Source organism: Spirosoma sp. KCTC 42546 (assembly GCF_006965485.1).
Classification (GTDB): Bacteria; Bacteroidota; Bacteroidia; order Cytophagales; family Spirosomataceae; genus Spirosoma.
On sequence record NZ_CP041360.1, the window covers coordinates 3,344,231 to 3,401,901 of the forward strand.

53 protein-coding genes (2 of these 53 running past the window's edge) are annotated in these 57,671 nt (G+C 45.4%); 16 read left to right on the plus strand and 37 right to left on the minus strand.

Going from position 1 to position 57,671, the window contains the following annotated elements; all coding sequences use genetic code 11:
* From EXU85_RS13625 to EXU85_RS13635, 3 genes are all read right to left on the minus strand, one after another.
* Window positions 1-519, minus strand: the 5' portion of a protein-coding gene (locus EXU85_RS13625) for an ATP-binding protein (protein WP_246859552.1). Its footprint begins 2,073 nt before the window's first position; only the first 519 of its 2,592 coding nucleotides appear in the window; it begins with the start codon at window positions 517-519; its stop codon lies beyond the left edge, outside the window.
* Window positions 520-883: 364 nt separating this feature from the next.
* The gene (locus EXU85_RS13630; RefSeq protein WP_142772608.1) at window positions 884-1,192 is read right to left on the minus strand and encodes a hypothetical protein; all 309 of its coding nucleotides are present in this window, start codon (window positions 1,190-1,192) and stop codon (window positions 884-886) included.
* Window positions 1,193-1,250: 58 nt separating this feature from the next.
* The gene (locus EXU85_RS13635) at window positions 1,251-1,511 is read right to left on the minus strand and encodes a hypothetical protein (protein WP_142772609.1); all 261 of its coding nucleotides are present in this window, start codon (window positions 1,509-1,511) and stop codon (window positions 1,251-1,253) included.
* Between the two features lie 889 nt (window positions 1,512-2,400).
* Between EXU85_RS13635 and EXU85_RS13640 the strand changes: the two genes are divergently transcribed.
* From EXU85_RS13640 to EXU85_RS13650, 3 genes are all read left to right on the plus strand, one after another.
* A complete protein-coding gene (locus EXU85_RS13640) occupies window positions 2,401-3,042 on the plus strand; it encodes a hypothetical protein (protein ID WP_142772610.1) in 642 nt (213 codons plus the stop codon).
* A gap of 556 nt (window positions 3,043-3,598) precedes the next feature.
* Window positions 3,599-4,156: an RNA polymerase sigma factor gene (locus tag EXU85_RS13645; protein ID WP_142772611.1), complete on the plus strand. Its 558-nt coding sequence runs from the start codon at window positions 3,599-3,601 to the stop codon at window positions 4,154-4,156.
* A gap of 597 nt (window positions 4,157-4,753) precedes the next feature.
* Entirely contained in the window at window positions 4,754-5,824 is a 1,071-nt protein-coding gene (locus EXU85_RS13650; protein WP_142772612.1) for a TlpA disulfide reductase family protein, read from the plus strand.
* 186 nt (window positions 5,825-6,010) lie between these two features.
* On the opposite strand, the gene EXU85_RS13655 is transcribed toward EXU85_RS13650, so the two are convergent.
* Window positions 6,011-6,484 (minus strand): hypothetical protein, encoded by a 474-nt coding sequence (locus EXU85_RS13655; protein WP_142772613.1) that lies wholly within the window; start codon window positions 6,482-6,484, stop codon window positions 6,011-6,013.
* A gap of 335 nt (window positions 6,485-6,819) precedes the next feature.
* Here EXU85_RS13655 and EXU85_RS35980 point away from each other — a divergent pair, with 335 nt between their 5' ends.
* The 4 genes from EXU85_RS35980 (at window position 6,820) to EXU85_RS13670 (ending at window position 9,392) form a co-directional block, all read left to right on the plus strand.
* A complete protein-coding gene (locus tag EXU85_RS35980) occupies window positions 6,820-6,954 on the plus strand; it encodes a hypothetical protein (RefSeq protein ID WP_256366041.1) in 135 nt (44 codons plus the stop codon).
* A 300-nt stretch (window positions 6,955-7,254) separates the two neighbouring features.
* Complete coding sequence (locus EXU85_RS13660; RefSeq protein ID WP_142772614.1) at window positions 7,255-8,112, plus strand: universal stress protein; 858 nt, start codon at window positions 7,255-7,257, stop codon at window positions 8,110-8,112.
* A 324-nt stretch (window positions 8,113-8,436) separates the two neighbouring features.
* Complete coding sequence (locus EXU85_RS13665) at window positions 8,437-8,883, plus strand: hypothetical protein (RefSeq protein ID WP_142772615.1); 447 nt, start codon at window positions 8,437-8,439, stop codon at window positions 8,881-8,883.
* A gap of 11 nt (window positions 8,884-8,894) precedes the next feature.
* Window positions 8,895-9,392 carry a hypothetical protein gene (locus tag EXU85_RS13670; RefSeq protein ID WP_142772616.1) on the plus strand — a complete coding sequence of 166 codons (498 nt, stop codon included), beginning with the start codon at window positions 8,895-8,897 and terminating at the stop codon, window positions 9,390-9,392.
* Between the two features lie 273 nt (window positions 9,393-9,665).
* On the opposite strand, the gene EXU85_RS13675 is transcribed toward EXU85_RS13670, so the two are convergent.
* The 6 genes from EXU85_RS13675 to EXU85_RS13700 form a co-directional block, all read right to left on the minus strand.
* Window positions 9,666-9,995: a hypothetical protein gene (locus tag EXU85_RS13675; protein ID WP_142772617.1), complete on the minus strand. Its 330-nt coding sequence runs from the start codon at window positions 9,993-9,995 to the stop codon at window positions 9,666-9,668.
* A 167-nt stretch (window positions 9,996-10,162) separates the two neighbouring features.
* Complete coding sequence (locus tag EXU85_RS13680) at window positions 10,163-10,573, minus strand: hypothetical protein (protein ID WP_142772618.1); 411 nt, start codon at window positions 10,571-10,573, stop codon at window positions 10,163-10,165.
* A gap of 242 nt (window positions 10,574-10,815) precedes the next feature.
* On the minus strand, window positions 10,816-12,024 hold the full coding sequence (locus EXU85_RS13685; protein WP_142772619.1) for a glycosyltransferase family 4 protein: 1,209 nt from the start codon (window positions 12,022-12,024) through the stop codon (window positions 10,816-10,818).
* A 166-nt stretch (window positions 12,025-12,190) separates the two neighbouring features.
* Window positions 12,191-12,961 carry a glycosyltransferase family 2 protein gene (locus EXU85_RS13690; RefSeq protein ID WP_142772620.1) on the minus strand — a complete coding sequence of 257 codons (771 nt, stop codon included), beginning with the start codon at window positions 12,959-12,961 and terminating at the stop codon, window positions 12,191-12,193.
* Window positions 12,958-13,554 (minus strand): WcaF family extracellular polysaccharide biosynthesis acetyltransferase, encoded by a 597-nt coding sequence (locus EXU85_RS13695; RefSeq protein ID WP_142772621.1) that lies wholly within the window; start codon window positions 13,552-13,554, stop codon window positions 12,958-12,960. Before EXU85_RS13695 ends, EXU85_RS13690 begins: the two co-directional genes overlap by 4 nt.
* Before the next feature lie 12 nt (window positions 13,555-13,566).
* Window positions 13,567-14,499 (minus strand): glycosyltransferase family 2 protein, encoded by a 933-nt coding sequence (locus EXU85_RS13700; protein ID WP_142776712.1) that lies wholly within the window; start codon window positions 14,497-14,499, stop codon window positions 13,567-13,569.
* Between the two features lie 133 nt (window positions 14,500-14,632).
* On the opposite strand from EXU85_RS13700, the gene EXU85_RS13705 reads away from it, so the two are divergent.
* The 4 genes from EXU85_RS13705 to EXU85_RS13720 all read left to right on the plus strand — a co-directional run bounded on the left by EXU85_RS13705 (window position 14,633) and on the right by EXU85_RS13720 (window position 20,178).
* Window positions 14,633-16,621 carry a sialate O-acetylesterase gene (locus tag EXU85_RS13705; RefSeq protein ID WP_142772622.1) on the plus strand — a complete coding sequence of 663 codons (1,989 nt, stop codon included), beginning with the start codon at window positions 14,633-14,635 and terminating at the stop codon, window positions 16,619-16,621.
* Window positions 16,622-16,685: 64 nt separating this feature from the next.
* Window positions 16,686-17,450, plus strand: coding sequence for a methionyl-tRNA formyltransferase (locus EXU85_RS13710; RefSeq protein WP_142772623.1), 765 nt, complete (start codon window positions 16,686-16,688; stop codon window positions 17,448-17,450).
* 91 nt (window positions 17,451-17,541) lie between these two features.
* Window positions 17,542-18,390 carry a polysaccharide deacetylase family protein gene (locus tag EXU85_RS13715; protein WP_142772624.1) on the plus strand — a complete coding sequence of 283 codons (849 nt, stop codon included), beginning with the start codon at window positions 17,542-17,544 and terminating at the stop codon, window positions 18,388-18,390.
* 63 nt (window positions 18,391-18,453) lie between these two features.
* Window positions 18,454-20,178, plus strand: a complete 1,725-nt coding sequence (locus EXU85_RS13720; RefSeq protein WP_142772625.1) for a hypothetical protein — start codon at window positions 18,454-18,456, stop codon at window positions 20,176-20,178.
* Window positions 20,179-20,204: 26 nt separating this feature from the next.
* On the opposite strand, the gene EXU85_RS13725 is transcribed toward EXU85_RS13720, so the two are convergent.
* From EXU85_RS13725 to EXU85_RS13820, 20 genes are all read right to left on the minus strand, one after another.
* Window positions 20,205-21,359 (minus strand): glycosyltransferase, encoded by a 1,155-nt coding sequence (locus tag EXU85_RS13725; RefSeq protein WP_142772626.1) that lies wholly within the window; start codon window positions 21,357-21,359, stop codon window positions 20,205-20,207.
* 20 nt (window positions 21,360-21,379) lie between these two features.
* The gene (locus EXU85_RS13730) at window positions 21,380-22,546 is read right to left on the minus strand and encodes a glycosyltransferase family 4 protein (RefSeq protein WP_142772627.1); all 1,167 of its coding nucleotides are present in this window, start codon (window positions 22,544-22,546) and stop codon (window positions 21,380-21,382) included.
* Complete coding sequence (locus EXU85_RS13735; protein WP_142772628.1) at window positions 22,546-23,925, minus strand: O-antigen ligase; 1,380 nt, start codon at window positions 23,923-23,925, stop codon at window positions 22,546-22,548. The genes EXU85_RS13730 and EXU85_RS13735 overlap by 1 nt, the downstream gene beginning before the upstream one ends.
* A 108-nt stretch (window positions 23,926-24,033) precedes the next feature.
* Window positions 24,034-24,933, minus strand: coding sequence for a glycosyltransferase family 2 protein (locus tag EXU85_RS13740; RefSeq protein ID WP_142772629.1), 900 nt, complete (start codon window positions 24,931-24,933; stop codon window positions 24,034-24,036).
* Between the two features lie 7 nt (window positions 24,934-24,940).
* Window positions 24,941-26,050, minus strand: a complete 1,110-nt coding sequence (locus EXU85_RS13745) for a glycosyltransferase family 1 protein (protein ID WP_142772630.1) — start codon at window positions 26,048-26,050, stop codon at window positions 24,941-24,943.
* A gap of 115 nt (window positions 26,051-26,165) precedes the next feature.
* Complete coding sequence (locus tag EXU85_RS13750) at window positions 26,166-27,185, minus strand: hypothetical protein (RefSeq protein ID WP_142772631.1); 1,020 nt, start codon at window positions 27,183-27,185, stop codon at window positions 26,166-26,168.
* 18 nt (window positions 27,186-27,203) lie between these two features.
* Window positions 27,204-28,226 carry a glycosyltransferase gene (locus EXU85_RS13755; protein WP_142772632.1) on the minus strand — a complete coding sequence of 341 codons (1,023 nt, stop codon included), beginning with the start codon at window positions 28,224-28,226 and terminating at the stop codon, window positions 27,204-27,206.
* Complete coding sequence (locus EXU85_RS13760) at window positions 28,223-29,050, minus strand: DUF5672 family protein (RefSeq protein WP_142772633.1); 828 nt, start codon at window positions 29,048-29,050, stop codon at window positions 28,223-28,225. The genes EXU85_RS13755 and EXU85_RS13760 overlap by 4 nt, the downstream gene beginning before the upstream one ends.
* On the minus strand, window positions 29,047-30,081 hold the full coding sequence (locus EXU85_RS13765; protein WP_142772634.1) for a glycosyltransferase family 9 protein: 1,035 nt from the start codon (window positions 30,079-30,081) through the stop codon (window positions 29,047-29,049). The genes EXU85_RS13760 and EXU85_RS13765 overlap by 4 nt, the downstream gene beginning before the upstream one ends.
* 2 nt (window positions 30,082-30,083) lie before the next feature.
* Entirely contained in the window at window positions 30,084-31,130 is a 1,047-nt protein-coding gene (locus tag EXU85_RS13770; RefSeq protein WP_142772635.1) for a glycosyl transferase, read from the minus strand.
* Window positions 31,131-31,176: 46 nt separating this feature from the next.
* Window positions 31,177-32,277: an acyltransferase gene (locus EXU85_RS13775; protein ID WP_246859554.1), complete on the minus strand. Its 1,101-nt coding sequence runs from the start codon at window positions 32,275-32,277 to the stop codon at window positions 31,177-31,179.
* 6 nt (window positions 32,278-32,283) lie between these two features.
* A complete protein-coding gene (locus tag EXU85_RS13780; protein ID WP_142772636.1) occupies window positions 32,284-33,486 on the minus strand; it encodes a glycosyltransferase family 4 protein in 1,203 nt (400 codons plus the stop codon).
* A gap of 105 nt (window positions 33,487-33,591) precedes the next feature.
* The gene (locus tag EXU85_RS13785) at window positions 33,592-34,245 is read right to left on the minus strand and encodes an acetyltransferase (RefSeq protein WP_142772637.1); all 654 of its coding nucleotides are present in this window, start codon (window positions 34,243-34,245) and stop codon (window positions 33,592-33,594) included.
* A 97-nt stretch (window positions 34,246-34,342) separates the two neighbouring features.
* The gene (locus EXU85_RS13790) at window positions 34,343-35,056 is read right to left on the minus strand and encodes a WbqC family protein (RefSeq protein ID WP_142772638.1); all 714 of its coding nucleotides are present in this window, start codon (window positions 35,054-35,056) and stop codon (window positions 34,343-34,345) included.
* 87 nt (window positions 35,057-35,143) lie between these two features.
* The gene (locus EXU85_RS13795) at window positions 35,144-37,201 is read right to left on the minus strand and encodes a glycosyltransferase family 39 protein (RefSeq protein ID WP_142772639.1); all 2,058 of its coding nucleotides are present in this window, start codon (window positions 37,199-37,201) and stop codon (window positions 35,144-35,146) included.
* Between the two features lie 16 nt (window positions 37,202-37,217).
* Complete coding sequence (locus tag EXU85_RS13800) at window positions 37,218-38,321, minus strand: DegT/DnrJ/EryC1/StrS aminotransferase family protein (protein ID WP_142772640.1); 1,104 nt, start codon at window positions 38,319-38,321, stop codon at window positions 37,218-37,220.
* Between the two features lie 85 nt (window positions 38,322-38,406).
* Entirely contained in the window at window positions 38,407-39,660 is a 1,254-nt protein-coding gene (locus EXU85_RS13805; RefSeq protein ID WP_142772641.1) for a polysaccharide ABC transporter ATP-binding protein, read from the minus strand.
* A gap of 80 nt (window positions 39,661-39,740) precedes the next feature.
* Complete coding sequence (locus EXU85_RS13810) at window positions 39,741-40,580, minus strand: ABC transporter permease (RefSeq protein WP_142772642.1); 840 nt, start codon at window positions 40,578-40,580, stop codon at window positions 39,741-39,743.
* 55 nt (window positions 40,581-40,635) lie between these two features.
* Window positions 40,636-41,754, minus strand: a complete 1,119-nt coding sequence (locus EXU85_RS13815; RefSeq protein WP_142772643.1) for a hypothetical protein — start codon at window positions 41,752-41,754, stop codon at window positions 40,636-40,638.
* A 17-nt stretch (window positions 41,755-41,771) separates the two neighbouring features.
* Window positions 41,772-44,345 (minus strand): SLBB domain-containing protein, encoded by a 2,574-nt coding sequence (locus EXU85_RS13820; protein ID WP_142772644.1) that lies wholly within the window; start codon window positions 44,343-44,345, stop codon window positions 41,772-41,774.
* A gap of 248 nt (window positions 44,346-44,593) precedes the next feature.
* On the opposite strand from EXU85_RS13820, the gene EXU85_RS13825 reads away from it, so the two are divergent.
* The 3 genes from EXU85_RS13825 (at window position 44,594) to EXU85_RS13835 (ending at window position 48,469) form a co-directional block, all read left to right on the plus strand.
* Window positions 44,594-46,492 (plus strand): DNA topoisomerase IV subunit B, encoded by a 1,899-nt coding sequence (locus EXU85_RS13825; protein ID WP_210422468.1) that lies wholly within the window; start codon window positions 44,594-44,596, stop codon window positions 46,490-46,492.
* A gap of 110 nt (window positions 46,493-46,602) precedes the next feature.
* Window positions 46,603-47,676 carry a prephenate dehydratase gene (pheA, locus tag EXU85_RS13830; protein WP_142772645.1) on the plus strand — a complete coding sequence of 358 codons (1,074 nt, stop codon included), beginning with the start codon at window positions 46,603-46,605 and terminating at the stop codon, window positions 47,674-47,676.
* A 100-nt stretch (window positions 47,677-47,776) separates the two neighbouring features.
* Window positions 47,777-48,469: a molybdopterin-dependent oxidoreductase gene (locus tag EXU85_RS13835; RefSeq protein ID WP_142772646.1), complete on the plus strand. Its 693-nt coding sequence runs from the start codon at window positions 47,777-47,779 to the stop codon at window positions 48,467-48,469.
* Between the two features lie 64 nt (window positions 48,470-48,533).
* Here the strand turns inward: EXU85_RS13835 and EXU85_RS13840 are convergent, their stop codons facing one another.
* The 5 genes from EXU85_RS13840 to EXU85_RS13860 all read right to left on the minus strand — a co-directional run bounded on the left by EXU85_RS13840 (window position 48,534) and on the right by EXU85_RS13860 (window position 53,838).
* Window positions 48,534-49,562 carry a glycerophosphodiester phosphodiesterase family protein gene (locus tag EXU85_RS13840; protein ID WP_142772647.1) on the minus strand — a complete coding sequence of 343 codons (1,029 nt, stop codon included), beginning with the start codon at window positions 49,560-49,562 and terminating at the stop codon, window positions 48,534-48,536.
* Window positions 49,563-49,588: 26 nt separating this feature from the next.
* Window positions 49,589-50,158, minus strand: coding sequence for an SIS domain-containing protein (locus tag EXU85_RS13845; RefSeq protein ID WP_142772648.1), 570 nt, complete (start codon window positions 50,156-50,158; stop codon window positions 49,589-49,591).
* 79 nt (window positions 50,159-50,237) lie between these two features.
* Window positions 50,238-51,179, minus strand: coding sequence for an ROK family protein (locus EXU85_RS13850; RefSeq protein ID WP_142772649.1), 942 nt, complete (start codon window positions 51,177-51,179; stop codon window positions 50,238-50,240).
* A 96-nt stretch (window positions 51,180-51,275) separates the two neighbouring features.
* Entirely contained in the window at window positions 51,276-52,886 is a 1,611-nt protein-coding gene (locus EXU85_RS13855) for a hypothetical protein (RefSeq protein ID WP_142772650.1), read from the minus strand.
* A gap of 82 nt (window positions 52,887-52,968) precedes the next feature.
* Entirely contained in the window at window positions 52,969-53,838 is an 870-nt protein-coding gene (locus EXU85_RS13860; RefSeq protein ID WP_142772651.1) for a carbon-nitrogen hydrolase, read from the minus strand.
* 130 nt (window positions 53,839-53,968) lie between these two features.
* Between EXU85_RS13860 and EXU85_RS13865 the strand changes: the two genes are divergently transcribed.
* Window positions 53,969-55,066, plus strand: a complete 1,098-nt coding sequence (locus EXU85_RS13865) for a Gfo/Idh/MocA family protein (protein WP_142772652.1) — start codon at window positions 53,969-53,971, stop codon at window positions 55,064-55,066.
* Between the two features lie 180 nt (window positions 55,067-55,246).
* Complete coding sequence (locus tag EXU85_RS13870; RefSeq protein WP_142772653.1) at window positions 55,247-55,483, plus strand: hypothetical protein; 237 nt, start codon at window positions 55,247-55,249, stop codon at window positions 55,481-55,483.
* A gap of 54 nt (window positions 55,484-55,537) precedes the next feature.
* Here EXU85_RS13870 and EXU85_RS13875 read toward each other — a convergent pair whose 3' ends face one another.
* Window positions 55,538-56,539 (minus strand): hypothetical protein, encoded by a 1,002-nt coding sequence (locus EXU85_RS13875; RefSeq protein ID WP_142772654.1) that lies wholly within the window; start codon window positions 56,537-56,539, stop codon window positions 55,538-55,540.
* A 117-nt stretch (window positions 56,540-56,656) separates the two neighbouring features.
* Window positions 56,657-57,671 carry the end of a hypothetical protein gene (locus EXU85_RS13880; protein ID WP_142772655.1) on the minus strand. It continues 1,703 nt past the right edge of the window, so 1,015 of the gene's 2,718 nt are visible here — the last part of the coding sequence; its start codon lies beyond the right edge, outside the window; its stop codon occupies window positions 56,657-56,659.

The following is a 57,671-nucleotide window of genomic DNA, read 5'->3' on the forward strand; positions in this document are numbered from 1 at the left end:
TCGTTCGCTTTGGGCTACTCGGGTTTCGAGTAATACATTTTCGTAGCTCTCCGTTGCTTTTAATACTTGATAAAACTGGCTACTAATGCTCAAAAAATGTGCAATGGAATCCAGGCGAGGCTTCCCCTGTTGAATGCCACCGGCTTTAAATAAGGAGCGGCTGCTAGCCAGTTTAGACTGAAAAAGGGTATCCAGTAGTTGTAAACGCTTAGTCTGGATCGAGTTATCGATTGTCAGGACTTGTATGCTTTTGAGCTGTTTGGTCATTTCATGACTACTATGCTCAAAGTCTGATTTGAAATAGGGGTTGTTACTCTGCAAATACCCGCGCAAATCATTATCCATATTGGTTAGCAAGGCGAGTATACGTTGGGTTTTATTGAGCACCAGATAGGTATGCACTACCCAATTATTCATTCCGATTAATCGATAGATCGTCTGCCGTGCGTTGATACCAATGAGTACGGTAATCAGTAAACCCAGAGCTACCATGAAGGAGATGCGTCGGTTTCGGTTCATGCAATGACAGTCTAGTGGAAGCAGGCAAAAGACCAGTAAGCCATTAAAAAGCCTTGTTGGGCAGTTTAATGAGGAACGATACTGGCGCTATGTAAAGTAAACTGAAATAATTCGAAGCGTTTATGAAGTTAACTTAAATCGTAAAAAGAAAATATTTATTCTATAATAAATTTATAAAAATAGAATATAGTATATAATTAATTTACTTTTTGTGTGTGAACAGAGATGCCTACATGTAGGATAAATAAAGAAATAACGGTGAGGGGCTTTACTAATAGCACAAAATTGCTGGACGCAAATTAATAGGGAAACATAATTTTAGTTTAGTGCCAGGAATGTGCACGCCACCAGTATTGGGAGATTTTTAAACCCATGAAAGTAGTGCCACTGTATACGAAATCTTTTCCTGAAGCGCCATAAAAGTATCCTCCTGGAATTCTTTATCCTCATTAACGACGGAAAGCCGTAGCTCGTTTAATCCATTCCTGGTGTACTGGTCTAGCATAGCCCATATAGATGCCAGGCGGAGGTTGGTTGGATTAATCATCATCAACTGCTGAAATAACCCTTCTAGACGGCCTATTGCAAAATCAATTTCCAGATAATCAGCCTGGACAGTAAGCGCCTGAATGTACACATTCTGAGCCATGACCTGAGCCATCAGAGTAAACATATAAGTACTCGTTTAAGTAAAGCTGATACATTGTTTAGGAGAATTATCAAACAGGAGCTCAATTTAAAGCAGCCAGGGTCCTTTCATGTTGATCTTGCAGTTCACGTAATCGCTGTTGAAGTTGTTTCTTTTCCTCAAGAAGTGCCACGTTCAGGTGCAGCGAACGATTCATCTGATCAGTAAGTCGACAGAGCCGCTTCGTGTAGGCTAATTCAATTTTCTCTTCCTGATAGATATCGTGTTGATTATGAATGATTTGCTGAACGATTCGGGCCAGGTAACCTGCCCAAAAGGCGACGAATATTGCTAGAAAGATCATAACGTAAGAGACGTTTTATCTGACTAAGATACGACTAGCTTTTTGTTTATATTATTTGCTATATGTAAATATTTAGTGACCTTTTGATTTTAATCAGTCAAAACTATATCCTGTATCCCAATAAATTGTTAATAATGAATACCAAAAGTCTCCATTCGATCATTCTCAATTATATACTTTGTGCCCTGGTTGTCCTTTCGGCAATCGTCTTCGGATTACTGGTAATTCTTTAATATTCTGTCGACCTCAAGTTGAGCCTTATGGTATATAGCGGCTGAACGTCGAGTTTGAAAAAGATAGAATATCGGAAATCGCTTTGCCTGATAATGGGAAGAACGTAACAAAAAAACAGGCGAGGAGTCTCGAATGAGCGGAGTAAAGGAATGACCCGCAAAAGTTTACGGGTCATTGACCAAACTTAATCTTTACTTACAAATAAGGCCTTTAGCTATCCGGGTTAAATCAATAGAATTAGCCGATAGGATAAGGTAATACCGATAAACATTTCCTTCTTTTCGTAAACGTTACTAAACCAGAAGCACTCAAGTCAGGCCCACTTCCAGGCTGTTTAGACTGGAATGGGATCAACGTTTTTTAAGATAACTAAATGGAATTCGTGGTAGAGGTACCAAACAAATTAGTCCTAGTGCTGAATTGCCTTTTCGGCCGAGTCAATTAAGTAGGGGCGAGGATTGAATTGAAACTACAAGTGCATGTAATCCAAAAAACGCTGGCTCTACGAGGGCTGGCGTTTTTTTATGAATCCAGGTGCCTGCACTTTTCGTTGATACCCTTATATACATTGAGTATGAGTACCGGCTTCGCTAAAGCCATCCGCACGTTTGCGGCTACTTGACCTGGTATTTTTGGTGATTAAATCTGCTCAACGATGAAAGGGTATCTAGTGGTTTTGTTGTTGGTAACCCTCAGTACTGGTACTCCCGCATTTTCGCAAGATAAAATTGAGGGAATTGGCCGGTTTAAGATCGGGAAGGCTAGTCGTAGCCTTGTGCAGGCTATTGCCACTGAGACGGGAATGCCAATAGAAACAGTTGATTCAGCTATTAAAACAGAAAAATCGACCCAAAGTCAAATTGTAGAAATTAAATCAAATCTGATTACTAGTAAGGTCTCGCATACACCCCTCCACGCTCCAGTATGTGAACATGTTCGGGTATTTTACATCAATAACTTCCGGGAGGCTGGCATTGAGCTTAAATCGGTATACTTATTCTTCAAGGATGACATACTCATAAAGTTTACCTGTTATGCAACATCTCAGTTGAATAGCGCTATGGAATTAAGCTATGGACAACCAGAGGTTACTATAACAAAATTATATTCAGACTGTGATTTAGATGCTAAAAGCTTCCTTTTGACTTGGGCTAATGGAGGTATAACTGCTACATTAAGCTTACTGGTAAACTATGATGTTAACTGCCGGAAACGAGTGAACCAGGAATTTAGCATTGCTCTAAAAGAAAACTGTGCAGATTGCTGTGAAGAGATTGTAAACATTGAGAATAAGTAATACATAGGGGTGTTACTCGGCAAGCAGACTTGTAGAGTGAACGGAAATATGGGATTATAATACTACTAATCAATGAAAAAACCACTACTAACAGGTGTTTGGCCACTCATTGTTGCCATTGGGCTCGTTTTGCTGTACTTGTCCATGAGGTTACTTTTTTAAGCAAGTTTGATTTGTTTGGGTCACTTTGTTGGCTTTCTTCGATTTTAATATTCTCTCCTCATAGTCATATGTATCCATATCTTATGGGATTATTGGTCAGTAAAAGGTCACAGTTACATGGATAGGATTTTACTGTAGATATAGTAACTTTAACTACCGTCTAATAAATTTTAAGTATCTTAATGTGAAAATGAAGACGTAGAAATATATTAAAATACCTGCATGTAATATCCTTATCTATCGACATAGGATAGATAATTGTTATTCAGGTCACTTACAATTCAATTTGAGTGCCGTTCTGGCGATAGTGTATATATAGTACGATAAAACCTTTTATAGCACCAAGCTGGTTTTGTAACTGTACTCATTATCTAGCCCATAAACTAGCACTTTCATGAAACGTACTTCATTAACAGCTAATCAGCTGCAACAGCGGCTTGGTACTAACCCACCACTTGATACATTTGAATCCCTCTATAATCAGTATGTTAACAAGGTTTATAGAACATGCTTGAGTATGACAAAAGATGCTGAGATGGCACAAGATTATACCCAGGATATTTTCATCAAAGCCTTCGAAAAGTTTGATTCATTTCAAAATCGTTCTTCTTTCTCTACCTGGCTTTATTCAATTGCCTACAACTATTGCGCTGATCAGCTTCGCCTGGCCAAACGATTACCAACAACCACGTGGCAGCCAGATGACATGGCCCATGACAAGCCTGATTTACCCGAAGCCCAGCTCCATGAAGAAACACTTCAACTGGTTCGGCAGGCGATGGAGACACTTTCTGTTGAGGAACGTGCACTGCTTCGCCTTAAATATGAAGATGGGTTGACCATTGATGAGATTGCTCACTTGTACATGATTAAACCCAGTGCGGTAAAGATGCGACTTAAGCGAAGTCGCCACAAAATACAGCTTCTATACGCTAAGCACTATATGGTATAAGTGATTTTGTTGATCGTTATCACTGATTATGCCTATTCAAACTTGAATGCTATTTGTATGTATTCATCCTTAGAATAGATGTACTTCTTAAATCAGTTCATATGGAGACCTGGTTAATGGGTCTGAGTTCTAGAGAAATAATATAGATTAGCTATTTATTGTACCAAATATGTTACTACTTGGTACAATATTTGAATATAACATTTCTGATTGCTTTATATTGGACATATAGGCAGGCTCTGTAAATGCATTGGAAAAACGCTGATTCTGATAGGGTCAGCGTTTTTTGTGTGAGAGCCTGTTTGATGTTTGTTTCTTTTCGCTTATTAGAAGCTGTAAATCACCTGAGTTTGCACACTTAACCGATACGAGTGGAGAAAAGTTAGCGGGTATGAGGCAAATAGTTATTGAGGGTTGGGTTTTTGCGTGAGCTCATAGTAGCTTGGTTTGTTAAATCTAGAGCTGGAATTGAATAGGCATCCCGAAATTCCCTTCTAGTAAAAGCGCTGGTTTATGCTCTGTTAATTAATAATGCAACTATAAATATGCAACATAAAACTATAAAGTTAGTTATATTGCTACCTAACTTACTATACCATGAGAAAACTACTTACTATAAGCCTATTAACCTGTATATCCGGTTGTCAAATTATAGCTGTTAGCGCATCATTTGGTCAATCCATCTACAAAATTAAAGCGAATATTATCGGACTGGGTAATCGTTCGGTGGTTGTACGCTATACGCGACAAGGCATGTTTATGAATGACACTGTAAAAGCCCATCAGGGGCAATTTATTCATCAAATGCCAGTGACAGATGGAAATATTGCTACGCTAGTGCTTAATCCATCTACCCAACTGTCTATTTGGCTCGATGCGCCAATTATCTCAATTTCAGGTGAGTTTGGCCCACATACTACCCTTACGTGTACAGGTACACCAGAAAATAATATAATGGAGCTTTACCGTGATAAAGTTGAAAAGCCCTATAAACTTAAAAAGGAGGGGAAATCAAGTGCCGAAGCTGACCCTATTGTTCTGGAGGAATACCAGGCGACCCGCCAATTTATTAAGCAGCATCCTGCCACCCTAACGGCGGCTTATTTACTCTATTGGCAAGCTATGTATGACATTACCATTTTTGATCAACTTGATAAATTGTTAGCAAGTTTGAGCCCACCAGTAAGAAGCAGCTATTGGGCGCAAAAAGCCATTACTCGACTATATAATGTTCGTCACCGACCTCGTATTGGTAGAAAATTGCCCTTATTTAACTTGCCTGATGCAAAAGGTAAGCTTGTATCTCTAAATTCATTTAAGGGTAAATATGTACTACTTGACTTTTGGGGTACCTGGTGTATTCCGTGTATACAGGGAATACCTGAATTAAAAGCAGTACATACAAAATTTGGGGACCGTTTAGCTATTGTAAGCATTGCTCTTGAACGGCCAACTGACCGAGCGAAATGGCTAAAGGCCATTGACCGATACGGCATGACCTGGATACAAACAGCTGAGTTTACGAGTGCTAAAAGTGGAATTAATGAACTATATAATCTTGTTGAGTATCCCACGTTGCTATTAGCTGACCCTAAAGGAATTCTAATAGCCAAAATAAAGTATGGGGAACGAATAGAAGATAAAGTTCAGCAGCTACTGGACAACTAAACGCTCAGTATAGCCCTGAATAAATTGGCAATTCACTACGCTTAGCTATCCCTAATTTCTGCTTCTGTAAAGCTAGAATCACGAAATTAGTAACCAAATCATTCATGATAAATTGACTAACAGCAGTTGGACTTGGCCTAACAGCAAGCTACCTATAAATCTAAGTATGAGCTAGTTTATCGAGCTCTAAGGAGTTGATGACTGCGGTGTTAGGTAGGAAATACTGGAAAAGCCTATCGTTTTTGATAACTTTTTGACCGTTTCGTCGAGGGCTATGAAGCCTGCCTTTTCAATTCCACTACCAGATCCTTTATAGCTCAAAGGCACATTGGTATACTTATAACTCAGGATCTCAGCATCCCCCTGCCCACTAAAAACAGCAATATTGTCTTTGACCTGAACAATCACTTTGAGCGAGATGGCGTCGGCAGCGTCACTCATCTTTTTATACTCTGTGATCAAATACCCTTTATTCTTATCAAATTGGTCAATAAAAAAACCTGCCGTTTCAAGTCGAAAGGAAATGATATCCAGCAAAGCTGAATCAGACAAGGTGGCAGCTACTTCAATCCGATGGGCTCGTTTAGGAATGCTTGCTTTTTGTGAATAGCCCGCACTAGCAAGTGAAAAGAATACCAGGGTATAAAAGTAGCTTTTCATGAAATAATGAGGTTTCTGGCAAATATAATGCCCAAGCCTATAGCTTTGACCATTCCAGGATGCTGATTATAGAATCAGCAACGCATTCCTTTCTCGGTATAGCGGGATTCTGATCAGATTGCATAACTACTTGAAAAGGCTAGCCGTACTAATTAATGTGACTTTTTGTTTTTGTTTAGGAGAGTATAGTGGACTAAAAGGTGGTAAATTCAAGATTATATGCCTTTTAGTAAATTTATCATAGGAGATAATGTTAATAGGGTGACAAAAATTCTATGAGAACGTCTAATATGGTAACATATTAAAACTCCTTTTTACTAAGCCATTTTCGACCCATGAACAACAGGACTAGACCTACTATTCAGGATGTGATAGACATAGCTAAGATGTATGTTGAGCAGGGGATAAGCCGGGAGGAAGCCATTCGCCGGGCTATAGCCGCCAGCACGCCTATTGGCAACGAAAAGTAAAACCGTGCCATATTGATAAAAAGTAACACGTCAGGAACCTGTTGACTTCCGGAAATTCACCGTTTTTGTACACCCATGTAGTTAGACTGAATCGCTCGCCAGACGATATGCTGGTGAGAAATGTGTACAGCTGTTGAATTTCACTGCCGTGAAAAATCTGAATGTGATGACATTGTCAGCTACGGAAGCAGGCTGATTGATAGTGATAATAATCATTCTACAGCCTGACCGTCATTAGATTAGTGGCTCCATTACTGAGGTAGTTTTGATAACTACATTTCGAAGAAAGCCACTAATGCTATGAAAAAACTTGTATTTCCAACCGACTTTTCAGAAGCCTCTGTTCTGGCCTTACCAGTAGCTGCACAAATAGCCAGAACACTTAGCCTGGAACTGCATCTGGTGCACGTACTCTCGCCCCGATTCCAAACTACCAATGCACAATATGGGGCAACGCTAAGCCGCCTTGAACATTCCTTCGATGAACTTCAGTTGCAACCTTATCTAAGCGGGATACAGGTGCATGCACATGTTATTACGGGTACCTCGCCCGCCGATTTGCTAAACGATAATCGGTTTGCAAAAGCTGACTTGATAGTGATGTCTTCGCGAGGAGCTACCGGCTTAAAGGAAACGTTGCTTGGCTCCCATGCTGAACACTTGATACGGTCGGCCAGCATGCCCGTGCTGGTACTGAAAAAAGCACCAGCCTCCGTTGGCTTTAAAACGGTTGTATTTGCATCTGACTTTACCGATGATTATGGGGATTCAGTTGATTTTCTGCAAACCTTGCTCAGCAAGTTTGACAATGCAGTTATCCATCTATTATTTGTAAATACCCTCAGCCGTTTTGAACAGACTTCTGAAGTGAAAGCGCGTATGGACACTTTTGCCAAAGAGCATAAGTTGGATGGATGTACGTTTAATCTACAGGATGACTTTGAAATTGAAACAGGTTTGCTCAGTTTCGCCATGGAGAAACAGGCGGATCTTATTGTACTCGGTACGCATGGTCGGCGTGGGCTTCGTCATCTGTTTTCAGGAAGTATAGCGGAAGATGTAGCAAACCACGCATCTATTCCAGTATTGACGTTACCACTCAAGTCGGACCCTATCCGGATACGTGTTTTGAGTGGCCCGGCTCCTGGCATGATTTAAATTCAGTCCCAACAAATTGCCCGCAGTAGTTAAGAACAACGAGCTTTTTGTTGACTAGTTTGACCAACTGGTCTAACCTCAACGAACGGGTGCTTTATCTTGATTGAATAATGCTGCTAATTTATTGTAAGTTTACAATTTTCATAAGTGTAGTACAAAATTCACATATTTGAATAACTTGCACCAAAATGGTTAATTAACTAAACGGGTATACCTGCCATTTTTCGTATACGGCCATCAACTGCCTCCTTCTTCTTAGGTAGCTGGTTTGTGCGAAAAGACATTGGTCATTAACCGACATTGTTTTTTAACGAACTACATGGAATGGGTGCATTGGAACAATCAGATAGCTCACTGGCTGCTCAGGAAGTTACTCGTGGTAAAGACTGCCTTTCCTTATATGATCGGTATAGTGCTTTAGCGTATGGAATAATTTTGCAGATTATTCCGGAACCTGAGTTAGCTCAAACGGTATTAATTGATTTGTTTACATCATCACAGCTAAGGCCTTACGCAGAAGAGGCTCTCCTGGGAAGCCGTGATATTATTCGTTTGGCCAGAGCAAAAGCACTCGAATCAAGACCTGAAAGGTTAACAAAGTCCCTGGCTATTCAGGACTCTATAACGAACGATAGTTTAGGGAAACTCGTTTTTGATTTGTCGTTCTATAGAGGATACTCAATCGGGGAAATCGCAACTCAATTGCAGCTCACTCAAACGAATGTATTGACTTTGATTCATGATTATTTTAAGCAGCAACGTTCGTCTTAACTGACTTGACTTTGAAGAACTATCAATATTTAACAAGCGGTGTTCTGGAGGGGTATCTGTTAGGGTTGGTTACTGGACAGGAAAAGGAGGAGCTAGAGCGTATACTGGCTACGGATGAAGACGTTTTGTCTCAGTTAAAGGAACTGGAAAGAGAAATGGAAGCCTATTTTTTGCAAAACGCCGTTCCACCACCACCAGGTATTCGGGAAAAAATTGAATTGCGTATTAGCGAAATAGAGATCAAAAAATGGGTGGAGCCGGCCTCTACCCATTTTACCCCGCCGACATCAGAACCGCGTTCAAATGAACCCCATTACGTACATGTTGACGTTGATAATACACATATCCGTGTTCATAAACACTGGAAAACGGCCTTCATTACCATCTTTATCCTGTCCAAGCTATTTTTGATACTTGGCCTTTATTTTTATTTCAAATCAACTAGTCTGGAGCAGGAAGTTAACCGACTTAAGATTGAAACCCAACAAACTGAACAGTTGCGTCGTTGACAAATCCAGGAAATCGTATGTTGTCTAGGAATGAGTTACTATTGGTTTCCAACAGTAGTAGCTGGTGCTAAAAAGGAAGAAGCCATTGAATGATTGCGCGTTTTTTGAAAAAGTACTAATCTTGGAAATGTACAGACGATATACGGCTCTTACGAACGTTTCTTGATGGTATTTTAAGGCGGTTATCAGCCAAGTTGCTGTGGATTGTCGAACCCAATTTAGGTTAAGCTTGTATTGAATTTGGGAAAGGTTGGTCGTTTACCAGTCGTAATTTCAGTAGAGTACTACTTGATGATGATTTACAAAATTGGCGTCTTCTATCGTCATTAGCTCAACAATTTCTCGCCAGAACCTGCTGGTAAACCCCTGAATTTGTTGGGGCGTGTAATCAACCATTTCAAACTCCCTAATCATACTCTCACGCGAGTAAGGATCGACTTGTTTAATAATGAGCGACAGAGCAGTATAAATCTCGTATAGTTCGGCATTGCTGAACGGTGTTTCCCACTGTCGGGCCTGTACAGTGGGAAATATAGGCTTTGTGGTAAAACGGGAATTGATGTATTCCTTTAGTAAGTCTGATGGATTGTGTTGGCAGATCATAATCGTTATGTAGATAATAACGAAACCAATTACCAAAACCTTGCCAATTTTGAAAACAGCCGCTATCTAAGAAGATAACGGCTGTAGAAACCTACCAAAGTATGTACCACATACCATGCGGCTTTACGAGTCGTTTAATCTGTTTGTTTTGCAACTAGAAAGAATAACTAATTCTTGTTCGTTTTCGTGGAGTGGCCATTGCTCATCTTTCTTTTGCTGCTATTTTGGCTTCGGCTAGCATTGGTTTTTTGTTGGGATGAATTTTGATTAATAGCCGCTGACTGATTAGCAATTGGACTGCCGCTCTGACCGCTGGCTCCGTCGTTGGTTGCACTACCATTTGTAGAACCGTCGACTGTTGAACTGCTTGTTGAGGGATTACCTGGCTTACTACGAATAGCCGCACTACTCCCAGTGGTTCCTGAACTATTTTTACCACTGGCACCTGATAAACCATTTTGCGAGGTTGAGGGTATTGTGCCATTGCGAATCCCGCTCGTGGAATTAGTTGCCTGGCCTTTGGCGTTAAAGCTAGCTATCGTGAATAACAAGGCTCCTAGTAATAGGCTCTTTTTCATATGTCCTGTTGATTTATATTTTCTGTTCATCATATAATGTAGTAAACAACTGTGGCAGAAAAAGAAGGATTAACTGAGCGTACGGTATGGCATTGGTAGAAGGCTATGCGACACCTCCTGAGTAAGCGTGAAGCCCAGTAGAAAATGAACTAATCGGAAGTTGTTCTTTCTTACAATCGTGATCACACAACACAAAAAAAGCCCTTCGGACTTTCCGAAGGGCTTTTTTTGTGTTGTAGTGCCTATAAGTAGTCTACAATTCGTTTTCCAGTGATGCCATTTTGTAATTCCCGGCGTATAACCGCCCGTCGACGACGTGGGTGGGTTGATACATACTTTACACGCATTTTAAGGGTAAAACTTACCAGCATGTAAACACCGAACAAGCAACCCAAAATCACGATGGACAGCGTATTGGAAATATTACGGTGTAATAACAGGAACGTAATTGTATTGAATAAGGATGCCCCGCAGAGTACAGCGGTTGCGCCTATATGAGAGAGCCCATTATCCAACAGAATATGGTGCATGTGATTCCTGTCAGCTGAGAAAGGTGACCGACCTGCCAGTATCCTAACCAGAAAAACCCGTAACGTATCGAAAATTGGGACGATCAGGATTACGATGGCAATTATGGGGGCATTGAAAAAGGCAGTTGGTTCATAACGATACGAAGCGTTTAGGCTAACGAACCGTACCGCAAAGAAAGCCAGCATAAAACCAATAATGAGTGAGCCAGTATTGCCCATGAAAATTTTACTGGTTTTCGAGAAATTAAATCGTAGAAAACCCAGCAGAGCGCCTGTTAGCGTGAAGGCTAAACAAGCCATTGTAAAATGATTTGTTAATAAAAACCAGCCACCAAATGTACCACTGGCAATGGTTGCAATACCACCCGCCAACCCATCGATTCCATCAATCAAGTTAATTGCATTTGTAAGCGTGATAAAAATAAAGCACGTCAACAAAATACCAACTACTATATCAATGTGATGAAACCCCATAATTCCGTATAAATAATCCACGCGCAAGTCGCCAAAGAGAATCAGGATCATGGCGGCCAGCACTTGAAATAGTAACTTTTTGGCGGGGTCAATGCCAACTAAATCGTCTTTGATGCCGATAAAAAACAAAATTGTCATACCAACAATAGACAGATTCGTCCGGTAGATTTCGGTCTGATCAATACTAGGCCATAAGAAATAGGCAATCAGGATAGCAGCAAAAATGGCAATGCCACCAAAGGTTGGAGTAGGGGTAGAGTGAGACCGACGTTCGCCGGGCTTCTCCATAAGCGATTTTAGCTCGGAAATCTTAATGATAACGGGAATAGCTATCACAGAAACAAAGCAGGCAACCAGAAACGCAAGGATACACTGATAGAGCCCGAGCGTAAACAGGTCGTCACTGAATTTATGCTGTAGATAGGCAATAAATAAATCAATATTCATAAGGCAGGACGTTTAGATATTGTTTCCCTTTCGGGGTTTTCATAAACAACTCGTCGAGTAACGCTACCTGGGCCGTAGTGGTCATGAATTTCGGCTAGGAAAGGAGCGTAAAATTTTTGGGTTTAGCTAATCGCTGGGGCAAAATTTGATTTAACGGTTTGACTTGTTATTTATCAAGCGCTTCGGGGGGCTTGGTAATGTACTGTTTAACTTTGCGTAAAGGTTTCAGCCAGAACGTAAAAAAATAGGGAGTCAGACCGTTAAGTTGCCAGGCTAGTTTATCTTCTCGATTTGCCCGTAGTCGATTTTGCAAACTACTGTTACTGATTCCTCCAGCTCGCATCACAATAGTTACTTCATCCATATACGCAAGTTTGGCCTTGTTTTTGTGAATGAAGCGTAACAGCAACTCATAGTCGGCTGCACTCTTCATATCCAGCCGAAACGTACCATATTGCTCATACAGCCATCTTTTCGCAAAGAACGATAAGTGGCCTGGCATCCAACCCCATAAAAACGCATTCTCGCTATACCAGCCCGAGCGCCAGTAGCGTTTAAGCTTTGCTGGATTTGTACGCTCTACGTACAGCATATCACCATAAACAGCGTCACTGCCGGTTTGCTCAAAGGTGGCAACCATGTTTTCGATGACACGAGTATGGCGGTAGAAGTCGTCAGCATTTAACAGCCCGATTACGTCACCGGTAGCTAATTTGATGCCTTTGTTCATAGCATCATATAACCCTTTATCGGGTTCTGATATAAAGCGGGCAATTTTCGTGCCGTAGGACTGTACTAATTCTACAGTGCCATCCGTCGATTTTCCGTCGACAATAATGTACTCGATATCAGAATACGTCTGATTCAGAATCGATTCGATGCAGTCCCGAATAAACTCTGCGCCATTATAAACAACCGTTATTATTGAGACTTTCACGCTGTAATAGTTCGTTTCCGGACAAAAACGGCCGGAATACCCTGATAAACACCATATGCATCTAATGAATGCGTGGCTACTGAATTGACCGAAAGTACTGCATGAGATCCACAACGGACACCAGCACATACGACGGCCCTAGCCCCGATCCAGACACCATCCTCCAGTGTAATAGGGCGGGTGGTTAGGTCAAATGTGGACATACGATAATTATGGTTACCGGTTAGCAACATAGACCCCTGAGATAGGCAGGCATTGTCTCCGATAACAACTTCACTTAAATTATCGATCCAAACCTGCTCTCCAATCCAGACGTAATTGCCTAATTGAAGTAACCAGGGGTATTTAATATTTACCGCTGGTTTAATCATAACGTTATGGCCGATTTTAGCCCCAAAAAGCCGTAAAACGGCTACTTTAAGGCTAGCGGGAATGGGGAGATAAGTATTTAAAAACCAGGCATTTACCAAAAACCATAAAATAACCCGCCAGCGTGGACCATGATCGTACCAACTGTTGTCGAAACGGGATAGGTCAGTTTTTCCGATGGGGCTATCAGTGATTGGATCGCTTTTTTTCTGGTAAGATTCCATAGGTTGACGAGTTTAGGACTGACTAACCTGCTCCGGGCGGCTTGGGCGGAGATCTTTACCATATTCCGTTCGGAAGTAGTCAATCAGCGCTTCTTTATCATCGCCAACCCGCAGGTGTACTTCCATCAGTTTGGCATCGACCAGAAAGCGATACCACAGGCCTTGCAGAAAACACCAGGCAAGTCCCGCCCGACCATCCAGAAAGCCTAAACGAATAAAGTATCTGTAAATGAAATAGAGGATCGGCCGGGTGAAAAAAGGTAGCGATGCATATTTCTCTTTTAAAAATCGCATGCGCTGATCCTGGGTTCCGAAAAATCGGGCTTCTACAGTCTCTGCCTGATCGAAATGATGGCGATAGTTCAACAGGTTAATCATTTCCAGAATGGTATAATGATTATGCTTCTGCGTCCACCAGGTTAGGTTGTTCAGATTGTGATCAACAATGTCGTGCTCGAAATGAAAAGGATTTCCTTTGGTTAATTTGATATGCTCATCGTGCCAGACCTGTTCACAAAAGCCATCGCCCCGTCGCCAGATACGCATAAGCCAAATTGGGTAAAAGCTTCCGTGACGCATCCACCGATTCAGAAAAAATACCCGGCGTTTTACATGGATGCCACCCACTTCAGCAGGCAAATCAGACAGGCGCCGATTAATTTCGTCCCCTAACTCGGGCATTACGTATTCATCGGCATCCATACGCATCAACCAGGCGGTTTTAAAGGGCGTATGTTCAATGCCGAAATTAAATTGCGTGGCGTAGTTGACCCAGGCGTTTTGTACCACAACGGCACCCATTGACCGAGCTATTTCAACCGTTCGATCGGTGGAAAATGAATCGACAATAAATATTTTATCGGTAAAAGAAAACAAGCTCTGTAAACACCGAGTAATGTGTTTTTCCTCGTTGTATGTCAGGATGATGACAGATACGTCGGCCATACTTTTTGTCGCTTTAGGCATGATAAATAGCCTTTTTAATTCTTTTGTATGAAAAAGGCTGTAATTTTATCCGCCCGTTTTGAGCTTTATAAATCATGCAATATTATAACTTTTTTTAGACCGGACAAAGCCGATGAAGAGACTTTTCGTAGCCTTAATATTGTTTTTGTCATATTTTTCTTCTTTTGGACAGGTAGTATTTGATCAATTGCCCCGTGACTTACAACTGTATCCCCGCGATGGGAACAATCAGGCGGTTGTGGTTGTGAGTGGCAGAATGAACACGGCGGGTTATACAAAAATCGGAATGCAGGTACTGCGTGAGGGTGTCCTTACTAAAGCAGCCAGTCAAACACTCGCTCCATCGGTAGGTAATACGGCTTTTACCTTTTCGTCAATTATAAAAGCTGAGCCGGCAGAATATGCGTTCCGGGTATTTGTTTATAAAGGAGTTGATTCACTACTCATTGTGGAACGGAAACGAGTAGTTTGTGGTGATGTGTACATCTTTCATGGTCAGTCGAATGCCCTGGCACTGGCTGGTCTGGACACCTATTACTCCGTTAATTTCGACGATAAATACCTTCGAAATGCGTCTTCCGCATACGGAGGGCCAGCCTCCAATATGGCATGGTATCCTGCCAAGCTACCCTATGCCAGTGTGGGTGGATTAGGCCTAACAATTCAACGTCTGATTCTGCAAACCTACGGGATTCCAACCTGTGTATTAAATGGGGCTCAGGGGGGAACGGCTATTTCACTCCTTTTAGCGCGTAATCCGGCTAATCATGCTGATACAAATACATTTTATGGAAATCTGTTATATCGGGCACAATGGGCCGGAGTGGCAAAGCAGGCTAAGGCTATTATCTGGCGGCAGGGCGAAGAAGATGCCGGAACGGGAATTCCTGGATACGTAGAGAAATTTACGACGCTCTACAATCAGTTTCGCGAAGATTATGGCGATGCTCCTCGTCTTTATGTTGGCCAGATTAATATTCTAGCCAATAGAACGGACAGTGCAGCTGCTCTGCGGGATTTTCAGCGACGAACAAAGTACCTGTTCAAAAATGTAGAAACAATCGCGACCGTTGGAACGCAGGGTTATGATGGCGTTCACTATGACCCATTAGCCTATCAGCAGCTTGCCTTTGAACAATTTAGACAGATTGCCCGTGATATTTATGGGTCGACCGATACGCTTCAGATCAATTCACCGGATGTGAAAAAGGTGTTCTACAATGTTCGGAAAGATTCCATTACCCTGGTTTTCAATGAACAGATGCAGATGGTCTGGAAGAGCGATAGCTCGTTTTACAGTTTTGCTACAGGGGTAAAAAACTATGGTCGTGAGCTAAAGGATTTTTTCTACTTAGATCGCCAGACAGGTTTGCTGGCAGGCGGCTCAGCAACGGGGAATCGGGTAACGCTGGCCTTAAAACAACCTTCTACAGCCAAAACCATACGGTATCTGCCCGCTTTTTTCTCCGATAATTTCTCTAACTACTATGATGGACCTGTCCTGAAAAACACGCGCAACATGCGGGCTTTTTCATTCGATGGAGTTTCGATTGCCGATGCAATTGCAACAGTAACGACCCTGGCGGCTAAACCGCTATCAGAAAAACAGATTCAGTTGAACTGGACGGCTTCGGCATCTTCCCAGACGCAACTTCTGGAGCGATCAGACGGTAATGCCGCTACCTATAAACAAATTGCGTCCATTGCTGGTACTGCTGCCACCTATACAGATACGAACTTGCCCGATCCCTACGGAACCTACTATTACCGATTGCGAGCTTTTAGTAGTACATCGGAGTCAATTTATAGTAATGTTGTTGTTGCCCGACCGCTTATATTGGGACTGGAACCAACTGAACCACTGGTACAATTGTACCCGAATCCGTTGAGTGCCGATCGTTTACTGCATGTGGAAGCCAACCAGGTTACCTTTACCGAATTCCTACTGCGCGACATGCTGGGGCGGGTTGTGAAAAGCTGGCATGGTACGGCTAAAAACACGCTGTCGGTTGGGTTAAATGATGTAGAAGCCGGATTGTATATCGCCAATCTCCAAACCGCCGATGGGCAAACGCTAAATCGGAAAATCGTGATCCGTTAAGGAACGGGCACTTCCTTTCCGCTGGATTCCGTAGTTTTGTGGCATTACCATTAGCCAATTGTTTATGCGCCTTGTGATTCTTACGCAGGATGATCCATTTTATCTCGCCCGCAATATTGATTACCTGCTGAAAAAACTGCCACCTTACGCCGAAGTTGTGGCAACGGTGGTGTTCGATGTGTCGCCATTTGGTAAGCGCGAAAGTTTCAGCGAGAAGATGAAGAAAACCTACGATATCTTCGGCCTGCCTTTTTTTGTACGCTACGGATTCAAATATGTCATGTCGAAGTTAGACAGCCGGAATAACGTTCGAAAAACGCTGGCTGACCGAAACATCCCGCTGATTCATATTGAAGGCAATATCAATAAAGACGAAAACTTAGAAAAATTACGGGAATACAAGCCAGACTTACTGGTATCTATTGCTGGTAATCAGATATTTAAACAAAAGTTACTGGATGTTGCAACCTATGGTTGTATCAATCTCCATACCGCTTTACTGCCGAAGTATCGTGGCCTGATGCCTTCTTTCTGGGTATTGAAAAACGGAGAAACGCATACTGGGGTGTCTGTATTTTTTGTGGACGAAGGCATTGATAGCGGCCCGATTCTGGTTCAGGATAAGCTCGCTATTGGTACTATGAGCCAGGCTGAGTTGATCGACGTAACCAAGAAAATGGGAATGGATGCCATTTTGAAATCCATCGATAAAATTCATTCAGGTACGTACACGCTCATCGAGAATGATGCCTCGCAAATGACCTATTTCACCTTTCCCACCAAAGAAGATGTAAAGGCCTTCCGCGATGCCGGGAAACGGTTTTACTAAAAAAGGAAGGAAAGGGAGACAGGAGGAAGGGACGAAGGATTAATCACTTCCCTTTTCCTTTGCTCCCTTTCCTTCCTTTCCTCCCTTTTTTATGAATATCCTGACGTTTGATATTGAAGAGTGGTTCCATATTCTGGATAATGCCTCAACCCGAACCGAATCGGAATGGGGTCGCTACGAGAGTCGGATTCACCAGAATATGGATCTTATTTTCCAGCTTTTAGACGAAACGAATAGCCGGGCTACGTTTTTCTGTCTGGGTTGGGTTGCTGATAAACACCCCGATGTAATTCGACGCATTGATGCGGCCGGTTATGAAATAGCGACGCACTCGTATGCGCATCAGTTAGCGTATGAGCAGACACCAGCCCAGTTTCAGGACGACCTAGTACGCTCGATTAAGCATTTGCAGGATATTACGGGCAAAAAAGTGCGGTCCTATCGGGCACCGGGTTTTTCTATTAAAGAATATAATCGGTGGGTATTCCCGATTCTGGTTGAGCAGGGTATTGAAATCGACTGCTCTGTATTTTCGGCCCGACGTGCCCACGGGGGCGATGCGTCGCTGGCGATGTTTGAGCCAGGTTATCTAAACGTTGGAGGAACACTTCTGAAAGAATTTCCGATCAATACGGCAGCCGTATTAGGGCAGGACCTGATTTTCTCGGGCGGGGGATACTTTCGATTGTTTCCCTATAGAGTGATCAAGGGATTCATGCGTCGCTCTCCTTATGTGATGACCTATTTTCACCCGCGTGATTTCGATGCAAAGCAACCGATGATTCCGGGGCTAAGCCGGACACGCCAGTTTAAGTCCTACTATGGCCTCCAAAACTGCTGGCCTAAGTTAAAGAACTTACTACTCGAATTCCCATTTGTAGATCTGGCTGAAGCCGACCGACAGGTGGATTGGACTAACGTAGTGCAGCGATCGGTGTAGAGAGTATTTAAAGAGGATTAATTCAACTACCAACTACGGTAAAAACTTCACTACGTTAAAAAAATGGTTGCTGATTACGCGAAGAATAGACAGACGGCTACATGGTTTAGTTTACTCAGCGCCATTCCTATACTGATTTTTTTCTATACCTTTTTTCAATTCATCAGTAATATTCCATTCCAGGATGATTATGATGCTTTATTAGAACCTGTAACAAAGTTCAAGCAACTAACTCATTTTTCCTGGTCTGAGTTTGTGAATATTGTTTGGACGCAGGATGATGAACGACGAATTGTGGTCGATCGACTTGTTGCGATCACTACCTATCTGATAACAAGTAAACTAGATTTACGGCTTCAGGCATTTTTAGGATTGCTATCATTGCTTGGTATATTTTACCTGATTTATACCATTATCAGAGATGGAAAACTGCCAGTTAGTTTAGTACTTATCTGTGCGTTATTGTTATTTCATATTCAGTACTATGAGACGATATTCTGGGCAATGATCCCATTGCAGCATGTCATTGTTTATTTCTTTGTTTTACTATCATCTTACTATTTATATTCAACTAAGCCCTCCAACCTTATTGCTGCGTTAATCATTGCAATCTTTGCCATTTTAAGTGATGTAAGCGGAACGTTTATTTTACCCGTTGGCTTATTTCTATTGTTGGTGCAACATCGCTGGAAACACAGTATTATCTGGGCTCTCGTAATTGGGGGAATGGTGTTTCTGTATTACCAAAATTTTGAAGTACCGTCATTTCGCCCCAAGCTCTCCGATAATCTCCAACGCCCTGATCTGATCATCAGTCGAATTTTAGTTGCAAGTGGGGTTGCATTCGATGCTAATACCCTATTCCCCTCCAAGGTCCGTATCGGGTTTATTATGGCGGCTGGTGCTGTTTTATGGGGTATTGTGATCTATTTTGGATTTGGTCTTATCAAAGCTGCCTTCAATCGGTCAGGCATTCTATTTGCCCGTTGGGAGAGTACATTGTGGGGGGGATTACTTCATTTCGGTATAACCCTGCTTGCGCTGGCAGTAGGAAGAGCCATTGAAGGTATTGATCCATTATTAATTAGCCGTTACAAACACATAGGGTTCATCTGGTTAATTCTTATCATTCTTTTGGTCGCCAGCCAATTGAAAACCAGAAATCAGGTTTTATTCAGTAAAGCATGGATTGTAGTCAGTATCGGCATTTTTCTATTTAGCTATTTTTATTATTTAGTACCCCTCGATTATTATTATAAAGAGCGATACACGGATATATACGGATGGGAATACAATCGAGCCATACCCAGCTCCCCGATTTATATAAGCGTCAGGCCATCGGTAGATACAATGACAATTCAGGCTATTCGATCTGGTGTGTATGAATTACCGAAGAATTACTTTTTTAATGGACCTTATCAGAATAAAAAGGAGCTGATTAATTTGTCCGTTGAGCATGTAGGTGGACATACGTTATCCTTTACAAATAATACATTTTCCCGGAAATTTGGAAAACAAAATGGAGCGTTTATTATTCTTAAAAGTGACGCCCAGCAGCAAATTATCCCAACCCAGCAGAATAGATTTTCGTTGAAACCTTTTCTGCTTTCGTTCGGAAGAAACTATTATGCAACTGGGTTTTCGGGGATACTTTCCAGTAAATACTTGCTGCCTAATCAGACGTATCAGATATTTGTTTTAGAGATTGATGGGGATAAGAAAAACCTCTACCCTACAAAATCTAAAATAGAAACTGGGAGTGATTCCGTAAACGTTGTCAGATTATAGTTCTCTACATTGCCCACTGTAGAGGCTTATTTCTTCCGGCTAATTTTTGTGTACTCATCTAAGAGTTGCTTTGCCACCACGTCAATATCATACTTCTCTTTTACCATCTTTGTGGCATTATTGGCAATCTGAGTACGGAGCGTGTCTTTACTCAGCAACGTTTCCAAACCAGCTGTAACGGCTTCAGGGGTTAAGCTGGACAAGATACCAGCCGCTTCGTGTTGCCGAATGGCATCGCTAAAACCAACCCGGTCCGAAACCAACGTGGGCGTTCCGGCGGCCATTGCTTCAAGAACAGCCATCGAAAATCCTTCAGAATAGGAGGGGAGCGTGAATAAGTCGGCGTCAGCGAGGGCTGCTTTCTTATCGTCGCCAGTAAGCATACCAACTAGCCGAATTGAATTGTCAAGCTTATATTGGCTAATAAACTGCCGGGTTGTGGCTTCGTAGCCATCATCGGAGCCTGCTAAAGCCAATACGGTATCAGGGTGTTGCAGCACATAATCCCGAAAACCGGGCAGGAGTAAATCCAGGCCTTTTTTGGTGTTCAACCGACTCATAAACAGGACTAATTTCTTATCTGTAGGTAGGTTGAATTTATGTCGGAATGTGCCTTTGGGCGGTAGTACGGCAAAATCACTCGTCTTTACACCATTTGGAATAATAACCACATTGGGATGTGGTTGACCCAGGTAACGCAATAGATCTTCCTGCTCGTCGGCATTGTTAATCTGAACTAAATCGGCTCGTCGTAAATACGCTTTTTGGGCCAGCGTATTCATCAACTCCTTTTTCCAGTTGTGATGAGCATATACCCAACGGTCTAATACCCCATGAATGGTAATGACTTTCGCCACGGTACGGTCGAGCATAAACGGAGCCAGGGTTCCGAAATGCCACAAACCGTGGCAGTGAATGACATCGTATTCGTGAACGTGTTTCTTGAGATACTGGTACAGTTCGATCGAAAACTCCCGAAAAAAACGGCTGACTGGCGGGGTACGCTTGCACAGAATAAGCCGGGCGCCCTCAGGAACAGGGTAGGGCTTTTCGCCGGGAGAGTAAGGACTTAGGATATCTACCTGATGCCCATAGCGAAGAACAACCTGCGTATGGTCAAAAATAATTTTGGGTGGACCACCGGCTTGCCAGGTGTATGCACAAATATTTAGAATTCGCATAGATGCCGCGAAATAACCGATTAGTTAGTGATTTTAATAAAACCGTCAAGCATCTCCTGGGCAACCACTTCTGGTGCATAAGGGGCAATCAACTGTTTGGCTGCTTTTCCCATCTGCTCTGTATCGACGGAGTTGTCCATAAACAGAACCAATTGATGGGTCAGTTGAGCAGGTTGATCTGGATCGAATACAAAGCCATTTTGGCCGTTACGGACCAGATCAATAGCGCAGCCACACCGATCTGATACAATAACGGGTAGTCCGCATGCCATTGCCTCGTTAACCACCAGGCCCCAGGGTTCTGAGCGACTGGGTAAGACGAGTACATTACTAAGGGCCAGCAACTCCGGCACCTTGAACCAGGGGCGCCCTGGCAAATGAATGACTTGCTCGGTTAACCCAAGTGTGTGTATTAGCTGGGTCAGGTTGGCTTGTTCAACCCCATCGCCAAGCAGAATGACCCCCCACTTGGCGCCGTTGGCTGATTCTTTGCTCGCTTCGGCAAAGCTAGTGAGTAGCATCGGTAAGTTCTTGGCCTCAATGAGCCGACCGACAAACACAAAATTATTTGGCCGTACCCCTAGTACCTGCTGTTGTTGAGCGCGAGAAGCCAATGCACGTTCGAACGTGGAACGAAGGGCCGTATTATCGACGGCGTTTTTGCGAAGTAAAATTTTTGAAGCGGGAACGCCTAGCTGAATCACATAATCGGCAGCCTGACTACCAAAACAGAAAAAGCCATCGCATTGCCTGAATACCCACCGTTTAACCCGTTCTTTCCAGCCTCCTCGTTGTTGATCAGCAGCTGTACTTTCGGTCTGCATAACAACCCGAATGCCATTAGCTTTGGCCCATACTAAGAGTAGCAGCTGCGCGGGGTCATAATACCCAGTCAGATTGATAACATCTGGCCTATAGGCTCTGGCCTGCCGGAGCAATGCCTGTGTCCGCTCTCGAACACTAATATCTTCCACATATCGGTCGAAGAGCAATTCGTAGTTATACGTGTACGTAGGTGGGGCTTCTTCTGGATTTGCTTCCAAACGAGCGCGGGAGCGCTCGTTACGGGCAATTTGTATTACCTGCACCGATATGTCGTTCCGCTGGTTGACCAGTTGCTGTAATGCCTGAAATACGCTGGATTTATAGTGTGCCCAGAGTAAATTGTGGACAATAAGGATACGCATCAGGCCGATTCGGGATTTGATACCACAATATATTGATCATGGGCGTCGACCGGCGCATTGTCCAGTAAATGGGCCGGGAGCAAGTGTTCGACTCCCATAAATCGAATCATGAGTGCTAATGGGAACCAGAATGAAATCTCAAACGGTCTTCCGTTCGTGATCGATTGAATTAGAATCAATAGGAAAAAATAAGCCAGAAAGACGCTCAGCGGATTCGGATTCTGGCGCATGATTCGTATCGCATAGTATCCTGACATGCCAATGACACCTCCGAACAGGGCTAATCCTAGAATCCCCATATCCGCAAGGGCTTCCATAATGGGCACATCCAGGTATAGGAACTTATAGCCGTATCCAAAAATGAGCATCTCGAGGTGGCCCAAGAGTACGTTTCGAAGAAAGGTGGCACTTACAGAACGGTTAGCGGTCGAGTCATCAAGAGCGGCCTTATAATCAGCTCCCTGTGCTTTCAGACCCAGCAAGGCATACAAGGTTTCTAAATTTCGCTCCGCAAACGAGGTGACATAATCATATAAAACCAGGTAAACGGTCAGGTATCGTTGGAAAAAATAAAGAACCCCGAAAAAACCAACCACCATAATCATGATGGGGATAGGGCTAATCAAACTACGGGCAGCCGCGCGAATCTGGGCGGGCCGAACATTGAAATACATGAATAAAACCACTGCCAAAATCAGCGCGACGATAGCCGACCGAGTTTGGGTGAGCACCAGAACCGCAATATTCAGAATACCGGCAAAAAATGAAAGGAGTCGAAATAAGACATGGGTTTTTGGGCGAAGGAGCCAGATGGCGCAGGCAATAACACCCATAAACGCGTTCCTGGAAAAAGCATGCGGGTTTCCTGATCCTGGATCACCGTTATTCAGCGTAATGGTTGCTCGTTGCCCAATAGCCCATGTTGGGTCCGTAATCAGTGAATAAATCAGTCCCAAATTAGATACTAGGGTAAAGAGTACCACTACTGGAATAAACAACGGGATAATATCATTCGGTATATTGATAAGCAGGAATAGAAAAATAAGCATGTACGCATAATAGATCATATCCCGGTCATAGTCTATGAAACCTGGTACACCATTATACACAAACATGTACAATATACTAAGCAATAGGAAGGATAATCCCATCCAGAACATAGTCATATTGGGGCGGTAAAGTCGGCGTAAGGCAGTAAATGGAATCATTAATACCAATCCACCGGCCAGAGCGGCTGCAGTAAACGCGGTGCTACCCGGTGCCAGGCGCATTGTTTCCCGGAAAAAGAAGATTAGTGGGTAGCCATCCACAAGAATACAGATGCCGACAACCATCCGCATGTAATCGAGGGCTTTCACTAAGCGAATAAAGTTGCTCATAAACAGGTATTAGTTTAGAGTTTGACGTTTGTCGTTTGATGTTAGTTGCTATACAGTTGCTTTCGTGCCAGCTAACATCGAACAACAAACTATAAACTTAGACCCTTGCTACTTTCTTGACCGATTCAGGTTCAGTCGGTGACGAACGTACCCGAACTCACCTTTGAGAGCAAAAGTCAATAATTTACGCACGCGACAATAACGTTGCCAGAATGATGGACCCATTGATGACGTTAGCATGGGCAGGTATTTTTCTTTCACCAGCTTATGTTCCTGTATGCCTACGGTAGCGGCAATAGTTGACGATTTAGCATCAGGCTGTACCCGAAAACCACCCCAGAAGCCATCGACGTGCCGGAATTGTATGCCTGGCTGAACGCCTAGCCGGGCCACAATTTCGTAGTCGATCACGAAACGTAGCGTTTCATCAAGCAAACCAAACTCGCTCAGTCGGTCGCGCCGGATAAACAATGACTGATTAAACACCTGCATGCCTTCGTAAAGCTGACATTCCACACAAAATTCGGGTGCCCGCATTTCTTCCAGAATAACGTCGTCTTCGTCGGTGATGTACATATCACCAAAAAAAACATCAGTTGTGGGTGCTTTCTGCCAGGCTGTAGCCACGCGGCTAAATGCATCCGGCGCAAACACATCATCAGAATTCTGAAACGCAACATAATCGCCCGTGGCCCGGCGAAACCCTTTATTGATGGCATCTGTCTGGCCCCGGTCTTTTTCGCTCACCCAGCCAGCCAGATACGGCTCGTATTTTTTGATGATCTCAAGACTCCCATCCGTTGATCCACCATCCATAATGAAATACTCCAGATTAGGATAGTGTTGGTTTAGAACGCTTAAAATTGTCCGTTCGAGATACTGGGCCTGATTGAACGACGGGGTAACAACCGTTAGCTTCGGGTAAGCTTTTGGGTCAGCCGCAAGATTTGTTTGCGGTCTATACGGTAGATTTACAAATGAATGGAGCGAGTTGTTCGTAGGCTTCATACTGTCGTTAGCGCAGAGATTGGTAAACCTCCAGCGTTTGCTGAGCAGTTTTGTCACATGAAAAATGAAGAAGTCGCTCGGTGCCTTTCCGACGCAGATCGGCGCAGAGAGCGTCGTCGGTTACCACGCGCTCAATGGCAGCTGCCATCGAATCATCGTCTTCAGGATCAAAATAAATGGCAGCATCGGCTCCAACTTCGGGTAATGAACTCCGATCGCTCAACACAACCGGGCAATTGCTACTGTAGGCTTCCAGAACAGGAATCCCGAATCCTTCATTCAGCGATGGAAAGACAAATGCACGTGCGTGTTGATACATCGTTACCAGGCCAGCGTCTGTCAGGGGACGATAATGGATTCGCTCATTGAGCCGAGCGGCATGGAACAACGCTTGTTCTTCAGCGGTAAACGAACCTCCTCCTGCACAAATGATGTGCAAATCTGTATGCCGATGTAAGACGGGCTGAATGGCTCTAAAGAAACCGCTGAAGTTTTTATAAAGCCCTCGTTTACCAACATACAATAAATAGGGTACCGCTAAGGGAGACTCCTGCGGCTTGGTCTGGGCTACGTACTCATTGAAGGTGGAACCAAGTAGAACAACCTTTATTTTATCCGGCTCAATCGGGAAGTAACGAAGCAAATCCTGTTTTGAGAACTCTGAAATACAGATGACACAGTCGGCCCGGCGCAGGAGTTGCTTTTTCGTTTCATAGATCCCTTCGCCCAATTCAGGATATTGTTCACCGTATCGCTCGCTGGTAGCATCGAAAAACGTAAGGACAAATGGTTTTTTGCCGATATCCTTCAAAAAATAGCGATGGTAATACGTTGGATGAAAAATATCGAATTTACCCGCCCGAACCCGCTGCAGGCTGCTCAGACGATTTAAGACAGACGCTACCCGGTGGGCATTTCGCAGGTGGGCAAAGCGTGGGTAACGCAGATGATTGCTCAGTGATGCCTGATTCAGGTATTCATTATTCGAGAATCGCAACGATAGTTCAAATTCAATATCTGACCGTTTGGAAAACGAGCGCATCAGGTCAAAAAAATAGCGGGAAACACCCCCATAAGGCAGGCCCGTAAACGATTGATGGTCGAAGAGTACTTTCATGAAAGGAAAACCTACAAACCAATCGATTTGTATTTTTCTGAGAAAATTGACTGGCAAAAATAGGGCTATTTGCCGATAAATCCTTAACCAGGATTGATTATTCGGTCAGTATTCCTTACTTGATGACAGGGACGTATACTCGATCAAGAAAACGGGTAATGGTTCGCATCGACTTAATCGTAGCATATTGCCAGCCCCGTACCACTGGCGGCTCAGGTTGCTGCCCGTATGCAGGATTACTCGTCTCAACGAGTAATGACTGAGCTGTAACTGATTGACGATAGGCACTTAATAAACTTACAATTTCGGGCCGACTTGAGAGACGGACCCGATTCTGATGCGGGAAAAAACCTTCGTCTGGATTGAATAAACCCTTGAAATTAACAAAAACCAAGGGCTCATTCTGGCCTGTAGGGCCACTGGCTTTCCAGGTATTGGCTTTCGAGTGGATGGTTCGTTCCGATAGATTCCAAAGGGCGACATGCCAGCCTGGGTTTTTGACAATGGTTACTCCCCGAAACATGACCGGTACATGCATTAGCCAGAGTTGATCCAGACACAGCCCCTCACAAAAGTTAATAAAAGCTCGTTCCCGCACCCGATTATCCCACCAGGCCAGGAACCGATCCGTTTCGGCTGAGCGCCTAAATGCCAGGAAATCGGAACAGTACAGGCCAATATTCTGAAAAAATTTTTCATCAGGCCACGATTTATCCTGTAAGCCAGTTGTTGGATTTCTCGTAATAAAGGGTGTCAGCAAGATAGTCGATTTGGCCAGTAACGCCCAGATTGGGGTAGGAGAACTCAAAAAGCAGCTATTCGGATCGGCGTATATGAGCTGGTTTGTATCGGGATACCGCCGAAATGCTTCGGCAATAAATAACGGCTTACAGGCAGCTGCAAACTCGGTTGGCGTATACATAGCCGACAACTGCGCTAGCTGCTCAGCAGGTACTACTTCACCAATTGGAAGTAGCGGATAGGGCGACACAAAGCCAGTAGGCAGTTGGGCCGGATCATCTACTAAACCAATTAATACCGGTTCCGATTGGCCGGTAGTCGTGAATAGATTGATACTCGCACCCAGTGCAAGAGCCTGGGGTAATTGACGGATTGTACAGATTGTTAGTAGCACAGTGGGCACAAAACTACATTATTCAAATATATCGCCCAAAACGGCTAGTAAAGGGGCATACCAGTTGGCTGCGGCATCCGCATAGCGTCGATAATTACCCCGTAATAAATTAGAAAGTACGGGAGAGATTCGTTTCAGTCGATTATGGGGCAAATTACTGCGCATGCTGAAATGATCCAACCGCCGGTAGAGTTGGGGTAGACCTGGCGAATTTGCCGGAACACGTTTACTTAACAATTCACTAATTGTGCTTAATTGAACCCGTTTTTTGAGGAGTGGAGCTAGTTTCCTGGCCCTATGCCTCGTCAAACGATCCCGAAGTCTTATTCGATCGCCCACTTCCTGTTGTCGAACACCTACCTGCTGTTGAACGTGAGTACGGTAGAGTTGGAGAGGCTTATCAATAAAATGGATGGCATTCTGCGTAGCAGCTACCATGGCAATCCAACCATCGTAAATATACCCTGGTATTTTATCTGGAATGGGCAACAAGGTGGGTAGAAAGGCTCTACGGATTACCGTGGCACAGCCCATCATCCGGTTTCCGTCGAGCAGAACGTCCATGGTTTCGCCAGCTTTCCAACGCTTCTGGGTTTCTTTATCGAAGCGAACAGCTTCCCAGAATCGGTTCTGGCGCCCCTCCAGATTTTCATCAGTTACCCAGGCATCACAAAACGCAATCTGAATTTCGGGATGTTGAACCATATACTGGACCATGGTGCTGATTTTTTCCGGTAACCAAAAATCATCCTGGTCGCAGATAAAGATCAGATCACCCGTACACGCTGCTAAGGCTCGTTCAAAGTTTTTATTATACCCTAAACGCGTTTGATTTTCCAGAATACGTACGAGAAAAGGGGCTGTAGCGGCTAACGTTTCCAGTAAGCTGCCCGTACCATCTGTTGATCGGTCGTCAGAAATAACCACTTCATCCGGTAACCGTTCTTGTCCTAGCAAACTGTTCCATTGCGTAGTGAGATAGGCCATGCCATTGTAGGTACAGAGGGCAATGGAGACTGTTGGTTGCACTGATGTAGTCATATTTGGTAACCATATTGGGCAAAAATCGGACGCCAGTACTCTGTTCCATGAATGTTCCAGGCATGACAACCAAAAGGTAACTGACCTTGATTATAATGTTCAACGGCCCATTTTGGATAAAACTCAATCGCAAAATAGAGGGCTTTCCTATACGTAGGAATACGTAATCGCGGCCAGTAGCGATTTACTTCGATACCCCAAAAAACGTCTTCATGATATTGGTGCAGAGCAATACGTTCGTATTCAGCAATTTTTTCCCTGAAAGGTTCAAGGCAACGCAACATGGCTGAAACACGCCGAAGGGAAAAACCACCGCAACCGACGCCATTCAGATTGATGATCTCGCGGGGGGTGATGCCGTCCGGTTTTTTAAGGTTAACCCAGGTGGCTACCCTTTGTTTAATGCTAAACCAAAGTTTATCGCCAAAACCGGTAAAGTCACGGTCGCGCAACCAGGGGGCGCCAATGTAGTCGTAATTTTGCTGACACCAGTACGCCAGGTCATCCTGAAAGACAAAGGCATCTAATTGGTAAATCAGCATGTATTCCTGATCGGCAAATGCTTCGTAAAATTCAGCCGACATCATGAGTCGGTTATAACCTTGAACGTCGGCAAAGTAGCTATCGTCAAATGTTCGTGCCTGCAACGTTGGACCTAGTTCGCGATAGGCTGAAATGTCAAGCGAATGAGGGGTAGCTAACCAGATTGGGTAATTTCCCAGTATGCGTAAGCATTGGGTCAGGGCTATACGTTCGTAATCGGTAAGCTGTTGTTTATAAACGGGTAAAACAATGTTTACACTAACAGTAGTAGACGACTTCATACAAGTTTGGGTTGACCTAATCGCTCCTGAGCAGCCTCCTGTACCCAGCTGTACGGTAGCTCGGAACACGGATGACCGTAATCATTTAGGAGGGTGATGTCTTCACCCCGTTTGAAACGACCAGAATAAGGCAGGTAATCGACAAAGTCGAACAGTTTGCCTAGTAAAATAATCCCCTCTGTATTCATGGCATTTGCCATGTGAGCGGGGCCACTATCAATGCCGATAAACAGGCGGGCCTGCCGAATTACTTCAGCAGTTTCGAGTAAGCTCAGTTGACTGCATAAACTGCGGAAATTCGAATGCTCTTCGGTTACCGTTGGGGTTAACCCTACTTCAATAATTGGATACGGGTACGTAGCGAGTAACCACTTCACAAGTTTATTCCAGTTGGCAGCAGGCCAGTCGCGCATGACATGGCTCGACTGACAGTGAATGACAATTGGGCTGGCTTGTATGGCCAGGGCTTTCACCTTTTGTCGAACACTATCTGGAATATACATCTTCGGGTCAGCAGTTAAGGCTGGTAACCCTGCTGCCTGCGAAAACATATACAACAGATCGCCCCGATGATAATAATTGTCAAATGTTAGGCCAATGTGATCGGCGGTTGGGTTAATCGGGTCTTCGAGACAGTATTTACACTTCCTGTGTGAGATGTGCATATTGTATACTTTATCGAAGATACCCGATCGAAGCAGGCGTACCCGTTCGCCGGGGCATTTTTCGATCAAAAACCCATCCAGATCCGGATGGTATTCGACTAGCTCGACATAAGGCTTCCGCACCATCCAGATAATGTAGTCATCTGGATGAAGCTTCCGCACTTCGCGGGCAACTGGCTCGCAGGCGATAATGTCGCCCATTTGCTCAGAAAGGATAATGACCACCAACTGTCGGCTCCCAATTTTCTGTTTGAGCCAACGTAACTGTACATATTTGACGGCAAATGACCAAAACTTCCCCACGATGTGGGTGTATTTGTGAAAGCGATATGTCCAAAGCGCTTGCAAGCGCGACCAATCAGCCATACTTAACGAGATTCTAACAGGGCAATTACTCGGTTGAACGGTGTTTTTAGCAATTTACGAACGCGAAGATAACGAAGCACTACGGGAGGCTTAATATAAATGCACGGATACGTCCGATATTGATCATTATGATTGGCTATCAGTCGTTCACGATACAAATCGAAAAGTGGTTTTACGTCAGGCCGCTGTTTCTTTTGTGGGGTAGAGTCGCCAAAAGAAAACCGCGTTTGGTATTTTGAGATTTCATTGGGCCGCTCGGGATGATAGCCGCTGTAATGAAAAAACTGTAACGGTTCTCCTTCGTTAACATCGGCTGATTGGCCAGCATGTTCATCTAAACTCGTCACCTGCCACTGACCAGCTTCGTTTTTTGAGAAGTAGCGTTCGTGCAGATTCCAGTAAGCCACGTTATATCCTAAATGATGATCGATCAGAACGTTATCGAAATAAACTGGGGCAAAATTTACCCAATGCTGATCCACAAACAGGCCTTCACACAAATCAATTCGGCATTCATACACCAGCCGATCTTTCCACCAGTTTACAAACTTACGTGCTGTGGCATCGTTCCGTAAGCCGATAAAGCCAAGGTTGAAAATTCCTGTGTTCAGGTGGTGTTGCTCGTTTGGGCGCTCCCAGTCTGGCGTGGGTGAACATGTATGGGGAGTCAGAACTAAGCTATAGGTTGTAAGGGCTTCGTTCAGTTCCTCCAATGGCTGAAAAACAATAATATCAGGGTCAAAATAAATGACCTCGGTGGCTTCAGGATAGGACTGGTAAAAGTAGTCGATGAAAAATGGCTTAACGGCCGTATTCAATTCCGTAATATCGTAGCGGTCGCACATGGCCGCGAAGTCCGGAATCCCAATCTTATCCACTTCAATCATTGGATAGGCGGGTATCAATTCAGCGGGCAAATTGGCGTCGCTCAACTTATCGACCAAGCCAATTATATACTGATAGCTGGGGTTGGTCTGCCGAAGCGAATCACCCAGGGTTCGGGCCTGGGCGAGGTAATTTATTGAACAGATGGTGAATGCAAGCGTCATAAATCAATCGGGGAGTTGGTTAGTAATTCAGTTATACAACACTGATTCACCGACTTATCGGCTGACTAACTAGCTTGTAGGGTACGTATCGTTTTAAGTTGTTCAATGGTTTTTCAAAAATATACCAGGACAATGAGGCCGAAGTTAGTAGTATAACCAGGCTAAGCAGCCGATGGGTCCAGTAGCCGAGCGTTAGTGAAACGCCAAAGCGATGGAACGCTGTCACCACCAGTTCAACACCAAAGCTAGGCACGAGCATATGAAAGACGTAAATGCCATAACTGATCCGTCCAAAATACTGAAGGGCTTTATTGTTAAGCACTTGACCTATCCAGCCGCCAACACCAATACTGGCCCGGGAAATAGCGAATAAAGCTAGTATTGAAATGGTGAAGCGCTGCAAAAGAACGACTACGAAATGGGTGGTTGGTAGGAAAAGTAGAGCGAAAAAGGTGCCTAATGCCAATAGACTTGCTATAGACATTTTTTTCAAAAAAGACGGGATCAAAGTAGACTGGTCAATTGTAACATAAGCCCAGAGCGCTCCCATACCAAATGAATCGAGGCAGGCGGGTGTAAGAACGCCGTCGAGATTTCCCTGGACATATGCAAAAGCTCGAAAGGCAACGCCACTCCCAATCATGAGACCTAAAATCCAGTGGAAGGCATTTTTCGGGGTTACCAGCACGACCCATGGCCAGATAAGATAGAGTTGTTCCTCAACAGCCAGCGTCCAGAAAGGAGAGAGGATGTCAGCCCAGTTTCCTGTCCGTTGGAGGAGGATATTAGAGCCGTAAAAATAATAGTATAGAGGATGTTCGTCGATATCCGAGAATTTCGGTAATAGGATGAACACAAACGTGATGGTGAGGTAGTACAATGGATAGATTCGCAGGGCACGTCGAATTAAAAAATTACGGTATACATGACCTGGGGTTGTTTGGCCTGCGTGAATTGCGTTTCGGTTCTTCAGGAGAATCTGAGTGATCAGAAAGCCGCTAAGCACAAAAAAGATTAATACGCCAATGGTTCCGTTAGGTAAGCGATTAATGCCTTCACCTGTTGGAAACCAGTGGAAAACGATGACTAATAGAACGGCAACTGTTCGTAGTGCGTCTAATTGGGGCATATAGCCGGAAGGTCGCATTGGTATTCAGGCAGTCAATTGGGTAAACAAAGTTACGAGAGTTTCGACACTTTGCTGAGCTGGATGGCGTTCCAGAATCTTTTGACTGAGCCGACGGCCCATTCTTTTTCGGAGTTGGGGCTGGTCGAGTAACTCGAGAATCCGATTACTCATAGCGTCCAGATCCAGATAGGGTACCACAAATCCGCCATCTGTTTCAACGAGTTCCGGGGATCCACCAGCGCCTTCAAAACAAACAACAGGGATCTCACTCAAACCAGCTTCAAACACAACTAAGGGATAAGGGTCTTCCCGAGAGCAGAGGACGAACACGTCAAATCGGCTCATATAACGCAGCACCTCAGGCGTGGGTGGAATCAAATGAACCTGATGAGCCAGGCCAGCTTTTTGAATGTCCAGCAATAAATCGTCATGCAGCGTACCCGCTGGCATACCCACCCAAACAAAATGAATGGGTTGAGTTAAGGTTGGGTTTTCTGATTTGGTCCGGCCAATTACCTGACGGGCCAGCGTAATAAATAGGTCATTGCCTTTTCGCCACTCTGCATTTCCACAACCGCCTACAATCAATGCATTTGTAGGTAAACCCAGGGAGGCATATAGGCTTGGTTGCTCACGTGCCTGTTGGACCTTTTGCTCCAGCGTTGGCGTGTCAATAAGTGTATAAAGCGTGATGCGGGCAGGGTCGAAACCATGCTGTTGCTCATAATACCGTGCTGTTGCTTTCGATACGGCCAGCAAATGGGTGGTACGATTCAAGAGATAAGCCAGCTCGTCAGGTTGCGAATAAATTCGGACCGACATAGCCAGTTCGTGTACGAACGTTACTACTGGAGTTTTATCTGGAATGGCTAATTGTGTAAACCAGTGACTACCGGCAACTGTGTTAACCAGTACTAAATCAACGGAATCGAGCCCAAGTTCAGCCCGGATTTCCTGCTGCCGAGCCTTTACCTGCCGATCATAAAACTGCTGCCACAAGCCTAGTTTTCCAAGCACTTTATCTGCCAATGCGCCCACTACATACTGATTGGGTGCGGATGCAATAGTGACTGGGCAAATAGCTTGATAATCAGCCAGAATTGGGCCCCCTTCGCCCAATAATAAGCGCATTTGTATGCCTTCAGCCTTTAGCAAACGCATTAGGTTCAGCAATACAAGTGGCGCTCCGGCACGGTTGGCATCGTGGCCAATTAACAAAATGGTCATTCGTAGTCATTCTTTGTCATGCCTAGTCATTCAACCGTTTGTGGTGACAAAGAACAACTGCCTGAGCAGCCACGCAATGACAATGGATGACTAAAGATGACAAATTTAATAGGCTTCGTAACTTGGTTTAGGTAGTTTTTTTGCCGGGTTACCCAAATACATACCCCACTCTTCGGTGTCTTTATAGATGGCAGATGCCATAGCTAATAACGTACCAGTAGCAACATGTAGGTAGTCGCGAATGGTGCTGTTGACACCAAAGAAGCAGTAAGGTTCAATGACACAATGCCCCGACATCACCACATGCGACGTAAAGAAAACGTGGTCTTTGATCTGACCATGATGGCCAATGTGGTTACCGCTCCAAAGAACAACATTGTTACCGATGGTGGTGAAAGGCTGAATGGTGTTGTCTTCCAGAATAAAGCAGTTTTCACCAATCTGGTTGCCAAAGAGAGTTGCTTTGGAGCTGATATACGAGATGAACTCGTAGCCCTTGGCTTTAGCTTCGAGGTAAATCCGCTCGCGGTTCCGGTTCATGTTCCGGCCCGTCATTGGTGCGAAAAATTTGTATTCCTGCGGTGAAAACAGTGTTTCTACCTCTTCAAACGCTACCAGTGGCAAGCCTTGAAACTCGGTGCCATTCATGTACTCGCGGCTGACGGTGAAGGCCACCACCTCATGCTCGGAATCGTGTTTGAGATAGAAATGAGCCAGCTCGGCCGTATCCATTACCCCGAAAATAATAACCTTTGCCATGTTTTGATAAGGAGTGAGGAGTGAGGAGCGAGGAGTGAGGAGTTACTGACATGTCTATATGTCTACACTCCTCGCTCCTCACTCCTCACTCCTAATACTACACTAACTCATATGCATCCAGCATCGTCCTGACTGTGGCGATGTCGTTGAACATCAATATATCGATAATTGACAACCAGGGAACGAACTCGTTGCGACCGTCGCCCCGGTTAAACTGGGTATAGTCGACCTTCGTTGATTTTATAAAATTCAGTTCGATGCCTGCCTGAGCAAAGGTTGGTTTGTCGTACAGCTCAATGCCACCAATTGGATTAATATACCGTTGCGCGTTTTCCTGTCGACAGATGTCCAAAATCCGCTCCTGTGCTTTCAACTCTCCATTGGCATAAATCGTTGACGATTGGACAAGTCGGGTTGTAATACCCATATACTGACTTAGCTCAACAAGGCTAAAATAGATCAGGTCGGCAATTGAATCAGTCGTAAAATTGATGATTTTTTCGGTTATCGGCATAACCGTTTGATAACAGGGGGCTTTGCGGTATCCCTGCTCAATTGTTTTTAACAGTTTACTACGCCACTTAGGATCATCGGCCAGATGAACCTCATTAATTCGCTTATTCTGGCTCGCATCTTTAAGGGGTACGGTGAAAAGATGCTCCTGACCATTAATAAGCAGCCGATTCCGATTCACCCAGCCTCGATTAATGAACGCCACATCGTCGTATAGAACAAACGTGTCAACGGCATTCATAAGCTGCATGTAGCCAATGTAGGGCAGAAAATAGGGCTGCATGATGGCAAGGGTCATTGTGTTTACGATTTACGATTTACAATTTACGATGTGCGGACTACAGAAAATCGTACCGCCCGGGCAACCCCGATCGTAAAGCATAAATCAATGTAGTTTTCTTAAATAATAATCTTCTCCTGGCACAATTACGGCTGCCCGCATGGTAGTGTCGGTGCCTAAACGCAAATCGCCAGGTTGTGGACTGATTACACTTTTGTCGAAAAAGAGATAACCAGCATTCGATGGTATAGGCCTTAGGGGTTGCTCAAATGGGTGAATCGCAATGAGCCGCCGGGAAAGCTTTGGTCCATATAGTGGGTACTCGTAGTCGTCGTTGATGGTAGCCAGAGCAACCGTTGCCGTATCAGGTACTAATTCGTCGAACCGTTTGTAGGGAATATAGATGTCCGGGCGTCCAAGCGTCATTTGCTGAATCCGATCTGAATGAAACGCTGAAGGAAATACTTTTCCATCAGGCGCAGTCCAGCCAAACGGTAAGGCTCTGGTATTTAAGAATATACATAATACAGCTGATAGACAGCCTAGGATCGTCACGAACCCAACGTACCCTTTCCAGATTAGTCGGCCAGGGTGATCCACCGTTGTGCGCGGGTGCAGAAACACGAGCGCCAGAAATGTGATTCCGAACAGACCTGTTTCGATGAAATAACGACCTTTAAATGGATCGTAGGGAGCTGAGTAGGAGAGGGCTGCAAAGTGAAGCAATAACGCGAATCCCAGATAGGTGTGCGGTGTTGACCGCACATAACCAATCAATACGAGTATAAGCAGAGGGAATATGAGGCCAAATCCAAAGATACCCCAATACGGATTGGCATTGTAGAAGACAAACTTCCGGTCGAAGGCGAAGGGTTGGATCGAAAAGTCTGTCTCTTCATCCAGACGCATATGTAGTTTATCTTCCAGCACCACAATGGGCTGGCGCATGGCATGATTAATTTTAGCCCCAATTGCCAGGTTCCGGATGCCATCTAAATTGGCATGATCGTAACCATAACGAATCAGGTTCCGACTCCCCTGCTCCAGCAGATTTGACAGTGGTCCTGCTCGCTCAACCGACTGATGCTTAAGCGCCGTTGGCGGCCCAATGGGATGGCCAAACACTTCGATATTCTTCAGATAACCCGTTGGAAGTGTCCATAAGCAGACACCTACAAAGATCGCTGCTGCCAGTCGCCAGGTGCGCTCAAAGGTTATAGCCCAGGATGGCGATAGGAAAACGGTGTAAATCATGATAACAAACACCGAAGGGAGAAGTAACGCAAACGTAATCTTATGCCCGAAGGCTATACCAAAGGCTATCCCCGCCAGATAGAGATAACGGCTATCTGGCTGAGTCCCCGTGTTTCGGTAGCTAAACAGCATATACAACAGTACACTCAGGTAAGCCGTCAGCACAATATCCGTTTCGGTTGTGATCGACTGCATCAGGAAGTCGGGCAGGAGCGCATAGGCTAATGCACAAAAAAAACTAGCCGATAATCTGCTCTGTCCAATACGCTGCACAATGCCAAATACGGCAACGATGGCTGTCCAGTAACTCAGGTGATGAATGAACTTGAAACCATTTTCGAAATGGCCGGTCATCAGAAACGAATAGATCTGGAGCGTACAAACACTTTTCGGATAGGTGTCGATGTTCCAGTTGGTACCGCCAAAATGGCGCATGGTTCCTCGTTGAACGTACTGCATGACCCGGTTTAAGTGGCCCGTCATGCTATCCCATTCATTCGGAACGGTGAACAGCACCAGAAGTACATTCGTGACACCAACAATTACCAGTGTACCAAATAGGATTGAGAAAATAAACCGGGCATAGCCTGATAAGCCGCTGAACCAGTCTCTACCCGTTTGCCAACGCTCCCGGATAAGGGGAATAACCGAAAACCGTTCCTGCTTTCCCAGCCGACTAAGTATCCCACCGATGACCGTAGCTGTAATGAAAACAGAACCTGCCCATACGGGCGCATTCGCTGTCAGATAAAGTGCCGATAGCACAAAGCCCGTCAGAATAACACTTCCTGCTCCCAGTAGAAACGTTGTTAACCACCACTCGGTTAGTGATCGACGGCAGATACGCGTCGATAGCTGACCGGTATAAACGACAAACAGAATGAGTGAAAGAAGATAAAATAGGGTCATAATAAACAATATACCGCTATGCGTTTTCGCTAACAGCCACCACAGCTTCATTAACTAGCGAGGCAATCCGGTCAATATCTGCTTCGGCCAGATCGGGATACATAGGTAAGCACAGTACCCGAAGTGCTATGTCTTCTGAGATTGGGCAAGGCTGCGCTGTTCCGGAAATAAGAGCAAAAGGCAGCGTGTTCAATGAAGGATAGAAATAGCGCCGAGGTACAATATTTTGTGCAACTAGCGTCTCCATAACGCGCAGTAAGGTCTCCTCCGAATCGAATACCACCGGATAATAGGCGTAGTTATAGACCATACCGGGTGTTAGGGTGGGGCGGGTAATCCGGGAGAAATCAAGTCGACTGTCGTAAAAACCAAATCGCTGTTTCCGTGCTGCAATCAGATCAGGAACTTTAGGTAATACACACAAACCCATCGCTGCATGCAACTCCGAGTTTTTGGCATTGATCCCCAACCCGTAATAGGTGTCATTTTTATGGCCGAACGAGCGATAATGGTGCAGTTTCTCGGCAATGGCATCGTCGTTGGTGACAATACAGCCACCCTCAACGGTATGAAATACTTTAGTGGCGTGAAAACTGCAGGTACTGATGTCGCCGTAGCTTAGGATCGAACTTCCTTTATAGGTAGCTCCGAAGGTATGGGCTGCATCGTAGATAACCTTTAAATTATGTTTCTGAGCAATCGCTTCAATCTGTTCGATCTGACAGGCATTTCCGTATACGTGTGTAGCCATAATAGCCTCCGTATTTTCGGTAATCAGCGATTCGATTTTGTTGGGGTCAATGTTAAAATCGCCCGGGCGAATGTCGGCGAAAATGGGGGTACATCCTTCCCAAAGCAGCGCATTGGTCGTAGCTACATAGGAAAACGGAGTGGTAATTACCTCTTTTTTAATATCCAGCACCTTGAGTGCCATCTGGAGAACAATGGTACCATTCGTACAGAATTTCAGGTGTTTAACGCCCAGATATTCTTTAAGTTGCCCTTCTAAGTCGCGCAATAAGGGCCCATCATTTGTCAGGTGAACGCGCTCCCAGACACCTTTCAGCAGGGTAACATACTCCTCAAGGTCTGGTAAATATGATTTGGTTACGTTAATCATTAGATTAGTTATCGGAGAATAGCTATCAGTCGATAGGAATGAGTCGTCAGTTACCAACTATAGACTGGTAGCTGATACCGGTTTGCTATTCACTGACAACGGGGTCCAGCATTTTTATATGAAAAGGAAACTGCGGACGAACATAGCCCGGCCATTTTCCGTACCAGGCGATTCCTTCGCGGTAATCTTCTACGTCAAAGGTAATGCCTTCTTCCATAACATAGAGCGGTGTAACGGTATCCTTAACGATCATTATTGAAATGGTATAGGAACCATCGTTGAGGAAATAGCCTGGAATGGTACATTCTGCAGCAATCAATCCTTTTCCATAAGGCTGAGATTGTGTGCCGATGTTAAAGATACATTCACCCGTAAGTGAATTGAGGTGCAGGCTTAAATTCAGGTTCGCATGATCCATCTGATTCCAGAATTCGAACTGGAACGTCATGGAGGTTCGAACATCGATGTGGGTTAGTTGATCCAGATAGTCGGGGATCAACTCCATCCGACGAACACGCACCAGATCATTGCCCGGTGCTTCTTCGGGCGTATCCCACTGGCGGAGCAAGCGGGTTTTGGAAACTTTACTCAGATACGAAGCGATAACCTGATTGGTTTCTCCCTGCTCGATCAAACGACCTTTTTCAAAATAAAATGTCTTATTGCAGAGTGCCTGAACGGCAGTCAGGTTATGACTAACAAAGATGACGGTTCGGCCACTTGCAGAGTTATCCCGCATTTTGCCAAGGCTTTTTTTCTGGAACTCCGCATCACCTACCGCCAGTACTTCATCAACGATCATGATCTCAGGATCCAGGTGGGCGGATATCGCAAAGCCCAGCCGAACGTACATTCCTGATGAATACCGTTTGACGGGCGTATCCAGGAATTTTTCAACACCAGCGAACGCCACAATCTCGTCGAACTGCCGCTTGATCTCGCTACGGCTCATGCCCAGCAATGAACCGTTCAGAAAGATATTTTCCCGACCTGTCAGTTCTGGGTGGAAACCTGTACCTACTTCGAGTAAACTGGCTACCCGACCCCGAATACGTACGGTGCCTGTAGTAGGTTGAATAATCTTGCTCAGAATTTTGAGCATCGTTGATTTACCGGCACCATTATGTCCAACGAGACCCACCCGGTCGCCCTGTTCAATCGAAAAATTCACATCACGTAACGCCCAGAACTCCTCGTGCGTAATGGCATTCTTTGTTTTTTTGCCAAACATCGACCGGAAATTCTCCGTCAGAACATCGCGCAACGTGTTGGTACCCTTGCCCTTCTGATGGTCAATGATGTATTGCTTACTTATATTTTCGACAGTGATAACAGACATAATGATTTACGATGTGTGAGTTACGAGTTACGAATTAACCAGTACTAAAATCGTACATCGTAACTCGAAATTCGTAATTCTTATATATCATCTACAAAGGTATTCTCTCGTTTCCGAAAAAAGTACAGCGACAGGGCTAAACACACGGCCACTATGCTAACGGATAAGAGTAAACTCTGAGGATTAAAGTACGCTTTTTCGCCGAGTAATGACCAGCGGAAACCGTCAATGATGCCTACCATTGGATTGAACCAATAAAACGGGGCCCACCACTCGTTCGCTTTATCGGCCACAAGCCGACTGCTATAGGCAATTGGGCAAACGTAAAAACCAACCTGAACAATAAATGGAATAAGTTGGCCTATATCCCTGAATTTAACATTGACAGCCGCAAAGAATAATCCAAAAGCAAAGGAGGCTAGTAAAGCCAACAGAATAAAGGCAGGCAATAAAATTAAATGCCAGTCGGGAATAAACCGATACCAGATGGATAGCAGGATGAACAGACCCAGAGAAACCAGAAAGTCGACAAAGCTAACGGCTATTGAGCTGATGGGCATAATGAGCCTTGGGAAATAGACCTTCGTGACCAGGTTGGAGTTCAGGGTTACGCTATTGCTGATTTGAGTAAAAGCGGTTGAGAAAAAAGTCCAGACCGTAATTCCTCCCAATACCATAAGGGGGTAAGGAACACCCGGATCGGCGGGTAGCTTGGCAATCTTACTGAAAACAAACACCATAATCAGCATGGTTGTCAGAGGCCGAATAAGTCCCCAGGCTGTGCCGAGAGCTGTTTGCTTATAACGAACGGACACATCGCGCATGGACAGGATGTACATCAATTCCCGGTTGCGCCATAGGTCTCGCCAGTAATGCCGCTCCGAGCGACCAGGCTGAATAATTACTTCGTGGGTTTTCAAAATCAGTTAAAAGGTTGGTAACAGAATCGGTTGGCTGGTCAGTTCATTAACAACGTCACTCTTCCCTCATAATGGTGCGATACGTCTCTCGTATGAAAATGACAATGATCGCTACTACAAACGAAAGTACGGTGCCAATCTGTAGGCCTTGCGTTCCTAGTACTTCCCGGTATAGGGGCAGCGTAACCGGCTCAATAATTGTAAAGAGGGGGGTCTCCCGAATCAATGATAAACGCATGTTATCGGCTTGTTGCAAGGCCTGATAATACAAGGAAGTGAGAAAGGTTGAGTTCCGTGTCAGTTTGTTTTCCTTGATACGAGCCGCTGCCACAACTACCTGCTGGTTCTGATCCATATACTGCGCCAACTGACTCTCAGTGCCATTTAGGATTCTGGAAATAGAATCGGCCCGTGAATTAAGCAGGTCATACATTTCGCGGGTTTTTTTGGTTTGCTTGCGCTGATAATCTTCTTCAATCGTTTTGAGATGCCTGCTCAGGAAGGTGGCTGTGAGTAACTCATCTTCCATAAAGCAACTCAGCTCCATAAACGACGATTTGCGCTCCGGTTGTTTGATGGCAATCTCCCCTTTAATACGCGAGTAAATATCGGCCATCGCCAACTGCTCCAGTTTGGTATACTCGTTTGGCTTTTTGGCCTGCTTGAAGTAAAACGCACGCAGCGAGTCGTTTTCCTCCCATTCTTTATCGCGAATACCACTGTGACGGATGTAATAATTGACGAGCAGGGTGTCTTTTCCACGAATGGTATCATGCTGCATCAGTGTTTTTTCAACAACGGGTCGTGATTGCGCATAAATTAAAAAGTTATCCCCAACGAAGATATTCGCATCGGGAGCCCCCGAACTTAGGCCGAAAGCACCGGCAAGTTGACCAAGTTCGCCAAAGCCGTTACCCGATGAACCCCCGCCCAGATTGAACATAATCGAACCAGTATAAGTGGTCCGCTTCTTATGCATGAAGTCATAGATAAACCCAATAGCAGCACCCAGAGCTACTAAGACGACTAATAGCTTCCAGTTACGCCGAAATACATTCTTAACCTGAAATAGGCGTAATACAACAGCTTTTGGCGAAATCTGGTCGGGAGGTAATGACCGTGCCGGTGCCAAAGGACTGGGGTTGTTTGAGTCCGTTAAATTAGGTGATGCCATAGACTGAAAAGGCCTGCTTAGGGAATACGAGTAATCAATAAGACCGTGGTAATAAGGGTTAACAAGGAACCCGCAATACCAACGGTTGATGTTAACACTTGTTGGGCAGTAAGCGGGTTAGTGGTCCTTCTGGGAACAATGATTTCAGCCCCAGGCTCAACGCGCGGATATACATTAAAGAACATAAACTTGCGCGTTCTGTCAACAGAGCCATTGGCATATACGATAAACGATCGCCGACGTTGCGATTTGGTAGTGAAGCCGCCCGTTTCGGAAATGTAATCCTGGAAGGTCTGCCCACTTCGGAATTTAACCGTTTTAGGTAATTGGACTTCGCCCTGAATACGAACCGTTTCAAGTAGTTTGGGTATCCGCAAGGTATCGCCTTCCTGAACCAGAATATCTTCTGTTGAGCCCGGCTTAGCCAGAATCTTTTTCAGGTTAATGTCAATTGACTCAACGGAGTTCGGCGAAACAGTCTCAGTAACAACCGCAGATTTCGTTGCATTATCGGCAACTTCTTCAATAGAACGTTGCTTGCGTCGTAATTCTTCTGCACTTAGCCTCACTGGCCGAACCAGCGTGGCCCCTTCGACATAAGCCTGAGGAGTAAGACCACCTGCCTGATTGACCAGATCGGAAATTTTCTGGTCTTTACTAATAATCGCATACGAACCCGGCAGAATAACTTCACCGGCTACCGTTGCATACGTTTGAACCGAGTAATTAGGTGACCGGCGGACAATAATCTGATCGAAGGGCTCCAGCGTGAACGTTTTGTTCGCATCTGAATTGATAGATAAATCACGGTTGACGTTGAAACGGAAAATCTCGGCAATCTGAGCCGAAGGTGAACGGGGATCAACATCCTTTTTGCGACGGATGACTTCCACCAGCGATGCCGCAGCCGACTCCTTGAGGCCACCCGTCCGTACGAGAGCATCATTCAGGGTCATATTGGCCATATACGGCATATCCGTGTCTATGCTATTTACTTCGCCCGTCACCGAGATAGTTGCCGCCTGAGCTAGTTGGAAGCGCGACGGAATAATGACCTGATCTTCGCGTTGTAACGGGATGTCGGGTTCAGTACCTGCCATAATATTGGCCAAATTGATGGAAAGGTTTTCCATGGCAAGGTCTTCGCGGGTACGGCTGATGGTAATACGACCCGTAAATGCATCGCCTTTCAGGCCTTCGGCAGAGGCAATCAATTGTTTGAGCGTCTTGTTGTTATCCAGAGAATACTCGCCGGGCCGATAAACGGCTCCTTCGATGGTTAATTTGTTTTCAAAACGATTCAGCAACCGTTCTATGGTAACTACATCGCCATCCCGCATCACAAACGTCTTGAATTCAGGAACGGTCACGTCCATGACTTTTAACTCCCGGTCTGTAATCCGTGTTAACTGAATTCGGTTTTTATAGGCGTTAGATGTGAAGTCCCCGGCATAGAACAGGAGTCGCTCCATGGTTTCGCCCTGTAGCATTTCAAAAATATTCGATCGCTTAACTGCTCCGTTAATTTCAACTCGTTCAATGTATGTAGTGAACCGAATATTGTCATTATCCTGTAACCGCAAATCGTTCCGTTGAATTCCGTTTAACAAGTAATCATACAGGTCAAGGGTTGCAACCACTTTGTTGTTACGAATGAGCTGTACTCTACGAAACGATCCAATATCGTTAGGACCACCTGCCTGATAAATGGCGTTCATAACTGTCGATAGTCCAGACATTGTATAAGTACCGGGTCGCACTGCATCGCCCGTTACCGTTACCCGGATACTGCGAATATTACCAAGCGAGACTTCCAGAAAGGTATTCTGCGCACCATAGGACGAGTTACGAAGACCAACAAATTTGGTCGACATTCGGCTTATTAAACGCTCTTTCGCTTTGTCGACACTCAAGCCTGATACAAAAATGGGCCCAATACCTGACTGTCCTGCGATATAAACGTACCCTTCCGGCGATACTTTCTGAGAAAAATCGCCTACCGAATAGCCATACATCTGAATATTCAGTTCATCGCCCGGCCCCACAATATAATTACGGGGTGTCGCCATGCTCATATTGGGTTGGAAGGTGGTAGCCATGGCCGGGTCATTGAAAAGCGAATAGCCAAACAATTTCTCCCGTCTTTCTGTCAACTCTCGGTTTCGCGCCCGCCTAACGCTTTCGGCAGCGATTTCCTTATCGGTTAGCCCTTGTTGTGTCGAATCTACTTTCTGCGAAAAGTCATTTCCGGTTGGCGATTGATTCGTACCAGGGGTGGCGGTACGGCCATTGGTAGCCCCCTGACCATTTCGTTGGTTAATCTGTTGCTGAACGCCAGCAGGCAGGTTATTTATATTAACTCCTTGTGGTAGAGCTTGTCCTTTGGCAGGTGACGACGGTGAGCTACTGGGCAAACCTGAAGCCGGAGCCGGTCCAACACCAGATGATGGAGCAATTTGCGCCTGCGTTGTTACCCTAACCAGGATGATCAGAAGAACGGTTAAACCAAAACGAAAGTAACGTTGTAAACGGGTTGCCACAAAATGAAAAAAAATTAGCGGCAAGACGTGCATATTTCCTGATTTTTGCATATTTTTAAGATGTCGAACAACTCGCGAACGATGAAGACGGAGCCTGTATCTAACGAACAGATAGGTTACGTAGTACATAGGACAGTTCAGTCGGCAAAGTAAGCGAACTTTTGTTGGATTATAAATAGTTTCCTCTTCAACGGTAACTTTTATACCCTTGATAGACTGGGTATGATTTTTCCGATGTTCACTTTTGAGTAGATACACTACACAGCTGCTTACTTTAGTTTATTAGTTTACAACTCTCTATGGCAGAATTGCTGAATCAGTCAGTTCAATACAACGAAGACAGTATCCGCTCGCTGGATTGGCGCGAGCACATTCGCCTGAGACCAGGCATGTACATCGGCAAACTTGGCGATGGATCGGCTGCCGATGATGGCATCTATGTGCTTATTAAAGAAACCATTGACAACTGCATCGACGAACACGTAATGGGCTTTGGCAAGACCATTGACGTTCGTGTCACGGACCATCGGGTAGAGGTGCGCGACTATGGCCGGGGTATTCCACTGGGAAAGGTTGTTGAAGTCGTTTCGAAAATAAACACGGGTGGTAAATACGACTCGGGAGCGTTTCAGAAGTCGGTGGGCCTTAATGGCGTGGGTACAAAAGCTGTAAACGCATTGTCCACCTATTTTCGCGTGCAATCGTTCCGTGAAGGCCGCACCGTCTGGGCCGAATTTGAGCGGGGCGAACTCAAGCAAAAGGGTGAAGATACCACCACTGAACGAAATGGTACACTGATCTGCTTCGAGCCCGACGATACCGTATTTAAGAATTTTCATTTCATTCCGCAGTTTCTGGAGAATATGATCTGGAACTACTGCTATCTGAATGCTGGCCTGACCATTGCCTTTAACAAGCAAAAATATATTTCGCAGAACGGGCTGCTGGATCTGCTTCGTGACAAGACCAAGAAAGATGAAGATTCTCTTCGATACCCTATCATTCACCTGAAAGGGAACGATCTCGAAATTGCCATGACCCACGGCAATCAGTACGGAGAAGAATATTACTCATTTGTGAATGGTCAATACACAACGCAGGGCGGCACACATCTGAACGCACTTAAAGAGGCTGTCGTTGAAACAGTTCGTCGTCACTTCGACAAAAATTATGAGGTATCGGATATTCGGTCCTCAATCATCGCAGCTGTTAGTATCCGGGTTCAGGAGCCTGTTTTTGAGTCACAGACAAAAACAAAGCTTGGCTCACAAAACATGTCGCCCGAGCAAAATGCCCAATCGGTAAGCTCGTTCGTAAAGGATTTTGTTAAAGAACGCCTGGATAATTACCTGCACATTAACCCCGCCGTACGTGATGCCCTTAAAAAGCGAATCGAACAGTCGGAGCGGGAGCGCAAAGAACTCGCCGGTATCAAAAAATTGGCCAATGATCGTGCCAAAAAAGCAAGCCTTCACAATAAAAAATTACGCGATTGCCGTAACCACCTGCCCGACCTGAAAGCCGACGATCGGTACCAGTCTACATTGTTTATTACGGAGGGAGATTCGGCCAGTGGCTCTATTACCAAATCGCGCAATGTGCAGTCGCAGGCCGTGTTCAGTTTGCGAGGTAAACCGTTGAATTGCTTCGGACTGACCAAAAAAGTGGTGTATGAAAACGAGGAATTTAACTTGCTTCAACATGCCCTGGATATCGAAGAAGGACTGGACGGGCTTCGTTACAATCGAATTGTGATTGCTACCGATGCTGATGTCGATGGCATGCACATCCGTTTGTTGATGCTGACGTTTTTTCTTCAGTTTTTCCCCGATCTGGTGCGTAACGGCCACCTCTATATTCTTGAAACGCCCCTATTCCGGGTTCGGAATCCGAAAAACCATAAAGAAACAACCTACTGTTATTCGGAAGACGAAAAGCAGAAGGCTACGGATAAATTAATAAAAAGCGGCAAAAAGGTAGAAATCACCCGATTCAAAGGATTAGGAGAAATTTCGCCGGATGAATTTGGCCTGTTCATTGGTGAAAATATGCGTCTTGAACCCGTAATTATGGAGAAGGAAACCTCTGTTCCCAAATTACTTAGCTATTATATGGGCAAGAACACGCCCGACCGCCAACGGTTTATTATTGACAATCTACGTATCGAAAAAGATGTAGACGAAGTCGCGTTGGTGTAGAAAATTTAGTGAGTCAGTAAGTCGGTAAGTCGGTAAGTGGTAAGTTTGTGAGTCGGCATGATGTAGTGTACTGCCCGACTGACTGACTTATTGACTTACCGGCTTTTTTAATGACTCTTGACTCTCTCCGTAATAACATTGACGCCCTCGACGATCAATTACTGACATTGCTGAATCAGCGCATGGAACTGGTGCGCCAGGTGGGTGAACTAAAGCGTTCAACCAATGCCGTTATCTATCGTCCCGAGCGCGAAAAGCAAATCATTGATCGGCTTCATGAGCAGAATAATGGTTTGTTGAACCGTCCGGCAATTGAGGCCATCTTCCTGGAAATCTTTGCCGTGTCCCGCAATCTGGAACTGCCCGAACGCGTGGCCTATCTGGGACCCGAAGGCAGTTTTACGCATCAGGCCGCCGAAAGCCGTTTTGGAGCTTTGAGCACCTATATGGCGTTGCCAACGATTCGATCCGTATTCGAGAGCGTCGAAACGGGGCGGGTTCGATTTGGCGTCGTGCCTATTGAAAATAATCAGGAAGGTGTTGTTAGTGAAGCTATCGACCTGTTGCTCGAAAAGAACCTGAGCATTGCGGCTGAGGCTGAAATTCCGGTGCATTTTACTTTTGCAACCAAGGCTGAAAATCTAGCCGATATCACACACGTTTATTCTAAAGACATTGCTTTCCGGCAGTGCAGTCGGTTCTTACACGATTCATTCGATGGGTTCAAGGCTGAGTTCGTTCCGGTCGAATCGACCTCAAAAGCGGCTAAGATGGCGTCCCAAAACCCGAATGCGGCAGCATTGTGTTCCAGTATTGCGGCCAAGTTGTTCGATGTGCCGGTTTTGTTCGATAATATTGAAGACAGCGATCTAAACCGAACTCGTTTCCTGATTTTGGCGAAAGACTTTGTGAATCAACCCAGCGGCCACGACAAAACCACGCTTATTGCCCGTTTGCCCAATACCGAATCGCCGGGGGTACTGGCCGAGTTTCTTCAGGAATTTAACGCCCGACGGATCAACCTGACAAAAATTGAAAGCCGACCACTGCGCGATGGAGCCACGTTCCGCTACTGGTTTTTGCTCGAATGTGAGGGCCATGCCAGCGATCCTGATTTGCAGGAAATTCTGAATCACCACTCCGCCGAGGTAAAACTGCTGGGAAGTTATGTGCGTGTTGCCTAGTCGTTTAATTCAGATAATACCGTACGGGCAGTTGGTTACTACTGATAAAAATGTTGGATAAACGTAATAACTTTTTTTGACGGATTTGGCTTATAAAGGTATGGATGCGAACGAAAAAACCGATCGAATTATTGAAGCCCGGATGAAACTCAAACGCCGGTTTGAGGGCAAAATGGCTCAGACGCCTTCTCTTACCGACGAAAAGCCGCGGGGGTCTGGTCCCGCAAATCGCCATGGTATGCCAACTGTACCGGTCGGGCAGACAGTGACGACTAAATGGCCCGTTCTGGACTTAGGCTACCAGCCGAATATTCCACTCGACAAATGGCAGCTCAATATTGATGGAGCTGTAAACCACCCTGTCCGACTCAAGTGGGAAGATTTGATGGGGTTACCGCAGGTAGAGGATACTAGTGATTTTCATTGTGTTACCACCTGGTCTCGGCTGAATATCCCCTGGGTAGGCGTTCGATTTATGGACCTGGCTGCTTTGGTTGATCCAAAAGGTTCAGCAACGCACATTATGTGTTATGGCTATGATGGCTATTCAACGAATGTGTCGCTTGAAGAGGCTCTCAAGCCTGATGTGTTATTGGTCCATACCGCCGATGGTCAGCCGTTACCGCTAGAACACGGTGGACCACTTCGTATGATAACGCCCCAACTATACGCCTGGAAGGGGTCCAAGTGGATTAAACGAATTGAATTTCTTGATAAAAATCAGCTAGGCTTCTGGGAGGAGCGGGGCTATTCAAGTACAGCTTATCCCTGGCGGAATGACCGATATTCCTGATTTGGTTATAGGTTATTGAGTTACTGGTTATTCTAAAAGCTATGTATAACCAGTAACTCAATAACTACCTACTTACTAACTTCAGGAGCAACTCTGGTTCATTAGTTGTAATGTAATCCACATGTTGATCCAGAAACCACTGAAGGGTTGGCTGATCATTCACCGTCCAGGCATTCGTTGTCAGATGCCGTTGTTTAGCATCCTGTAGCCAGGCTTCGTTCTTTTTCAGAACAGAAAAATGGTAATCAAAACCGTTTAACCGATCTGCTTCCAATTGAGCCGGTGATTTATCTCCATTGAGGTAGGACACCTTCGCCACCGGATCCAAGGCTTTAACTTTCTTGCAGACGTCGTAATCAAAGGCAATATACTCCACCCAGGCCTGCGCTTTTAAGTGATGCACCATGGCTACGACCCGTTCCGTTAACGCCATCGACCGGCCTAGCTTAGAGGTTTTGATCTCCAGAATCAGACGAGTGCGATTCTGTTTCATGCCTTCCCGCAAGTACGCATCCAGTGTGGGTAAGGCCTCCCCGTTACTAAGTTTGAGCTTAGCCAATTCACTGGCTGGTGTTTTTTCAATCTCTATCCCCTCAATGGTTGGGTCATGATGAATAAATAAAACGGAATCGGACGACATGTGAACATCGAACTCGCTCCCCATACAACCCAGTTTGACTGCATTGTTTAAAGAGGTAAGAGAGTTTTCGGTGGTTCCGCTTTGCTTCCAGGCACCCCGGTGGGCAATAACCTGATTTCGAATGAACTGATCGTTTACCAGCCGAAATGTATCCCGTTGCGTACCCTTTTCGCCCCGACCTTCAATAATAAGATCATACCATTGCGTTGAGGATTTTGTGGCTGCTGATTTTATGGCCAGTTGATTATCCTTGTTTACACTAAAAAGAGCCGCATTTGGGCCTCGCAATGTAAATCGGGCCACTGATTCTTTTGACTGAATCGTACCAATAACCAGTTGCGTTGGCGAGTACGTATAATTCGTAAGAGACAACGCTGATTGAGCCATACTAACGGCAGCTCCAGAGAAGGCTGCGAATATCAAATTGATAACGAAAAGGAGCGTCTTATTCATAAAACGTTGTTCTGGGAACAGATGATTTATCCGTTTCTGCCTTCTTCAATAAATCCATAACACAGCATATGGCAAATGGTCATCTGGGCATCTTCAACTCGGCCATAATGCTCATCCTGAATAACAATCGACTCATGGGCGAGATCAGCTAATTGCCCACGTTTAGCACCAACAAGGGCAATGGTAGTTAATCCATTATCATTGGCCCACTGTACCGCTTTGACTACATTGGGGGAATTTCCGCTCACGCTGAGTGTCAATACCAGATCGCCGGGGCGGGCATAGTTCTGGAGCTGACGGAGGAAAATATCTTCGTAAGCGTAATCATTCCCAAGCGCTGTAATCCACGAAACACTTTCGTTGAGCGACGTGCACCGGAACCGCTTGCCCATGATGTCGGACGCACTTTTGCCAAGGTCGGTAATAAAGTGCGATACATTAGACGCACTTCCCCCATTGCCAAAGGCGAATAACTGTCGATCATCTTCCCAACATTTTTTGATAAGATTGATTAACTGTTCTACCTGATCAATGGGGATGGCTTCGTAGGCCGCTTTTTGCTGGTCGAGGTAATTTTTAAAATAAGTTTGGTTCATGGACTTAGGTAATAGGTAATTTGGGGTACAAGGATAGTACGCTATAAGTTGGCCTAAAGGCTATTGCAAATTGTATAAATTAAATAGGAGTGGTCACTAGTTCTAACGCCCCAACTGGTACGGCATCTTCGCCGAGTTTGGCTAGCAGGACAATTGGTGGTGGCTGAAATGATTTCATGACAAAGCGGGGTAAAGCCTGCCGGATTGCTGCGCGTAAAGGCTCTCCAATGAGTGAAATTCCACCGCCTAATACGATGGCATCGGGGTGGAATAGATGGACCACATGGGAGAGTCCCAGGGCAGCTACCGAGCCAATTTGCTCAATTAGCATGCGCGCAACGGGATCACTCGCTTCGTAGGCAGGGTGCAAAAAACGAGCTTCTTTGCCAACAGACCCATTAGCATGAGCTTGCTGGACGGCTAGTTTCAGCGCCGAATCATCGGGCAGTTGCGGGAGTAAGTCGCGAATCTGCTGATCAACAGCCCAGCCGGATATTGTTTGCTCAACTGTTTGCCCAGGTGTTGAATCGCCGGGTGGTACAAGCCAAAGATGACCAATTTCAGCTTCGCCAGGTAAGGCCCCGTGGTAGAGTTGGTTATCTACGATCATGCCACCACCAACGCCACTACCCAGAGTAACGTAAAACACCCGTTTAAAGCCAGTTGCAACACCTCGCCGAGCTTCTCCAAGAGCCGCAACGTTGGCATCATTCTCAATTCGTACGGTAGCTCCTGGTATTTGCTCCTGAAGCCAATTGGCCAACTCAAAGCCTGCCCATCCCGCAATTTGGTGTGACGTAGCAATCTGCCCGGTCTGCCAATTAACCGGTCCACCAAAGCCAACGCCAATTGATTGAGGGGGCTCCGGGAGTTGCCGAATCGTCGTTGCAATTTGAGAAAGAATACCGTCTGCGCCCTGAGATGGGTCAATCATAAAACGAAATCGCTGCGTAATCTGGCCGGTTATATCACCCGTAACCAATTGCAATTTCGTTCCGCCAATTTCAATACCAAGATTCATGCGGCAAAGATAGTTTGTTGTTTCAGGTTTCAATCGGGCCGCTGGTGCATTTATGAACTACCTGAAATCTGAAACAACAAACGTCTACCTTATTGATCAGCCCTTTTTCATCGTAGTCCGGCCCAGGTAGATTTCGTCGCCTTTAAGCGAAATAGTCGTGTAAAAACTGTAGCCATTTTGCACATAACGCATCATGACCTGGTTCGTTTGGCCTGATCGGGCGTAGGCTTTTGTAGCGGCTACCAGAATCTGATCGCCATTGACAATAGCCCTAACGAAAGGTACGTTGTGGGTTTTAATCTGATTCGCGTTGTATTTGTACCAGGTTTGGCCACCATCATAGGAACACTCCGTCGCTTCGTTTAGGTAGGTCTCTTTGCCATTGAAAAGGTCGCCGTGGTGCTTAAATAAACGCCATAGGCCGTGAACATAATGCTCATAGCAAGCGTAGTTCCGGTCGTTGCCAAGGCCTTTCTGGTTTGGATCAGCAGGAGAGGGTAGGTCGGGAGTTAGGTCAATCTGATCGTCCCAGAATAACACCCCGTAGGCCCCCGTAAACCAGTAAAAAATGCCCATACCCTCGGCCACGGCGGGGGGGGCAGCATGCTCTGCTTTGGCACTGTTCGGATGATCGCTCTGGGTATTGAACAGCCATTGCCAGGCAATACGTTTCTTTGGCGATAGTTTCATGTTGACTTCCTGTTCACCTAGCAACGCGGCTAACCAGTGCCGGTCGCCATCGCCCGTATGATTGGTAGAATAGTCGAAATCAGGATATACATAGTACGTACCAGGCATCTGAAAATCGGCATAATCACCAAAGGATTTACCCAGAATGTCATCGGGCATACCCCGTTGGCGACTGGTGGCTGTATGTTTGGCAGGGGTAGTCCAGAGCCACTCGGGCGCGGCTTTATAGTCTTCGGCCCGAGAATAGCCTACGCTGTTATGGAGTACGGGCGCAATGGAGCCAACCAATGTTTGCGCACTGGAATTCTCCTTGATCGTTTTGATCATGTACGTATACAAATTTGCCTGTTCCTGACGGTTGGCTACACTGGCTCCATCATTTTCAATGTCCAGATAAATCAGGCCAAACGTACTTTTCCAGTCTGTTTCCGGGCAGTCGCCAAAGCTCAGGCACCCCCCTCTTAACTCCGAAGAGGCCTGGAACAGGGTATTACGATTAACTCGGGCTGACGCATCGGCACGGTTCGGAATAGCCCGATATAAAGTCTCACTGGCTTTCTCACTATTCTGCGCCCAGGCAAGCCCAAAAGCGTCCCGAAAGTGATTCTGGTAAACTATCCAGGCTCGCTGGCTTTGTTTGAGGGAGCTTTTCCAGCCTTTACCCGGTAAACCATCCTTCCAGATTTCAATGTTCGGAACCATCCGGCTCTGATCCACGGACGAAAAGCCGCGTCGGAAAATTTTCGTTCGATCCTGTTGCACATGCAGGTTACGCCCAGCTCCGCAGAATGTCAGGATTTTGGTAGCAGGCAATGTAAAATCATCCACAACGTCGAGGCTGTAAAAGCCTTTTCTGGTGCTGGGCGTGAACCGGGCACGTGGTGTAGCTGCCAGCGACGTTTGCGGAGGAACAGTTCCCTGCAGTTTTATGGCAACCGGTTCAGGCAAAGTCGTACGCGAAGACCAGTAGCCAGCACCCGCCAAACCAGCCGTTATGCCTAAAATGAGTAACTTCATAGTGGATTTCAAGGAAGTATTGATTTACGAGAAGAGCACCCTGTTGACTGACGCACGAAGGAAATCGTAATTCGAAAATCAATTAGTCAATATAGCGTTTCGTGATCGGCTGATAGGAGTCGATACGCCGGTCGCGGAAGTAGGGCCAGGTCGTTCTGTATTTTTCCGATAGGGCTAAGTCGATGGTTTGCACATGCACCAGTTCCTGATCGTGCGGAGCCAGGTACAATAAAGACCCAAACGGATTAGCGATAAACGAACCACCCCAGAATTTCTGGTCGGCCTCGCGCCCGACCCGGTTAACGGCAACAACATGAACCCCATTGGCGATGGCGTGACTCCGTTGAATGGTTTGCCAGGCGTTATACTGTTCTTCGTTTTGTTTTGGATCGGGTTCATTGGTATCCCAACCAATAGCAGTAGGGTAAACGAGCAATTCGGCACCCATCAGGGCGGTAATGCGGGCTGCTTCGGGATACCACTGATCCCAGCAGATCAGCACCCCAATCCGGGCAAACTTCGTATCGAAAACTTTATAACCGAGGTCGCCGGGGGTGAAGTAAAACTTTTCGTAGTAACCCGGATCATCAGGAATGTGCATCTTTCGATACTTACCCAGATAGGAGCCATCAGCATCCAGAACGGCCGTAGTATTATGATATAACCCCATCGCTCGTTTCTCGAATAAAGAAGCGACAATGACAACTCCCAACTCACCTGCCAACTTCCCCAGGCGGTCGGTCGTTGGGCCGGGTATAGCCTCAGCAAGACTGAAATTGTGATGATCTTCAACATCACAGAAATAAAGCGATGTGAATAATTCCTGCAAACAAACAATCTGAGCGCCTTGCTGGGCTGCTTCGCGAATGCCGCTGATCGCTTTCTGAATATTAGCCTCGACATCTGCCGAGCAACTCATTTGTACTAAACCGATATTGACGTTCTTAGACATAGGGCAAAAGTAGGACGTTCTCTATGAACAGACCCCATTTTCAACAAAAAGGTTATCGGGCGGGTTCAGCCGGAAAAGTTTTTGGGATTACAGTTTAAAGGTTGAAGTTTGTAGTTCAAACGCTAACTAAATGGCCACCCGTCGAACCTTCCTGCATACAACTGCCCTTACGGGCATTGCGACAACACTTTCGCCTAATTCACTTTGGGCAGCTACCAGGCCCGCTAAAGACCGACTTGGGGTAGCGCTTGTGGGACTGGGTTATTACAGTACCGATCTGCTGGCACCTGCCCTGCAAAAAACGAAGAACTGCTACCTGGCCGGTATCGTGACGGGTACGCCCGAAAAGGCCGAGAAATGGAAGAAACAGTATAATATCCCTGATAAGAATATCTATACCTATCAGAATTTCGACCAGATCGCTAGTAATCCCGACATCGATGTTGTTTACGTAGTGCTACCCCCATCCATGCACGAAGAATACGTAGTACGCGCGGCCAAAGCAGGTAAGCACGTCTGGTGCGAGAAACCGATGGCGGTTACAGCAAAGGAATGCCAGAATATGATCGACGCCTGCGCTAAAAATAAGGTGTCGCTGGCAATCGGGTATCGACTTCACCATGAGCCGAATACGCAGGAGTATGTGAAGGGATTACGCGACGGGAAAATTGGTAAAATTCTGATGGTCAGTTGTTCGGCAGGTTATTATGATGCCCGTACGACTCACTGGAAACAGAAAAAGGAAATGGGCGGTGGCGTCATGTACGACATGGGAGTGTATGTACTGCAAGGTGCCCGACTGGCAACAGGAGAGGAACCCATTGCCGTGACGGCCCAGCAGTATACCGCCCGTCCCGACGTCTATAAAAACGGCCTGGATGAAACCTCAATGGCCCAACTCATTTTCCCCAGCGGAGCGCGGGCGGCTGTACAAAGTAGCTACGGGATGAATATGAACTTTTTGAACGTTACCGGCTCAAAAGGCACATTGATGATGGAACCTTACTCGGCTTACAATGGCCAGAAGGGCATATGGAGCAATGGTGGGAAAATTGAACACCCATACGAAGTCCCCTGGCAGCAAACGAAACAAATGGATGACGATGCCGAAGCGATCATGAACAAAAAACCAATGTTGGTACCGGGCGAAGAAGGGCTTCGTGATATCAAAATCGTTGAGGCCATCTACCAGGCTGCCCGAACGGGGCGGGAAGTGAAAATTGGCTAATTTATTTTGTGGTCCGGTAAACTTATCCGGGCTACAGAACCAGGCTGTATTGTAGACTTTTAGACTACTTTTATTTTAGTTGTAGATTGGCAGTGTTTTAGTTGTATTATATAAAGTTGGGGAAGGGGTTTGGCAAGGCGTCGGCTTTTTGCTTATTTCGCCTGTCAACCCCAAATGCCCATGCAACCAGCCGACTTCTCCAGCCTACCCGCCCAACAGCAACTCGACACCCTTTACTTTACTGGCGACATTCTAGCTAACCGCTACGAGGGCGATACTATTTTCCTGCTTTATAATCTTCGTGATTTCTACGTCGAACTCTGTTACGATGCCTATAATAGTAAGCTTCATCAGGTTACCGCATTTCGGGATACGGGCAAATTAGAGCCCTATTTGCCCTATTTGTCAGTAGATTAACAGCCATCCAAAAATTTGACTGGGGTTAGCTCGGTTAATAAGCCCAAACCAGGCTTAAATCCGCAATTTCTGGCGGACCTGATTGAGCCATATGGCCCGGCCTTCGCAATTCCAGTGGGTATCGCTTTTCAGATAAGGTGATGCCGTAGCACGCTTGTAGAAGTCGTAGACGTTGATCGTTGGGACAACTAAGTTTGGATTATTCTGGATTCGCTCGATCAGGTGATTATAGTCCGTACGATTCGTTTCCAGAATAGTCGCTTTATTGGGAATGATAGAGAGGTAAACTTCATCGAAACCTAACTGCCGATACTGCTTCGCTACTGCATTCACGCTGTCGACCAGCACATTGACTTCCTGATCGGTCAGCCCGGAGAATGACGAGACAACTTGTAGGGTTGTATCCGTATCCAGATGGAGGAACACATTCTTTTTATCGTTCGATAGGCTCACCTTTGTATTGGTTCGATCAAACCAGTTGAGTGTTAGAGCAGCTTTAAGTTCTTTAAACCAAAAGGCCCAATCCTGACTAAATAAGGTCGACTCCAGCCGTTCTTCTACATCAGTACGATGGAAGTCATCACTAATACGTTTGCTCAGGGTTGGCTGATTAACTAAGGTGTGGCTGGTATCGTTTTCAACAACAAAATCAGTTACCGGATGGGAAAAGTGTTGTCGGAAATGCCGTTCTACCGATTCAATCAGTAGGATATTTCGCTTGGTTGTATCTAACTGGACCGCTTGCTTATTATCCCACCCAACCCGCTGAAAATGGCTAACATGAAAGTCTTCCTTGTTGAGTCGTTGCGGCTCGGTGAAACTGTCGCCAATGAGGTAAAGATGTGTTGATGCTGTGTCACTTGACAACTTAGCAGGTGGACAAGTCGGGTGGGCTTGTTTAAATTGAGGTAGAGCCGATAGCCGGTATAGATCACCATACCGATAGTCGTCGGCGATTACACCAATTTCATAAAGCCAGTGTGACACAGTACTGGAAAGACCCCCCCCCCATAGTATAAGGGCAAGCAATAAAACAGTATAACGAAGAAAACGCATTTGGTTAACTTTTGTGAAATGAGTGGAGTTGGTGGAGTTAGTGAAATGAGTGGAGCAGCTTGGTCATGACCATTTACTGACTCCACCTACTTAACTGACTTTACTCATTATACCACCTCATCTTAGTCGAATACTAAATAACAGAACGGCTTGCTGCGCGCCACTCAGAATATATAATTCATTGGTGCGCTCGTCGAATTGCAGAGCCACCGGAAAATCACTTGGAATAGGACGTTCTCCAATAATACGACCATTCAGGTCATACAAAGTCGTGAATCCACCCGACTTAACACTAATCAGATCGATACCGGCACCAAGCCGATGATACCGAACGTTGTTTCGCCCCGATTGCAACGCCCGAACATCGAATAACCGTTGTCCGCGCTGATCAAGAATGGTTATTTCAGTATCTGTCGTACGTAGCAGCAACCAATTCGTTTGATCTTCATCCGGGAAAAGCCGGAACGAGCCATTCCGAACTGGGCGATAGAGCTGCGTTCGTTTGGCAATCAGTCCGTTAGTATTTATCGTAAGTAGTTGACCTTCATCGGCAATCGTTTGAATCAACGATTGCCCCGCTGGTAGTAGTGCTGGTCCAACGAACTTAATTTCGGGCTCCTCTTCGTTTGTCCGTTCAATTCGAGCTGGGAAGTGGGGAAACTCGCTTCCATTTTCACGCCAGTAATTCAGTGTGCCATTGGCCTGCATACCCAGAATGTTCATACCAGCTGGCGTGGCTATAACCTGAAACGGTAGTTGGAGCACGCCCTTATTCGGAGCCGTCATGATACGTACAAAGGCCCGACGCTGACGGTCGAGAGCATAAATGTGTCCATCTTCATGAGCGGCTAAGGCAACCAGATTTCGTTGCTGACTACCTCGAGGGCGTGCCAGATACGATGGGTCGATACCATGTGGTAGCGGGATAGCCTGAAGCGCTACTTGTTTACTGATGCGTACGGGATCAGCCACATAGAGTGTCCGGTCAGTCATGAACAAATATTGCAAGCGGCCATTATTCAGGAAGTCGACACCTAAGGCGTTGCTACGAATCGGCCCATCGGTGTTATTCTGTACGAGTTTATCGCCTTCGGGCGTTACCAGCACAAATTGCCCCGCGTTATTCTGAGCA

Excerpts from the sequence above, each read along its gene's own strand:
- EXU85_RS13710 (WP_142772623.1), top strand. The coding sequence starts at position 16,686 with ATGCGCCTTGTGATTCTTACGCAGGATGATCCATTTTATCTCGCCCGC.
- EXU85_RS13780 (WP_142772636.1), bottom strand. The coding sequence starts at position 33,486 with ATGACCATTTTGTTAATTGGCCACGATGCCAACCGTGCCGGAGCGCCA.
- EXU85_RS13760 (WP_142772633.1), bottom strand. The coding sequence starts at position 29,050 with ATGAAGTCGTCTACTACTGTTAGTGTAAACATTGTTTTACCCGTTTAT.
- EXU85_RS13700 (WP_142776712.1), bottom strand. The coding sequence starts at position 14,499 with ATGGCCGACGTATCTGTCATCATCCTGACATACAACGAGGAAAAACAC.
- EXU85_RS35980 (WP_256366041.1), top strand. The coding sequence starts at position 6,820 with ATGAACAACAGGACTAGACCTACTATTCAGGATGTGATAGACATAGCT.
- EXU85_RS13765 (WP_142772634.1), bottom strand. The coding sequence starts at position 30,081 with ATGGCTGATTGGTCGCGCTTGCAAGCGCTTTGGACATATCGCTTTCAC.
- EXU85_RS13730 (WP_142772627.1), bottom strand. The coding sequence starts at position 22,546 with ATGCGTATCCTTATTGTCCACAATTTACTCTGGGCACACTATAAATCC.
- EXU85_RS13775 (WP_246859554.1), bottom strand. The coding sequence starts at position 32,277 with ATGCGACCTTCCGGCTATATGCCCCAATTAGACGCACTACGAACAGTT.
- EXU85_RS13815 (WP_142772643.1), bottom strand. The coding sequence starts at position 41,754 with ATGGCATCACCTAATTTAACGGACTCAAACAACCCCAGTCCTTTGGCA.
- EXU85_RS13650 (WP_142772612.1), top strand. The coding sequence starts at position 4,754 with ATGAGAAAACTACTTACTATAAGCCTATTAACCTGTATATCCGGTTGT.
- EXU85_RS13865 (WP_142772652.1), top strand. The coding sequence starts at position 53,969 with ATGGCCACCCGTCGAACCTTCCTGCATACAACTGCCCTTACGGGCATT.
- EXU85_RS13665 (WP_142772615.1), top strand. The coding sequence starts at position 8,437 with ATGGGTGCATTGGAACAATCAGATAGCTCACTGGCTGCTCAGGAAGTT.
- EXU85_RS13720 (WP_142772625.1), top strand. The coding sequence starts at position 18,454 with ATGGTTGCTGATTACGCGAAGAATAGACAGACGGCTACATGGTTTAGT.
- EXU85_RS13660 (WP_142772614.1), top strand. The coding sequence starts at position 7,255 with ATGAAAAAACTTGTATTTCCAACCGACTTTTCAGAAGCCTCTGTTCTG.
- EXU85_RS13715 (WP_142772624.1), top strand. The coding sequence starts at position 17,542 with ATGAATATCCTGACGTTTGATATTGAAGAGTGGTTCCATATTCTGGAT.
- EXU85_RS13875 (WP_142772654.1), bottom strand. The coding sequence starts at position 56,539 with ATGCGTTTTCTTCGTTATACTGTTTTATTGCTTGCCCTTATACTATGG.
- EXU85_RS13785 (WP_142772637.1), bottom strand. The coding sequence starts at position 34,245 with ATGGCAAAGGTTATTATTTTCGGGGTAATGGATACGGCCGAGCTGGCT.
- EXU85_RS13735 (WP_142772628.1), bottom strand. The coding sequence starts at position 23,925 with ATGAGCAACTTTATTCGCTTAGTGAAAGCCCTCGATTACATGCGGATG.
- EXU85_RS13725 (WP_142772626.1), bottom strand. The coding sequence starts at position 21,359 with ATGCGAATTCTAAATATTTGTGCATACACCTGGCAAGCCGGTGGTCCA.
- EXU85_RS13805 (WP_142772641.1), bottom strand. The coding sequence starts at position 39,660 with ATGTCTGTTATCACTGTCGAAAATATAAGTAAGCAATACATCATTGAC.
- EXU85_RS13840 (WP_142772647.1), bottom strand. The coding sequence starts at position 49,562 with ATGAATAAGACGCTCCTTTTCGTTATCAATTTGATATTCGCAGCCTTC.
- pheA (WP_142772645.1), top strand. The coding sequence starts at position 46,603 with ATGACTCTTGACTCTCTCCGTAATAACATTGACGCCCTCGACGATCAA.
- EXU85_RS13845 (WP_142772648.1), bottom strand. The coding sequence starts at position 50,158 with ATGAACCAAACTTATTTTAAAAATTACCTCGACCAGCAAAAAGCGGCC.
- EXU85_RS13835 (WP_142772646.1), top strand. The coding sequence starts at position 47,777 with ATGGATGCGAACGAAAAAACCGATCGAATTATTGAAGCCCGGATGAAA.
- EXU85_RS13680 (WP_142772618.1), bottom strand. The coding sequence starts at position 10,573 with ATGAAAAAGAGCCTATTACTAGGAGCCTTGTTATTCACGATAGCTAGC.
- EXU85_RS13685 (WP_142772619.1), bottom strand. The coding sequence starts at position 12,024 with ATGAATATTGATTTATTTATTGCCTATCTACAGCATAAATTCAGTGAC.
- EXU85_RS13705 (WP_142772622.1), top strand. The coding sequence starts at position 14,633 with ATGAAGAGACTTTTCGTAGCCTTAATATTGTTTTTGTCATATTTTTCT.
- EXU85_RS13855 (WP_142772650.1), bottom strand. The coding sequence starts at position 52,886 with ATGAAGTTACTCATTTTAGGCATAACGGCTGGTTTGGCGGGTGCTGGC.
- EXU85_RS13800 (WP_142772640.1), bottom strand. The coding sequence starts at position 38,321 with ATGATTAACGTAACCAAATCATATTTACCAGACCTTGAGGAGTATGTT.
- EXU85_RS13745 (WP_142772630.1), bottom strand. The coding sequence starts at position 26,050 with ATGAAAGTACTCTTCGACCATCAATCGTTTACGGGCCTGCCTTATGGG.
- EXU85_RS13655 (WP_142772613.1), bottom strand. The coding sequence starts at position 6,484 with ATGAAAAGCTACTTTTATACCCTGGTATTCTTTTCACTTGCTAGTGCG.
- EXU85_RS13825 (WP_210422468.1), top strand. The coding sequence starts at position 44,594 with ATGGCAGAATTGCTGAATCAGTCAGTTCAATACAACGAAGACAGTATC.
- EXU85_RS13675 (WP_142772617.1), bottom strand. The coding sequence starts at position 9,995 with ATGATCTGCCAACACAATCCATCAGACTTACTAAAGGAATACATCAAT.
- EXU85_RS13820 (WP_142772644.1), bottom strand. The coding sequence starts at position 44,345 with ATGCAAAAATCAGGAAATATGCACGTCTTGCCGCTAATTTTTTTTCAT.
- EXU85_RS13850 (WP_142772649.1), bottom strand. The coding sequence starts at position 51,179 with ATGAATCTTGGTATTGAAATTGGCGGAACGAAATTGCAATTGGTTACG.
- EXU85_RS13770 (WP_142772635.1), bottom strand. The coding sequence starts at position 31,130 with ATGACGCTTGCATTCACCATCTGTTCAATAAATTACCTCGCCCAGGCC.
- EXU85_RS13645 (WP_142772611.1), top strand. The coding sequence starts at position 3,599 with ATGAAACGTACTTCATTAACAGCTAATCAGCTGCAACAGCGGCTTGGT.
- EXU85_RS13860 (WP_142772651.1), bottom strand. The coding sequence starts at position 53,838 with ATGTCTAAGAACGTCAATATCGGTTTAGTACAAATGAGTTGCTCGGCA.
- EXU85_RS13795 (WP_142772639.1), bottom strand. The coding sequence starts at position 37,201 with ATGACCCTATTTTATCTTCTTTCACTCATTCTGTTTGTCGTTTATACC.
- EXU85_RS13640 (WP_142772610.1), top strand. The coding sequence starts at position 2,401 with ATGAAAGGGTATCTAGTGGTTTTGTTGTTGGTAACCCTCAGTACTGGT.
- EXU85_RS13635 (WP_142772609.1), bottom strand. The coding sequence starts at position 1,511 with ATGATCTTTCTAGCAATATTCGTCGCCTTTTGGGCAGGTTACCTGGCC.
- EXU85_RS13870 (WP_142772653.1), top strand. The coding sequence starts at position 55,247 with ATGCAACCAGCCGACTTCTCCAGCCTACCCGCCCAACAGCAACTCGAC.
- EXU85_RS13695 (WP_142772621.1), bottom strand. The coding sequence starts at position 13,554 with ATGGAATCTTACCAGAAAAAAAGCGATCCAATCACTGATAGCCCCATC.
- EXU85_RS13740 (WP_142772629.1), bottom strand. The coding sequence starts at position 24,933 with ATGAAGCCTACGAACAACTCGCTCCATTCATTTGTAAATCTACCGTAT.
- EXU85_RS13755 (WP_142772632.1), bottom strand. The coding sequence starts at position 28,226 with ATGACTACATCAGTGCAACCAACAGTCTCCATTGCCCTCTGTACCTAC.
- EXU85_RS13790 (WP_142772638.1), bottom strand. The coding sequence starts at position 35,056 with ATGACCCTTGCCATCATGCAGCCCTATTTTCTGCCCTACATTGGCTAC.
- EXU85_RS13630 (WP_142772608.1), bottom strand. The coding sequence starts at position 1,192 with ATGTTTACTCTGATGGCTCAGGTCATGGCTCAGAATGTGTACATTCAG.